This window comes from Stieleria mannarensis, from assembly GCF_014154935.1.
Taxonomy (GTDB): Bacteria; Planctomycetota; Planctomycetia; order Pirellulales; family Pirellulaceae; genus Stieleria; species Stieleria mannarensis.
In genome coordinates, this window is sequence record NZ_JACEHH010000003.1 from 57,672 (window position 1) to 115,342 (window position 57,671).

Sequence of the window (57,671 nt, forward strand, 5' to 3'; positions counted from 1 at the left end):
CTCGGCAAAGTTCCGACAGGCGATTTCGGGATCAAACGAAACCAACATGTTTCCAAGATCAAAATAGACAAATTCAATCTGCATGGTCCTCTTCCGTGATCGCTCCGCTGCGAATGATGAAATCGACGATCGGTGCCGGGTCTTTTAAACTGTGCGGGTGGTGTCCGACGCCGGGTTTATGGATCACCTCGATCGGCCCACCGAGTTGACGGTACCGCTGTTCCAAGACCGCCGTGTTCTCGTCGACCGGCACCACATCGTCGGCATCGCCGACGACGCACAGAATTGGGACATCGGCCGCAGCCAATGATTCCAGAGCATCGATGGGGTTGCAGCGCGACTTGGGGGACTGTGTGTCAAACGCTTCGGCTTCTCTTAATTTATAGGCGTCTAAACATCGTTTCCAATCGGCTGGGCTGCCTTTCCCGGAACCTTTTCCGCCCGGCCAACTCTTGATGTCGCACACCGGTGCGTCCGCGTAGATGCATCGCACCTGATCCGGATTCGCCTTGGCCCAATTGAAAACGATCAACCCGCCGCGGCTCATCCCTTCCAACACGGGCTTGGGGTTGAACTGAAAGGTCGATGTCACATGGCCGTAAAAGTCGTTCCAGATCTCGACGGCTTGGGGAGCACCATACAAACCCGCCACGTCGATGTAGGCGACGTGGAAACCACGCCTCAGCAATTCGACATCCAGCTGAGGCTCGTGACCGAAAAAACGTGCTCGCCAGATCCAGGGATTGCCCGCCGCTGCCGTTCGTGGTGTTACGATTCGGCAGGCATGACCTTGCCACTGGAAATCATAACGTTCGAACGAGTGAAAATCGGACTTCTTTCCCGGAAAGTCCACCGCCGATGCGACACCCGGTGCTGCGATGCACGGGCCCAAGACGAGCGCAACGGTCACGATCGCGGTGCGAATGGTCATCATGTCGTGTCTCCTTTCTCAATTCCCTACATGTCACCGACGATGAAGACCTGCAGTTTGCGGCAACCGTGGGCCCCGAGCACCAACGATTGTTCGATGTCGGCCGTTTTGCTGGGGCCGGACACAAAGACGCCGAAACGTCCGCCGAAACCTTCGATCCGCTCGTACGCCTGGTGCATGTTGGAAACGATCTGCGATCGAGGCACGACGATCGCCAGGTATTGGGCGATGAACAGCAGCACGCGATGCGGCAGCGTGTCCCCGTCGACCCAGATCGATCCGTTCTCGGCGATCATGAACTCGCCACGGGCGATCGTCCAATCCAAGGTTGCCAGTTCGTGCGGGTCATCCACTTGGGTCGCGTCGATGGTTCCGGCGACGGCGTCGGGAGCGAGTGAGACGACGCGGGTCGCCGTTTTGAACACGTCGATCTCATCCAACACGCCGCGGACGTCGGCTTGTGAGTCGACCTGATGTGCCTGGCCGCCGACCATCGCCAGCATTTCGACAAACTTGTCGATCGGTTGATCGAACTGGATCACGCGTTCGGGATCGACGTCCGGCAATGGTGGGATGTCGACACGTTTGGTTTGGATGCGGTCCAGAATCGCTTGTCGGGCGGAGGTGTCGCTCTGAGTTGATTTCGTTGTTTCCATGGTCATTTCGTTCGGTGGCGGCGGTGCCAGTCGCGAAAAGTTTCTTTCGGAGGATCGGGAAGTTCGCGGGCGATGGTCCAGGCGTTGAAGCGATGGTGGGTCGCCCAGCGGGGCAGGATCCGCAACGCGAAGCGTCCGACTTTTCCGACCAGCCGAAACAGCCGGGGGAAGCGAAACAGATACGACGCCATCGTCATCGCCCAGCGTTTGGACGCCGGCAACAGTTTCTTGCCGACCAATTCACCGCGCCAGGCGAGCAATTGATGATGCAGCGGAATCTTGACCGGACAAACGTCGCTGCACGATCCACACAGGCTGCACGCGTACGGCAAACTCTTGTAGGAATTCTGATCGCGTGTCGGCGACAACACGCTTCCGATCGGTCCGGGGACCGTCGCGCGATAGCTGTGCCCGCCGCTGCGTCGATACACCGGGCAGGTATTCATGCAAGCTCCGCAACGGATGCAGTGCATCGCGGCGCGAAAGGTTTCGCTTTCACGCAACCGGGTTCGACCGTTGTCGACCAAGACGATGTGCAGTTCGCTGTTTTCGTCGCGGGGACCGATGAAGTGCGAGGTGTAGGTGGTGATCGGCTGTCCGGTCGCCGATCGGGCCAACAGCCGGGTGAACACGCCCAGGTCACGTTGCCGCGGCAGCAGTTTTTCGATCCCCATGCAGGCGATGTGGACGCGTGGTAGCGAGGTGCCCAAGTCCGCGTTGCCTTCGTTGGTGCAAACGACCAGCCCGCCGGTTTCGGCGATGGCAAAGTTGACTCCGGTGATTCCGATTTCTCCGGCCAGAAACTTGTCGCGCAAATGGCCCCGTGCCGCTTCGGTTAGGTACTTGGGGTCCGACGCGCCTTCGTCGGTTCCTAGGTGGGTGTGAAAGGTCTGGCCGACTTCTTCCTTTTTGATGTGAATCGCCGGCAGCACGATATGGCTCGGTGGTTCGTTTCGCAACTGAACGATCCGTTCGCCCAAGTCGGTGTCGACGACGTCGATCCCGTTGTCCTCCAGGTAGTGATTCAGACCGCACTCCTCGGTCAACATCGACTTGCTTTTGACGATCCGCTTGGTCTTGTGATCGCGGAGGATTCGCAGCACGATTTCGTTGTGATGCTCGGCGTCGCGGGCCCAGTGAACGACCGCCCCGCGCGCGGTCGCGTTACGTTCGAACTCTTGCAGGTAATGCGCCATGTTGGCGATCGTGTGCGTTTTAATTCCCGACGCGGTCTCACGCAGGTATTCCCATTCGGGCAGCGAGCCGGCTTGTTTGTCGCGTTTGCTGCGGACGAACCACAACGCTTGGTCGTGCCAACGCGACCGATTCGGGTCGTTGACGAATTCCTTGGCCGCGGCCGGGTGTTGGACGATCGGAAGCATGAGGAGGCGAAGATTGCTGGGGTGGATGGGTCGGAAGCGTGGCGTGGTGTGGGCGTTCAGGCCGCACCGAGCGGACGCCCGGACAGAATCTGAGCGACGTGCATGACTTGAATCGGATTTTTTTCACGCCGAATCAGACCTTGCAAGTGCATCAGACAGCTCATGTCGGCCGAGGCCAACACCTCGCTGCCTTTGCCGCAGTGATCGGCGATCCGGGCGCGGCCCATTTCGGCCGACACGTCTGCCTCATTGACCGAAAACGTCCCCCCAAAACCACAGCAATCGTCCGCACGATCCGGTTCCACCCACTCGATGCCCTCGACCAGATTCAGCAGTTTGCGGACCTTGTTTTCACGCGGGGTCATCGACTCGCTGGACTGACCGAGCCGCAGTTCGCGCAACCCGTGACAGCTTTGGTGCAGCGAAACGCGGTGCGGGAATTTGACATCCAGGTGGGTGACGCCCACGACGTCGTGCAAGTATTCACACAGTTCATAGGTCTTCGACGTGACGTGCTGATATTTCGCGTCATCGCCGCTGAAATAGGCCCCGTAGTGGTTGCGGACCATCGAAACACACGACCCCGACGGGCAAACCACGGCCTCGAAATCCGCGAACAGGTCGACAAATCGCCGCGCCACCGGCGCCGTGTCGGCGTCGCATCCCGTGTTGGCCATCGGCTGGCCGCAACAGGTCTGGTCATCGGGGTATTCCACGTCAACCCCCAGCCGTTCCAACAGCTCCAACGTCGCGATCGCCACGTCCGGGTAAAGCTGGTCGATGTAGCAGGGGACAAACAGCGCGACGGGCATAGGTCGGGTCGATCAGGATAGGGGAGACTGGAAATTTGACTCGAATTCGCGACAAGGGCTGGACCACAAGAGGGATGGGGGCAGCCGGCGGGGTCAGTATAGTAACGAAAAGCCGAGAGTTTGTTCAGCATAGCCCACCGCATTGATCTGAATCCTTCGGCGCGGTCCAGTTCCTCCTTCCGATTATTCCCTTCGCCGGGCCAGGACACATAGGCAGGTGGAGAGGTAGGAAGATTTTTGGGGTAGGAAATTTGGCGAAATCGAATGGACGGTGCATTTTCTCATTGTCTCGCCTTGATCGACTTCGTTCCCGATTCTCGCGTTCTCCCGGAACAAACCAGGTGAACCCCTGGGACGAAACGCGTTTCTGATCGACAATGGGCGTAGTCGTTAGTTTCTCCCCCGGCGCGAAATGGTTTGGCCAAAATGAGTGACACAGCCAGTCTTGATGATTCGAAGCTTCCCGGAAACCCTGCAGAACAATCTGCGGCAGAAGCGAAGGCGGTCGCCAACGAGGCTGAATTTGCCGCGTCACAGGACGATTCGCCCAACATCGATGCGCCAGCGATCGACGCGCCGACCACCGATCCGGTCCCGGAACCGTTTGAGGTCAAATTCGCCTCGCGGGTCGACCGCTTGCCCCCCTACATGTTCGGGCGGATCAACAACTCGCTGTATCAGAAGCGCCGCGCCGGCGACGACGTGATCGACCTGGGGATGGGAAACCCGTCGGACCCGCCGGACCCGGTGGTGATCCAAAAACTGCACGACGCGTCCTCCGATCCGGGCAATCACGGTTACAGCAAGTCCAACGGCATCGCCAACTTGCGACGCGAAGTGGCTGGGAAATACTATCGCAAGTACGGCGTCCGGTTGGACCCGGAAACCGAAATCATCTCCTGCCTGGGCAGCAAAGAAGGCTTTTCGCACATGTGTCTGGCGCTGATGGGGCCCGGCGACACCGCGATGATTCCCTCGCCCTATTTCCCCGTTCATATGTACGGCGTGATCCTGGCATCGGGTAACGTCGTGGCGTTGGATGTCGCGGACCCGGACACATTCTTGCGGAATGTGGCGTACACGTGTGAAAACATGATGCCGTCGCCGAAGATCTTGATCGTTAATTACCCGCACAACCCCAGCTCGGCGGTGATCGAACCTGACTTTTTTGTCGAAGTCGTTCGGCTGGCCAAAAAGTACGGCTTCATGGTGATCCACGATTTCGCCTACGCCGATGTCGCGTTTGACGGCTACGTGCCGCCCAGCTACTTGGCCGCCCCGGGTTCCAAGGACGTCGGGGTCGAATTCACCACGATGAGCAAGGGCTACAACATGGCCGGTTGGCGGGTCGGATTCTGTGCCGGCAACGCGGACATGGTCCGCGGCCTGGGGACAATCAAGGGCTACTACGATTACGGGATGTTCCAGGCGATCCAGATCGCCGCGATCGTGGCGCTGCGAGAAACCGAAGCGAACGTGGAAAAGCAGTCCGAGATCTACCAGCGGCGTCGCGACGTGCTGGTCAACGGCTTACGTCGGTTGGGCTGGAACGTCCAGCCGCCCAAGGCCGGCATGTTCGTCTGGGCGGAAGTCCCCGAGCCGTGGCGAAGTTCGATGAGCACGATGGATTTCGCGATGAAATTGCTGGAAGAAGGCAATGTCGCGGTCAGCCCCGGCAGCGGGTTCGGCGCCGCCGGAGAAGGTTACCTGCGGATGTCGCTGGTGGAAAACGAACACCGCCTGCGTCAAGCCGTCCGTCAGATCAGCAAGTGCTTGGGGTAGGGCCGGCGGCCGATGTACGATGGCCCTTCCGCGCTGTCGCCCGTGGGGCTCAGCGTGACGCCCCAGAAGGGGACGTCGTACATCAATCGGCGTGCGAACGTAGCTACCTTCGCCAGAAGGTGGATTTCCAGAGTCATCCACACTCGCATCGAGCCGTCGAAGCGGCGCCGACCCGCGAGGCCCCAACGACTCAGGTATCGATCAGATCTTCCGGCGACAGGATCGGCACGGCGTTTTCTTCGGTCTCCTGCTTCTCGCGCCAGGGTTTCCCCGCACGGTACTGCTCCAGCTCTTGCTCCAGCTGCTCCAGCTGTTCGTGCCCCTGTTCCTTGCCGACTTCGACGGCCTTGCTGCTCCATTGGATCGCCTTTTCGAAGTCGCCCTGTTCGGCGTATCCGGCGGCGAGCGTGCTGAGGATGTGGGGTTCCTTACCGTCGGTCAGTTCGACGGCTCGTTCTCCCAGCTCGACTGAACGGGCACCATCGCGGACGTTGTCTTGGGGGCTGGTGGCCAGGACCCAAGCCAGATTGTTCAGGATGCCCGACAGGTCATAGTTGGTCGAATCATCGCCGGCGACCTTGATGGCGCGTTCGTAGTCGTCGATCGCCTTGTCGTGATCACCGACGGACAAGTAGGCGTCGGCCCGCGAGCGAAGAACGGAAACGTTGGTCGGATCGCGGTCCAAAATCGACGACAGGACTTCGATCGCCTGACGCGGACGATCGTCTTGCAGGTACAAATTGGCGAGTTGCAGTTTGCGGCCGTCGTTGGTCGGGTCGCGATCGATCAACGTTTTCATTTCGTTGATCGCGTCAGCCATCCGGCCTTCTTCGATCGCGATCAAGCAGCGGACAAAGATTGCCTGTTCGGCCGCGGCGACGCCCGGGGCGATACGTTCGGCGGCCCGCAGGTCATCTTTGGCAGCTTGCAAATTCTTTCGCCCCACCGAAATCTCCGCCCGTTGCAACAACGAAATCGGATCCTGGGGCTGCATCGCCAGCGCTTTGTTCAGATCCGCCAGCGCGTCCTCCTCTTTCAGCTGCATGCGGTACAGGATCGCCCGCATGCGATACAGGCCTTCGCTGGGTTTAGCTTCGAGTGCTTTGCTGAGCAGTTTCAGGGCATCGTCGATTCGGTCCAGGTCGGCGAGTTTTTGCACGACGGTTTGAGCGACTTGCAAATTGGTCGGGTCTTCGGCCAATACACGCTCCATGTCCTCGATCGCGCCGGCGACGTCTTGGTTCTGCAGCCGAATCGCCGCACGGGCCTGCAACGCCTCGCGGTTTTTGGGATCGTCCTTCAGGGCGGCATTCAGGTCTTCCAGCCGTTTGTCTTCGTTCCCCGGCCCATAGGTCAACGCCCGCAACACGTACGCCGCACTCCGTTCAACCGGATTATCGGCCAGCAGGTCGATGGCGTTGGAAGTCGCTTCGGTGATCGCGTCCTTGTCTCCACCGGGCAGCATGTTCAATCGGGCGACCAACAGATAGGCTTCGACCAACTCAGCATCATTCTCAATCGCCTCGTCTAATGTCCGCAACGCCTCGTCGCGCAGCTGCATCGCGCGGTTTCGGTTGCCTGCGGTTTGCCCCATCGCGGCGATCAGCTGCTGGCTCTTTTGGAGCAACACCGACCCCAGCATCTTTTTAGCGAACGAGGCGTTTTCGCCGGACAGCCCCTTCTTGATGGCGGTCTGCAACAGTCGCTCGACGGCTTCCAATTCGCGGGGGCTCTTGGCGTCAAATCGCAGGATGGCCGCTTCGTCCAGTTCGTCCTGTCCGGCATCGACCCCGGCGGCATCCTCGGCTGTCGATTCGGCCGTTGTGTTCTCTTCGGCGGCCGGCGACGATTCGGCGGCCGGGGGTGAATCCGCGGGCGTCTGCTGGGAGAACGCGACGGTGGGGGTGAACAAGAGCGAGCCGCTCAGGCACAGCAGGGCGAGCAGCGAAAAGTGCATGGAAGACGATCGAATCATCGGCGTAGGCTCGTGCGGGGTTTAGGTAAGACCCCTTCATTATGCCGTGCCGGCCAATCGATGCGTAGATGAGCTTGGCAAGAATCGGCCGATCAGGTCGACAATTCGGCCGACTCGAGCGTTTCACCGGCGTTCGTCAATGCCTTGAGCTCGTTTTCCAATTCCTCGCAGCGGTTTTTCAATCGGACGTGTTCTTCGTAAAACCGATTGAAGTCGGTCGCCGTTTCCTGCCAAAAGTCGTTGGGCCGGAACTTCAATTTCATCGCGCGACCACCATCGGCCAGTTCGTTCAAAATGCCGCGCAGACGCAGCATCGGACCGGCAAAGCGATGAGTCAGTTTCACGATGTCCCAAACGTACACCGGATACAGCATCACCATGATGCACAACAACGGCGCCTGGGCGCCGAAAGACCGCGCGATCGCCTGATTGAAGCTCTGGTTTCCCGGAGCGTAAATCAATTGAACGCCGATCCCGATCGCCAGCAGGGCCAAAATCGTCAATGACCAATGCATCGACATACGGCGGATGATAGACCATTGAACCTTGGGATCGATCAGAAATCGGTTGCGTTGTGACATGGTTGGATTTCCGGCCCGCCGAAGCGGCTGCTGTCGTTGGAATACTGGGGCTCTGGGAACAAACTTTTTAACGCTAGCTCGAATTGGCGGCCGGTGCGTCGAAACATGGGTGATTGAAGGCGAGGGAAAAACGACAGCGACATCCCGTCGAGACGAAAACTCTACGCAGCCGACACAACCCGATCAGACCGATCGGCCCCCGCTCAATTTCCCCACTCGGGCACGCTCGGCGACCAGGAATCGGATCGAATCTGCCGATCCATCCTGGTGACAATGCAATCCTGCAATTAAATGGCCCTGTCACGGACGACGAGTCGGCTTATGCCAGGCAAATCACAACACAAGCAACGAAAGCCGCGGGCGAACTCCCCAGTTCGCAGGACCACGCCCAAACGTCTGGCAACCTCCGCGGCGCTCGCTCTGGCGACGTGGACTCTGTCCGCCGGAATCCACTCGATCCCCGATGCACGGGCCGATCATCCGGCGACGCTCCAGCGTGTCGGCCGCCTGCTGGGGGTCGGCTGGGGAGACGGATACCACGTTTGTCGCGACGGTGGATGTCGACCCGGTGCGGATTTGCCGCCACACGGATTTCCCGACCAATTCGGCCACAAAAAATGCGCCGACCGATGCGGCCAGATCTATCCCGCCGCCACCGCATTACCCCGAGTCCGGCATGGACTCCCGCACCTGCTGACCGGACTGCCAACGTTGCCCCCCGTGTCCGGACCGGCCGTCTATTCCGCGGGCGTCGCGCCCTGCCACGTCCCACACCGCAACCCCGCAAACTGTGACGATGCCGCCTGTGATGCGGCGGGATGCGTCGGCGCGGGGCCGATGATTGATGCGACAAACACATTCCCGGCCCCCGAGTCGATCTTGCCCGCGGACACGCCTGCGGGGCAATCACCAACAACCGGCGGTGCCCCATTGGTGAACGTCGACCAGCATCAACCCGCCCCACCGATGCCTCCGGTCAACGAGCCCGATCAATCGATGGCTCTACCTCAAGATTGGATGGCGGGGCCCGATGCGTTGACCGATCCGCCCGAAGCCGCCGATCGACACCTTCCAGTCGACAGCGGCGGGCCGACCGCCGCGCCAGAAACCGTTGCCGCGCCCCCTACGGTCCAGAGCGACGACGTGGCCTCGCCGAGCGATCAGGTGATGCCACTGAATTTGTCCCCGCCGACGCCGAACACCGACGCGGTGGTCAACCAACAACCTGGCGTGCCCGATTTGTTGAACGACCCCGCGTACGAGCAACGATTGCCGCCCGCCGCACATTTCCGCGGCAACGACGACATCGGCACCGTTGATGCAACGCCAGCCGATTCCACTGGCACCTCGGGTGAGATTCCCATCCAGATGCGACCGATCCCGCAAGACCCGCCGCAGCCCTTTGCGACGCCCCGGGTGCGTTCCAATCCCTACATCGGATCGGGTCATCGCCAACAACGTTCTCAAACGCGTTCGGCTGCCCCGCGCGTCGCAACCTTGCCGGGCTCGGGTGCAATCCGCGACTGGAATCCGATTCGCCAGCCGGAATGATGCGGCGGTGCGTCGCCTCTGATCCCTACGAACTAAATGCACAAGCAAGCGAAACCAAGTGAGCCGATGGCGCTAGCCACGGGCCTTGGAGTGCCCTTCGAGATTGGTAAGACCCTGGCAAGCGGGGTTCTCCCCCAGTGGCTAACGGCCACCATCGCGCAACAAAAGCAACGTCCCGTCCACAGATCCTGGTACTGACAGGGAGGGATGCCGTCGAAGTCCGTTCAGATTGCCAGGCTGGGCAATTTAAGTGGCCTGGGGGCTTTTCTTTTCACCTCTTTTCGCGGTGACGTGATCGGCAAGGTTTGACATACTCGACGCTCGAGAGAGGCCCCGAAAACCCCGGTCTGATACGAGTGCCGTGATCCACGCCGAAGCTCCTGCTTTAGAGATCGTCAATCTGCGCAAGAACTACCGGCGTTTAGAGGCGTTGCGCGGTGTGGATTTTGTGCTGGAGCGAGGCGAGCGTCTTGCGTTTCTGGGACCAAACGGGGCGGGCAAGACGACGCTCATTCGTGCCTTGGCCGGGCGAACGCGACCTACTGCGGGCACGATCAAGGTGTTGGGGCACCCGATCCATTCGATCGGCGCCCGGCAGGCGCTGGGGCTGGTCCCCCAAGATCTCGCTCTCTACGGCGACCTGACGACGCGTGAAAACCTGTTCGCGTTCGGCAAGTTCCACGGCGTGCCACGGCGTGAGCTGAAGAAGCGTGTGGCGTGGGCGCTTGACTGGACGGGATTAAAAGACCGGGCGGGCGACCTGGTGGCGGGATTCTCCGGCGGAATGAAACGCCGCGTCAATTTGGCCTGTGGCGTGTTGCACCGCCCGAAGATCATTTTGCTGGACGAACCGACCGTCGGCGTGGACCCGCAAAGCCGCCAACGGATCTTTACCATGCTCGATCAGCTGAATGAAGAAGGGGCTTCGATTCTGTTGACGACGCATCATTTGGACGAAGCCGAACAGCGCAGCGACCGGATCGTGATCTTGGATCAGGGCCGCGTGATCGCCGACGGGACCATCGACGAACTGGTCTTGAGCACGGTGGGACACTCGCGATTGGTCAAGGTACGAATCGATCGACCGCTGGTAGCGCCGGTGACGGTCCCCGGCGGTGGCTCGGTTCGATCTTATCAGGTGGGAATCGCCGGCCGAGAAATGATTGAGACACGGATCGAAGATGTGGCGGTAGAGTTGGCGCCCTTTCTACAGGCGGTCCGCAAGGATGGATACATGGTGTCGGATATGGAAGTGCATGCGCCTTCGCTGCACCATGTCTTTCTGCACCTGACCGGCAACGAATTGAGGGATTAAAACGCACGTGATTTGGACGATCATGCACATCAGCCTTCGACGGCTGCTGCACAATCGCGTCGAACTGTTGTTGACGTTCGTCGTTCCGATTGCCTTCTTCAGCGTGTTTGCGTTGATCTTTGGAAAAGGGATCGGCAGCGGCACGACGCCGAAGGTCAAGGTCGTGGTGGTCGATGAAATCCAGTCACCGGTGAGCACGGCGATCGTTGACTCGTTGCGCGACAGCGCGGGATTGCGATTGATGCACGATGAAGCGGACGACCAGGCTTTGACGTCTGACAAGGCGTCGGAAATGGTGCGTCACGGAAGCGTGACGATCGCGATCGTTCTGAAGGGCGACCAAGCAGATGCGATCCGGGCCGAGCTGTTGGCCGACGCGTCCGATCAAGTTGCCGGCCAAGTGGTCTCGGCGTTGGTGGGCCGTGAATTGGTGCTCGCCAAAACGCGACAGGCAAGCCGGACTCGACAGGCCGCTGCGATGCGGCAAACGACCGTCCGGCGTCCTCCCGTCGACGCATCGCCCGTTCGGCCCAGTGGTGAGATCGCAGAGAGCCTTTCGGATCCGTCCGAATTGGTCCAGATCGTGGACGTGATCGGGGAGGACAAGGCCAACCCGGTGGTCAGCATGTATGCCGCCGGCATCGCGGTGATGTTTCTGTTGTTCGGTGCCACCGGGGGCGGCGGCGTGTTGTTGGACGAACGCGAGAACACGACGCTGGATCGGTTGTTGTCGACCGAGTTGACGATGGACCAACTGTTGCTCGGTAAGTGGTTCTATCTGACGGCACTCGGGTTCGTGCAGGTCTGTGTAATGTTCCTGTGGGGGCAATTCGCTTTCGGCGTCGATTTACAGGGACACTTGGACGGTTTCGTCATGATGACGTTGGTGACCAGTTCTGCGGCCGCGGCGTTCGGACTGTTTCTCGCCACGCTGTGCAAGACGCGGGGGCAGCTGAACGGTTTGTCCGTGATTCTGATTTTGACGATGAGCGCGCTCGGTGGGTCGATGGTTCCCCGGTATGTGATGAGCGAGCGGATGAGAGAATTGGGGTTGTGGACGTTCAACGCGTGGGCGCTGGACGGATACGACAAGGTTTTTTGGCGGGATCTTCCTGTCGAGGCGTTGTCGCCGCAGTTAGCCGTGTTGATGATTGCCGCGGTAGCGTTTCTACTTGTCGCTCGGGCGTTGGCGATTCGATGGGAATTTGATTGATCAAGCGGCCCGGAGAGTGGGCTAGGCTTCCAGCCTGTCGAGATCCGGTCAATGACAGGCTGGAAGCCTACCCCACCTTTTTCTCGTGTAATTTCCTATTATTGATCAGCAAGAATGACAGCTATTGAACCCGGCAAAACAAGGATCGGTTGGATCGGCACCGGAGTGATGGGGCACAGCATGTGTGGCCATCTGATCGACGCGGGATACCAAGCGACGGTCTACAATCGATCAGCGGAAAAAGCACAAGGTCTGGTCGAAAAAGGCGCCACGTTGGTCGACAGCCCGCAAGCAGTGGCCGAAAACAGCGACGTCGTGTTTACCATCGTGGGATTTCCCCGTGACGTTCGCGAGGTGATGCTGGGGGATCGTGGCGTGTTGGCCGGATCGCGCGAGGGGATGATTCTGGTCGACATGACGACCAGCGATCCGAGTTTGGCGATGGAGATTGCCGAGGCGGCCAAGGCGATCGGCGCCCAGTCGATCGATGCCCCCGTCAGCGGCGGGGACCTGGGGGCGCGCAACGCGGCGCTGTCGATCATGATCGGCGGTGATGCCGAGACGGTTCGTCGGGTCGACCCGCTGTTTCAATTGATGGGGAAAACCATCGTCTATCAAGGCGGTCCCGGATCCGGCCAGCACACCAAAATGGTCAACCAAACGTTGATCGCCAGCGGCATGATCGCGATTTGCGAAGGCTTGCTGTACGCTCACAAAGTCGGCTTGGACATCCCCACGGTGCTGAAAAGCGTCTCTTCGGGTGCCGCGGGCAGCTGGTCGCTTTCGAATCTGGCTCCGCGGATGATCAACGGCGACTTCGACCCGGGATTCTTTGTCGAACATTTCTTGAAAGACATGAAGATCGCACTCGACGAAGCCTCCAAACGCAACCTCGCACTGCCAGGACTCGCGCTCGGTTACCAACTTTATCATGCCGTCGCCGCCCAAGGACATCGGCGTGATGGCACGCAAGCGTTGATCTTGGCGCTGGCAAAGCTGAACGGTTTTGATTGGAAGAACGAAAACCGCTAACGAATGTCATCACGGTGACCCCATGAAAGCTGCTTATATCACTGAAACTGGCCCCGCGGAATCGATCCAGTTCGGCGATCTGGATGCCCCCACCGTTGGCGACGGCCAGCTCCTGATTCGTAATCACGCCGTTTCCGTCAATCCGATCGACACGTATGTGCGAAGCGGCTTGGTGGCGTTCGATTTGCCCAGCCCGTTCATCCCGGGAAGCGACGCGGCCGGCATCGTCGAGGCGGTGGGCGACGGCGTCGATTCCTTTGCGGTCGGTGACCGGGTCTGGTGTACCAACCAGGGGTTGCTGGGCCGCCAGGGGACGTTTGCCCAACAGATCGCCATCGATGCCCAGTGGTGTTTCCCACTGCCCGAGGGCATCGATTTTTCCACCGCGGCTGCCAATGCGTTGGTGGGTGTGACGGCGCACCTCGGATTGTTCCGCTGCGGCGCGCTCCAACCGGGCGAAACGGTGTGCGTCATCGGTGGGACTGGCGGCGTCGGCGCGATGGTGGTGCAAATGGCCAAGGCGGCCGGCGCGTCGGTGATCACGACCGCGGGGACGGATGAAAAGTGCCAGCGGGCGACCGAATTGGGCGCCGATCATGTCGTCAACTATTCGACCGATTCGATTGCCGAAAGCGTCAAACGAATCGCGCCCGAAGGAGTGAATCTGTATTGGGAAACGCGTCGGATGCCGAATTTCGACGAAGCGATTGATCTGCTGGCACCGCGAGGTCGCATGGTGGTGATGGCCGGTCGCGATTCGAGGCCGGAGTTTCCTGTGGGACCGTTCTACGTCAAAGAATGTTCGCTGCACGGGTTCGTGATGTTCAAAGCGTCGCCCCAGGAAATGCGGCACTGTGCCGACGACATGAACCGCTGGATGTCCGAGGGAAAACTGCGAGCAAACATCGCCCACCAGTTGCCTCTGTCCGATGCCGCCGAAGCGCATCGCATTCAAGAAGCTGAAAACGTCGGCGGAAAGATTGTGCTGACGGCGTGAACGAAAACGCGTCGCTGCACTTGACGAGACGCATCCAATGCCAGCACGTGGCGTGAGCCAGTGGCCCGCGATGAACATCATCCGGGCCGCTCGCTAACGCGTCCCGCTGGCATGCCGCGCAATGCCAGCACGTGGCGTGAGCCAGTGGCCCACGATGAACAGCACATGGGCCGCTCGCTGACGCGTCCCGTTGGCATGCCGCGCAATGCCAGCACGTGGCGTGAGCCAGTGGCCCGCGATGACAGCACATGGGCCGCTCGCTAACGCGTCCCGCTGGCATCCCAATCCCGCACGTCTAAACCAACAAGTCGTCTTCCAGCAGATGGCAATAGGAATCGTAGCGGCGGGCGTCGATACGGCCATCGGCGACGGCATCCTTGACGGCGCAGTCGTCTTCGCTCAGGTGCAAGCAGTTGGCATAGCGGCAGGCGCCGACGTGGGGACGCAGATCGGGCATCAATCCGGCGACCTCTTCGGCCGTGATGTCCCACAGTTGAAATTGTCGGATTCCTGGCGTGTCGAACACCCAGCCGGCGTCTTCGCCTTGTAACGGAATCAGGGTCGATGTCGTCGTCGTATGACGTCCTTTCTGGTTGTCTTTACTGACCTCCGACACCGCCAGCCCCAATCCCGGCTGGACGGCATTGAGCAGGCTGCTTTTTCCCACGCCGCTCTGACCGGACAGCGCTGTCTGTTTGCCTTTGAGCAGCTCTTTCAAGTAATCGATGTTCGTGCCTCGATCGGCACTGGTCAGCAGGACTCGATAGCCCAGCGAGGCATAGACGCCCAGGATCGGTTGCAGCGAGGCGGGATCAACCAGGTCGCATTTATTGATGATCACCACGGGGTTCAATCCGCACTGTTCGGCCGACAACAAGAAGCGGTCGATCAGCGCCGGTTTGAGGGTCGGTTCGGCGGCGCTGGTGACGATCAACAGGTGATCGACGTTGGCGGCAATGATGTGTTGTTGCCCGCGACTTTGCCGGCTGATGATGCCGTGCCGTGGTGCGACAAACTCGATCATCCCGGTCGATTCGGATTCGGTTTCTGCTTCACAGCGAAATTGAACTCGGTCCCCGGCAACGACGGTGCCGCGGCCGTCGATGCTGAGCGATTTGAGAACTTGGCGGATCGAACATTCAAACGTCCGTCCGTCGTCGGCCAACACGGTGTTGTGCAGCCCGTGGGCGCGGAGGACGCGACCGCTGATCAGGGCCGCATCGTTGGATTCGGTCGCATCGGAGGACGCCGGCGCATCCGCGTTGACCCCGACGACGGTGCGTTTTCGCGTCAGGTCGCCTTTTCCGCTGACCCGTTCGTGCTTGACCGCGTCGGCAAGCGATTCCTGGTCACCGGCGTTGAATTGCCGGGTCAAGTCGCTGTCCCGCACGCGGCCCTGATGTCGCTTGCGAAAACTGACGCGAGAATGGTTTGATTTCGGTTTCTTTCTTGCCATCGAAAAAGTTTAGCCAATGAGACCGCGTTGCCACAAACGCGCTCATTTCACGGAAATGGCCCACGGCGGCCTTTCGGCGTCAAATGAGTGGAATTCTCCCTTGCCGATGCGGTGTGGTGGCTTGGATTTCCGTTGGTTAAACTATCGCCTCTCCGAATTTCCTACCTTTTTGCGGATACGCATTGGATGTCTGATTCTTCCTCTGGCCAGATCGACCACGTTCTTGACGAAAGCCGTCTCTTCCCCCCGCCCGCCGAATTCACTCAAAAGGCGGTCATTGGCTCGATCGAGCAATATGACGAACTCTATGCCCGAGCACGCGATGATCGCGACGGATTTTGGCGTCAAGAAGCGTTGGAGCACCTGCACTGGTTCAAACCCTTTGACCAGGTTTGCAAGTGGGAATCGCCGCACGCGGAGTGGTTCGTCGGCGGCACAACCAACGCCAGCTACAACTGCCTGGACCGCAACATTGAACTGGGGCTGGGCGATCGCCCGGCGATCATCTGGGAAGGCGAACCGGGCGATACCCGCACGCTGACGTACAGCGAATTGAAGACGGAGGTTTGCAAGTGTGCCGCGGCGCTTCGCGAGCTGGGGATTCAGGCGGGGGACATCGTCAGCATCTACATGCCGATGACGCCGGAGTTGGCAATTGCGATGTTGGCCTGTGCCCGAATCGGCGCCATTCATTCGGTCATCTTTGCCGGGTTCAGCGCCGAATCGATCGCCGACCGCAATCAAGATGCCCAAGCGAAAATGGTGATCACGTCCGATGGGCTGTATCGGCGGGGCAAAGTGTTGCCGCTGAAGGAGACCGTTGACGAGGCGCTTGAAAAGTCGCCGTCGGTGCAAACCTGTCTGGTGCTCAAACGCGTCGGCAACGACGTCACGATGAAGGAAGGCCGCGACGTCTGGTGGCATGACGTCGTGGACAAACAATCCGGCGACATGCCCGCAGAACCGATGGATAGCGAAGCGACGTTGTTCATCCTGTACACCTCCGGCAGCACCGGGAAACCCAAGGGGATTCGTCACACCACTGCCGGCTACAACCTGTGGGCTAAACGCACCTTCCAGTGGGTCTTTGATCATCGTGATGACGACATCTATTGGTGCACGGCGGATTGTGGTTGGATCACCGGACACAGCTACATCGTCTACGGACCGCTGGCGGCCGGGGCGACGTGCTTGATGTACGAGGGCGCGCCGAACTACCCGGCCGAAGATCGGTTCTGGGAACTGGTCGAAAAATACAAGGTCACGATCCTGTACACCGCTCCGACCGCCATCCGCGCGTTCATCAAGTGGGGCGACCAGCACGTCGACAAACACGATCTGTCCAGTTTGCGATTGCTGGGGACGGTCGGGGAAGGCATCAACCCCGAGGCCTGGATGTGGTACCACAAAAAGATCGGTGGGGAAAAATGCCCGATCGTCGACACGTGGTGGCAAACGGAAACCGGTGGCATCATGATGAGCCCGCTGCCGGGGATCACGGCGACCAAGCCCGGTTCGTGCACCAAGCCCCTGCCCGGAGTCGTGCCGGTGATTCTGGCCGAAGACGGGTCGTCGGTCGATCAGGAACACGGCGGCAAACTGTGCATCGAACAGCCTTGGCCGGGAATGTTACGCGGCGTCTGGGGCGACGACGAACGTTTTGTCAGCACCTACTGGGCGACGTTCAAGGGCGAGTACCTGACCGGGGACAACGCCCGCTGCGACAAGGATGGCTACTACTGGATCATGGGCCGCATTGACGACGTGATCAACGTTTCGGGGCACCGGTTGAGTACCATCGAAGTGGAAAGTGCACTTGTCAGCCACCCGGCCGTGGCCGAGGCGGCCGTGGTCGGTCGTCCCGATGATCTGAAAGGCGAAGCGATCGCGGCCTTCGTCACCGTGACCGACCCGAATCCCGGCGAGGAACTTCGTCAGGAATTGCGGAACCACGTGCGAAAACAGATCGGCGCGTTGGCTCAACCCGATGACATTCGATTCGCCGCGTCGGTCCCCAAGACGCGGAGCGGCAAGATCATGCGTCGTCTGTTGCGTGACATCGCCGCCGGACGCGAAGCCGTCGGGGACACCAGCACGCTGGAGGATTTCACCGTCCTGGCACAGCTTCGCGAAGACGAGTCGTAAAGGGCCGTGCCGCGTTGGCGTAGCCACGCTCGATGCGAGCGTGGTTGCGTTGGATGTCTACCGCGAAGACCGCTCTTTGGCCAGAATTCGATCCATCATCGGCAGCTCGGTGTAATACATCGCTGCCGGGTCGATCCGCTGCTGCTCCAGCCACTGCGTTCGACTGCGCACCGTTTCGGTCGTCGCCAGACGCGGCAACAGCACGCCCCAGATGGCGGTGACGGCGAGGATCACGGTCAGGAATGCGGCTTTGCGACGTTTCATTGTCCCGCCCCGGCGAACAGCACGCCGAACATCAGGTACGCCATGATGAGCGTCAGCAGCAGGTTCAGCGACTGGCCACAGACGTACAGGATCATTGGTTTGCCGCCTCGAAAGTAAGGCAACAATTGTTTGAAATTGGTTTCCAAGCCGATGCAAACGAATGCCAGACAGAAGAACCATCCGCGAAGTGTTTTGGTGGATCCGCCGATCATCGCTTCGATCATCAAATCGCCGCCGGTCATCGACGCATGCAGGGTCGAAAACAGCACCGACGCTGCGATGAACCCGAGCACAAACTTGGGGAACCGGTACCAGATCTCGCCCACGCCTGGGGTCGCCGCATCGCTGCGTTTTTCGACGTACGTGACCCAATAGGTCGCGACGCAGAATGCGGTGACACCGATCAAGATGTTTTGAATCATCTTGACCGTGGCGGCGACTTCCAAGGCTTCTTCGCCCAGGGTCGCACCGGCAACGGCGACCGCGCCGGTGGCGTCGATCGTGCCGCCCAACCAGGCGCCACCGACGTCATCGGGCAACCCCATCGCTTTGATCGCCAGGGGCAACACGATCATCATCACCACGGTGAATGAGAGCGACAGTCCGATCGCCAGCGAAAGTTCTTCTTTTTTCGCCCGGCAGGAGGCTGCCGTCGCGATTGCCGCAGAGACGCCGCAGACCGACATGTCGGCGCTGATCACCATGTTCAAGGACTTCGACGGAATCTTCAGCACCTTTTGTCCGAAGATGAACGTGCTGATCAACACGATCGGCGTGACCACCCAGGCGACGCCGATTCCGGGAATCCCCAGCGCCATCAATCGACTCATCAAGACTTCCGCGCCCAACAACACCAAGCCCGTCTTGATGAAAAACTCGGTCATGATCGCCGGACGCAATCCGCGCGGCGTGCCGATCGTGTTGCTGATCACCAGTCCGACCAGCAATGCCCAGAGCGCGTATTCCAAGTTGTACGCCTTGATGACCGTCTGGCCGGCCAGGACGTAGGCGATGGTGGCCAACAGAAAGACAACAGGAAACGCTTTCAGGAATCCGATCGCGCTCTTACCTCTCAACTTCATCGCAATCGTGAACAAGACACCGATGACGACAAACGCCCCGAAAACACCGCGGTAGGTCGTCGTCGCACTCGCCTGATCGCTGGGGGCGACGTAAAAGGCGTCGAGCGGGTTTTGTGTCCATTTCCCCGGCTTGGCCAGCCAACGTTTCAGCGGACTGGACAGCGAAACCGATTCGCCCTGCTGGATCGACTCGCTGAACGTCGCCGGCACAGAAACCCAAACGGCGGCAAACGCGACCAACAGAATCAGACCCGCACACCAGATCGCCCACCAGTCTTCGGTGGTCTTCATCTGTTCCCAGGTGCTCAAGCGGGGTTGCTCGATGATGTCAGAACTAGGGGCATCAGCGCGGTCGTCGGAAGGGGTGCTCATCGGGGGCGAGATCGGATAGAAGGCGGGACTTGCTGCGGAGGGAGGGGCCGTCAACGGCTTTCAAACGCGCCCACAGAATATCACGCCGAGAGCGATTGATGTAGCTACGCTCACGCTTCCCGCTGGCAGGGGCTGCCCCGCGATGCCAGCACGACGCGTGAGCGAGTGGCCCACGCCGGACGCGGAGTGAACTCCGCACGCCGCTCGCTCACGCTTCCCGCTGGCAGGGGCTGCCAGCACGTGGCGTCAGCTGCGCTACATTCCGCTGCGCAGTGCGTCCAGGTGACGCCCGAAGTGATCGTCCAGGACTTCGCGGTAGGTTTCCGGGTGGGCGACCAGGCAATCGCGGACGACTTTGCCCCATTTGTCATCGGTCAGCACGGAGCCGAAGGTGCAGTGCAGGATTTGGCGTCCGGGTTTGGTGAACCCTTTGCCTTGGGGGACGTCGGCCCACATTTCCAAGTACTCGCTTTCCAGCGTCGCGTCGTCGGCTTGGTCAGTGGTCGGTGCGTCGGCGAGCGTTGCCGAAACGTGATAGGTCGCCTTGTCGGTTTCATAGCGATCGCGTGAGAAATCGATGATACCTCGGAAGGCGGCCGCGTCGTGACGGGCGACCACGCGGAGAGCTTCCAGGTAGCTCGTGCCGGCGGTTTTGACATGGAACTTGCCGGCCGTCGTGCGGGCCAACGCGGCATACATCGAAACCTTGTCGCTGCCCGAGTGCAGGCTCAACTTGTACGGCCCGAGCAGATTGGCCACGGCCGCGTGGTCCGCCAGCGAAGCCTCCAACGCTGCCAAGTCGCCTTTGAAATCGACGCCCTTTTCGAAATCACCGATGAAGCGAGGCGCCAGACTGACCAGTTTCATGCCGCCCTTCAAACATTGGTCGGCGATGATGTAGTGTTCCGACAGAGTGGTCGGCTGGTCGGTTTCGTCGACGGACAACTCGATTTCATAGTCCTGGCCGGCTTTCTCGTTGACCTGGCGGATGTAATCCCCCAGCTTGAGTGCCCGTGCGATCGCCGCGCCGTACTTGACTGCCGCCCGCATACAGGCCTGTTCGTCCAACTGGATCGTCGAACCGGTCGACAGTTCGATCGACTTGCCCAAGTAGGAATCGAACCACGGCGCGGTGTCTCGGGCTGAGGAAAACTTCTCCCGCAGTGTGGATTCGTCGTAATCATCCGCTTTTTGGTCGACATCGTCCGACGGGTCGATTGTGAAAAACGTGAACCCGGCTGCCGCGGTGATGTCGACGTCATTGTTGACCTTCAAGTGATCCGCGTCGGCACCGATCGGCCCGTCCCATCCGGCCGCCTCGGCAGCCTGCATTGCGTCGGCCATCACGCCCTCGGGCGTCCGCTGGGTCCGCGTCATCTCGCGAATCGATTGTTGGGGGAAAATCGCGGTGATGCCCTCGCCGCAACGTTTCATCGCAGCGACATGTCCGGGGGTGGCAAGGCCGGTTCGATCACCAAATCCGAAGCTGGGCTCGAGCCCGAGAGTCGTGCACTTTTTGGTCATTGCAGTCAAAGATCAGAAGGGAGGGGAGAGTGGAAGCAGCTTTTTATTTGGGGGGTAGCTTACGACGGGAGGCGACATCATTGAAGGACCTGAATCGACGGGGCGGCATCGGTCGAACGGGCGAAATCCGCGATCCGATCGAACCGGCAGCGGTTTTCTGGCGGAACATTAACAATGCACCGGTGATCGACACCAAAACGAAGCCGCCAGCAGAAGGCTGGGGAACGGAAAAAACGTGGAATTTTCGACGCTTCTCGCTAAACGCCACCACATTTGATTCACTCGTACCCGTGTGCGGTGTCTGTTTTCTTATTTTTTAACCAATCGATTTTTTGACCAACCCTCCTACCTATCGCATCGCAAACAACCCCGCAATCGGTTGCGTGAATCTCTCTGAATCTGTCGGGAGGCACTGAGTTTTCGCAATCGGAGTGAGTGGCGATGAACGAGAAGTGTCGTTTTTTTCCAGGTCAATGCATCGGCGGTCCCGCGGCGGCGGACACGCCACGCTGCGGAAAGAAGCCCCAAATCCGGCGAACTTTTTGAATTCGTCCGATGTCTCTCAAGAGGGCGTAAGAAGCGTCCGATACCTCACTTCACGACAAGAACGATTCTCCCAGTCAGTCGCGAAAGGCAGGCTGGACGGGTTCGGGAGTTCTTGACGGTTCCGGAAAGTTTTCCTAATCTTTCCGTTAGTTGAAGGCGACTTGGCCGAGTGGTTAGGCAGCGGATTGCAAATCCGTCTACAGCAGTTCGAATCTGCTAGTCGCCTCTCTTGAGAGAGGCTAGATCGATGGAGACGTCACCGAGAATCGTCGGACGCTGTCTCCATCTGAGCACTCCGATGGGCACGATTTCTTTCGGCCCACACCATCTCGACCCACCCGAATTGGTACATTGACAGGCATCCTTCCTGCCGATCGGGTGTTTGCATGTGGAACGCGTTACGTCTTTTGCCAGCCGCCTTGCTGCTGTTGGGGTTTGCGACAGCGTTTGGCCAACCGCAAGGGGATGCGGTCGAGGGGCTGATCTTTCGGGATCCGTTCTCGGGGCTTTCGGCCAGCGAGATTGAATCCAAGCTGGTGGTCTTTCTGATCACCGACGAGGACCCGTTTGAGTGGACGAAGGCCAAGTTGGACCAGGCGGACAAGAATCGCCTCGGTGGCGGCCCCGATGTCTGGTGCGGTCCCGATTTTCGTCGTTCGTTTCAAAAGCTATTCGTTTCCCGACCCGACTTGAAGGACCGCTGCATCGTCCAGCGTGTCGTCGCGGGGCTGCCAAAGAATCTGACCGGAAACGTTGCGCGTACCTTGCCCCCGCGGGCGATCACCGCGATCTGTGATGGCCAATACCGGTTGCTCAATTTCAACGTCGGGGTTCCGGAACCGAACGACTTGGTGCGGTTGATCGAAGACGCCGAGGAGGCCAAGGCACTGCTTCAATTGCACCAAGACGATCCCGCGGCACTGTCCAATGCGGTGCTGGATCGGTCCAATAAACGAGTTGATCGCGTGTACCGCGATGCGCTCGCTCGATTGACCGAACAAGTCAGCGTTGACGAAGCAGCGCTGGACGTCGACGAAGCGTGGATTTCGCAGTACTCACGATTGGTGTCGGATCTGAACCCGGTCTATCTGTACGACGTGGGGCTCCGTTTCGGACTCAGTGACCGCAGCGATCTGGTGCGTTTGTTGGTTTTGGAACAGCACTGCGAGACACGGCGCAATTGGTGCGACACACTGGCCCCGTTTACGATCGGACGCGCGATGCGAGCGATCATGAATCCATTGGTCGATACCGCTTGGGGCGTCCCCGCGGTGCTGGAGATCGCTCCTCAGGACCACGAAGAGCCGCTGCGATGGTTTTCGACGCGGCGGGAGAATGCGTTCGTCGTCTTGGCCGTCCTACCGACGTATCTTGATCAGGACATCACCTGGCCACCGCCGAACGTGAGCCGAAATCCGCTGGCCAAACGAAATTGGAGCGAGCTGGAATCGGTGATGGCGAATCACCCGTTCCGCAGCGTCACCGCGGAGCAGTTGGCGGTGATCCTACGTGAGAATGACGAAATGGCGATCAACCTGTTGGTCCCGGCCCGGGCCAGGTACGTCGTGTTTGAACCGGGGAAAACCAAGCCGATCGTGATCCGCGAATCTGACCTGCCGGGCAAGTTCATCAATCGTCTCGAGACGAAATAACCGTTGGTGTCGAGCCTTGAGGCGATCACCTGCCGGTGTACGATGGCCCTTCCGGGCTGTCGCCCGTGGGGCTCCGCCACACGGGGTGGCGCCGCGAGGCGAAGCCTGGGAACAAGATCGAGAGCCGAGCGAAATCAACGTTTCGCTTTCGTATCCAACGCCAACTGATCGCGACGGACGAGGTCCAGGATTTCTTGGACTTGCTCGGGATGCTTCGCCGCCAGATCGTTGGTTTCACCGAGATCGTTGCGTAGGTCGTACAATCGCCAATCCGGCTGACCGTCGCGATCCTTGCGGTAGCGGACCAACTTCCAAGGCCCTTTGCGGATGCCGATCATCGTTTCGCCCTCTTGGCTGGCCCAGTACAAATACTCGTGTTGGCGTTGGTCGGCGGACTTGTTCAGCAAGGTCGGCAGATACGAAATCCCGTCGATGTCATTCGGTGGTTCGACGCCAGCGATTTCACACGCGGTCGGCAAAAAATCCCAAAACGCGGACGGCAAATCCGATCGTGATCCGGCGGCGACCTTCCCCGGCCAGCGGGCGATCATTGGGACACGGATCCCGCCCTCGTGCATCGATCGCTTGTATCCCTTCAGCACCCCGTTGGAGTCGAAGTACTCGTGGTCATGGTTGCCTTCGCGGTGGGGGCCGTTGTCGGACGTGAAGATCACCAGGGTGTTTTCATCGATCCCAAGGTCTTTGAGCAACTGGAACAGCCGCCCGACATCGGCATCCATGCGGGTGATCATCGCCGCGAACCCTTTTTCGGGGTTGGGCCAGGGACGATCCGCATAGATTCCATAATCCGGCACTTCCATCCCGTCCTTCAGCACGCGGCCGCCTTCATTGTTGGCGTGGGGAATCGTCCAGTGGATGTGCATCAAGAAGGGGCTGCGGTGATTGCGCTGAATGAAATCCAATGCCGCGTCGGTCATCTTGTCGTGCGAGTACGTGACCTTCTTTTCCGACACCCGACCGCGCGCCATCGGATGATCCATCAACACGTTCCCCGGCAGGAAGACCTGGCGGTCATTCTCCCACAGGTACGGTGGATAATAATTGTGGGCGTTGCTTTGGTTCAGGTAACCGTACCAGTAATCGAATCCGTTTCGATTGGGGTGCCCGTCGTTGTTGACCTCCTCGGGCGAGTCGACGTGTCCCAACGCCCATTTGCCGACGCCCCCGGTCGCGTAACCGGCTTGCTGCAACAATTTCGCGACCGTCGGTTCGTTGCCGGTCAAGGAGCGGGAACGGTTTCCCGTCAGGCCCGTATGCCCGACGTGTTGACCGGTCCAAAGCACCAAACGCGAAGGCCGACAAACGGTGTGCCCGGCGTAGTGGTCGGTAAACCGCATCCCTTCGGCCGCCATCTGGTCCAGATGGGGCGTTTGAATCTGCTTTTGTCCATAGCATCCCAAGTCGCCGTACCCGAGGTCGTCGACCATGATGTAGATGATGTTCGGGCGGTTTTCGGCGGCGCAGGTTGTTAACGCAGCGAATGATGCGAGCAGGAAAAGAAAGAGGCGGTGGATGGAGCGATGGGGCATCGTTGGCATTTCTGATTCGTGAGGAAGGAGTTGCAGCCCTAGAGTGTAAGGTCCTCCGGTCGCATCGTGGGCTCCGCGTCGGGGCCGTCACCCATCCAGCCCGCTCCATCGCGTAGGACATCCCTTCCGGGTTGTCCTCGTTCAGCCCCCGGCTGGACCCGCGGTCCACAGCGACGGCCCGGAAGGGACCGTCGTACATTCAGCTTCTGGTACGGCGTAGAGGATTCCTCACGTCGCGTCACGGTACTCCTGGCGATCCTTCGCGTACCGTTCCGCTTCGGGCAGCGTTTCCGATTCCGGGGTCTCGGATTCCCAGAGCTGTTTCAAATACGGTCGACACCAGCCGCATCCGGTGCCCGCCCCGAAACATTCCGATAGTTGCGAGGGCGTTTTCGGGCGTTCGGTGCGTAGGAACTGAATGACTTTTCGCTTGGGGACGTCAAAACACAGGCAGATCGGTTGGTCGTCGTTCATCAGTCGTCCGGCTGGCAGATCAGCATGGTTGCAACGCGGCAGGCGGCCAGATAATCGGGGATATTCAATCGCTCGTCGGCCGTGTGAATGTTCACTTGGCCGCAACCGACGGTGACCGCGTTGATGCCGTGCTCTTTCAACCAGTTTGCGTCCAGCCCTCCGCCGGCGACTTGGCGATAGGGTTGTCGCCCGATCGATCGGAGTGCCTGTTCGAGGAGTTCGACCGACGGATCGTCGTCGGCTAAACAAAACGCTTCGTAGTCGACGCGCGAGTTGAATTCGCACGCGCCACACTGCCCGTCGATGTTCGCCGTCGATGCGGCTGCCGATTCGAATGCGGCGCGCATTTGAGAGATGATTTCGGATCGGAACGCGGCATCGTGGCTGCGTGCTTCGGCGCGCAGGGTCACTCGGGGCGTGACGACGTTGGTGGCATCCCCGCCCTGGATGACGCCGACGTTCGCCGTTCCCGAACGGCCTTGTTGTTCGATTTTGCCCAGCCAGCCACGGGCGTCCAGGTCCGCGATCGCCTTGGCGGCCATCACGATCGCGCTGGCGCCCTTTTCCGGTGCCGCGCCGGCGTGGGCGGGGATTCCCGTCAGGGTGATTTCAGCGCGCTCGCCGCCGATGGCGCCCGTCGTCACCTTTTCGATCGCCCCGCCGTCGAAATTGAAGGCCCGATCGACGTGGCCGATCAGTTTTGGATCCAGGTGCCGCGCCCCTTCCAACCCGATCTCCTCTTGAATCAGGAACACGATCACCGCCGGCGGCAGATCGGTGCGTCCGAGTCGCAATCGCTCGATGGCGGCGGTCAGAATCGCCGCGCAGCCGCTGCGGTTGTCTGCCCCCAGGCCGGTTTCGCCCCGGCTGAAGACTTGGTCTCCGTCGACGACCGGGTCGCTTCCCAAACAGATCGGCACCGTATCCATGTGCGCCGACAGCATCGTCCGGGGGCCCTTGTCACTGCCCGGCAGGTCAATGACCACGTTGGAGCAATTCCCCGGAATTCGCGTTCGGGTCTCCGCACCGTCGTGTCGGATCGCCGATTCATCCAGGCCGGCTTGGAGCAGAATGTCGACAATCCGCGCCGCGACGTCGCGTTCGTTGCCGCTACCGCCGTGGATGGCGGTCAATTCGAGGTACCGTTGGAGAGCTTCGTTTTCGTTGACTACGATTTCTTTCATCTTGCGGTTAAATTGAAGGCGTCCCAGAAAGCTGACCGTCCCATTAGCGTAGGGTTCGGTTGGTCGGCATGTCGAGTGCCTGGTCCCCTTTTACCGCATTGTTGGTCTGCGTGAATCTTCCCGTCATCCAATCCGAATCTGTCTCCAACCCAGCCCAGACGCGCGACGACCGCGTGCACTTGCTGGATTTATCGCTGGCCGAGTTTCAGTCATGGCTGATCGAACACGGACAGCCCAAATTTCGCGGCAAGCAGGTGTTCGGATGGATTTACGACAAACGGGTCCGCGATTTTGATGCGATGAGTGACTTGCCCAAAACGCTCCGCGAGCAGCTGGCGAAAGAGTTTGTGATCTATCGATCCAGAGAGGCGGCGGTGCAGACCAGTCGCGACGGAACCGACAAACTGTTGGTCGCCTTGGCCGACGGCGGTGAAGTGGAATGCGTGCTGCTGCGCGACGGAAACCGGCGCAGCATTTGTGTCAGCAGCCAAGTCGGCTGTGCGATGGGATGCGTGTTTTGTGCCAGCGGACTCGACGGCGTCGACCGCAACCTGACCCGCGGCGAGATCGTCGAACAGATGCTGCGTTTGCAGGCGCGGTTGGAGTCGGGCGAACGGCTCAGTCACATCGTGATGATGGGGATGGGCGAACCGCTGGCCAATTTGGATCGTGTGCTCGGTGCGTTGGAGACGGCGAGATCGGCCGAGGGTCTGGGGATCAGCCCACGACGGATCACGATCAGCACGGTCGGGTTGCCACCGGCGATCGATCGATTGGCCAAGAACGGCGTGCCCTACAATTTGGCGGTCAGCTTGCACGCGCCGAACGAGGAATTGAGAAGCCAACTGGTTCCGGTCAACGAAAAGATCGGGATCGATGCCGTGCTGGCGGCCGCCGACCGCTACTTCGATGCGAGCGGGAGGCGATTGACGTTCGAATACGTGTTACTCGGCGGAGTCAACGACGCCCCCGAGCACGCGCAAGAGTTGGCACAGCTATTGCGCCACCGCACCGTGTTGCTCAATGTGATCCCCTACAATCCGGTCGAAGGGTTGCCGTACACGACACCCAGCAAGCGGTCGATTGCAGAGTTCCGTCAGATCTTGGAATCCGGCGGCGTCAACGTGATGTTCCGTCAGCGGAAAGGCGACGAGATCGACGCCGCCTGCGGCCAACTCCGCCGCAACCGCAACGCAAATTAACCAGGAACTTCCGGCGGAGCGTCGGGGCGTTACCCCATTGTAGAACCATTGTCACCATTGTTCCGCTCAGCCGTCCTGGCTGAGCGGCGTCCCCTTTGTTCCGTCCCCATTGTTTGCGACGCAACGATGCCGAAACCAAGTCGAATCGAACCCGTTCATCTCCGCGGCGAAGAGTGGCTCAAACGCTCAAGTCCTCCATTGGGTTCACAGGAGGGACATCATTTTGGCGTCGATTGCGTCGTGATACGCTACAGCACCGATATCGTCGGTGAGGGGCCGAACCTGCACGTGCATCCCTACGACGAGATTTTTCATATCCTCGAAGGACGCGCTCTTTTCACGGTCGGTGATCGGCAATTCGAAGCGGAAGCCGGTTCGCTGGTGATTGGACCCGCCAACGTTCCTCACGCCTACAAAAACCTCGGTCCCGGTCGATTGGACTCAATTGATTTTCACTTGAGTCCGGAATGGATCCAGTACGACCTGCCGCGTGACGGCGAACCGCTGAGTTCACCGACACTCTGATCATGCCGCCCGGGTCAAGGCTAGACTCCGGGGATCTTCCAGACGCAGCGTCGGTCAATTTCCTTCCTGACTGGGCACGGATCGGCCGCAGGCCGCGGAAAGATGACCCGCTCAGCCTATCGCGTCGCGGTGCCCGATTTGCAGTCGTTGCAGCGACCGCGGAGAAGGATTTCGGTGACTTCGCCGACCGCTTGGCTGGCGCGTTGGCTGCTGGCGGTCAATTTGACGCTGCCCAGGCAAGACACCGTGCCGCAGACAGTGCACAGAAAGTGTGGGTGCGTGTCGGAGTCGTCTTCGCCGGGACGGATCTCTTCAAAACGATAGACATGATCACCGAGTTCGGTGCGGCGAAGCAATCCGGCATCGGTCATATCGTTCAGGTTGCGAAACGCCGTCGCTTTATCCACCCCGTTTTCGGCCAGTCGCTCGGCAACTTCCGCGTGCGTCATCGGCGAAATCGCCTCGCGCAACATTTGCAACGTCGCCAGCCGCGCGGGAGTGGCACGCAAGCCGACCGCACGAATGGCGTCTTTGGTGGATTCTGTTGAGCTTGGTCGTCGCTTCATGAAACGTTTGTCTCGGGCGCGCGTCGCGGGCGGCATCCTCGTCCGGTCTCGGACACGCGCGGTGGAAAAGTCAATTGCGCTTGTCGGTCAGTGACTCAATGGTCCACTGACCGCTTGCGGCCGGATCAGCTGACCACCGACACCGGACCGTGATCATCGCAATGGTCACCGTGGGGATGATGCAAGTGTCCATCCACAAGATAGTCGATGTGATCACCGTGCGGAACAGGTTCGTGACCGCAGCCGGGACCGTGAACGTGCCCCGTCTCGTGGCATCCGCAATTGTGTGCGGGCGTGCACACATCGGGGTTGGTCTCGGTTACCTCCAACTTGTGCTCGACGACGGTTCCATCATCATCGACGTGGTGCAGGTGACCGTCGTGAAGGTAGTCGACATGATCGCCATGCTGGATCCCGGTGTGTTCACAGTCGGGCCCGTGTTGGTGTTCATGGTTGTCGTGCACGTGAGCCATTTTTCTCTCCGTTTGCTAAGATCGGAACCAAGTCAAGAATCTTCCATCGCGTGCATGACCCCGTTGGTCACCAATCGCGAGATGTGCGCGTCGGCCAAATTGTAGAAGACGTGTTTCCCCTCCCGACGCGATCGGACGATCCGTTCGGTTTTGAGAACACGCAACCGTTGCGATACCGCCGGCAAGGGCTCCTGCAACACTTCGGCCAGCTCCGAAACACAGCACGAACGAGCTTCCAACATGATCAGCAGTCGCAATCGCTGTGGATCACCGAGGGCTCGAAAAATCGCGGCCGCCCGCTCACAGGCGGAATCATCGAACCGCAGCGGTTGATGCTCGTGGTCGCCGCTGCGGCAGCTCGGCGAGTCATCGTCGCTGGGCGTGGAACTCGGTTGTGTTCGTGTTTCGGCCATAGTTGTACAGTTGCAGGACTGTGCAAGTGTAAGATTGTTCGCGATCCTCGTCAAGCAAATTTTTCTCGGTGAAGAGGCAGTCCGGGCGGGGGCGGTCCGGGCGGGGATTCAATGATCACATGGCCAGGCAGGCCGACCGCCCACATATGCAACGAGATTGCAATGGGATATTCTGAGGCCATGAATGCCTTGTTGCTCCTGATTGTGTATTGCGGATTGATCGTGGTCGTCTCGCTGGCCGGCGGGCGGTTGTCGTCGTTGCTGCGGATGACGCACCTGCGGACCCAGTTGCTGATGAGCGGGGTGGGGGGATTGATGCTGGGGATCGCGCTGTTGCACCTGTTGCCCCACGCAACCGAAACACTCCGGTCGCCGGGACAGGCCGGGGTCGGCGCCTTGGCCGGGCTGACGGCGATGTTTCTGCTGGTGCGTCTGTTTCACACCCACGATCACAGCGTGCCGGTGGTCGAAAACGGCGACGCTTTGGCGGCGGAGCACGACGAAACCGAGTGCTCGGGGGACAGCCGAAATCACTCCCCTTCGTGCGTCCATGGGCACTCGCATGGGGATCCGATCAAGGGGATCAGCTGGTTCGGGCTGTTCTTCGGATTGCTACTGCACACGCTCGTCGATGGGATCGCGCTTTCGGCCAGCGTGATGGCGGAAGTGGAACACGGTGCTTGGTTGGGATTGGGCGGATTGGGCACATTCTTGGCCGTCGCGCTCCACAAACCGCTCGATGCATTTGCGATCACGTCGGTGATGAATCGTCAGAACTGGTCCACTGCGGCCCAGTGGACCGCCAACATCGTCTTTTCCACGGCCTGTCCGCTCGGTGCGTTGGCCTTCTACTTCGGAGCCAGCGGGGTGATCGACAACACCGGCTTATTGGGATGGGGGTTGGCCATCTCCGCCGGGTTCTTCATCGGAATCGCCCTGGCGGACCTGTTGCCGGAAGTCGCGTTTCACGACCACGATCGGGGCAAGCTGACCGCGACCTTCTTGTTGGGCATTGCAGTGGCCGTCGCGGTAGAGAATCTGCCCGGTCACTCGCACGATCACGGATCGATCGGTGGCGGCCACGGCCACCCCGAGCATGTAGAGCACGAGCACGTCGATCACGATCATCATCATGACCACGGTGAACACGATCACCACGGCGACCATAGCGGTCATTAGCACGGTCGTTCGGGCGACCCCACCCCGCGTCCAACGCTGCCGCCCTCCTCTGCACCGCTGCGTGGGGTCCGACACCCGGTAGGCGGCGTTTGTTCAAGGAATCACCGTCGCCTTCCGATATTGAGGCATACACGCCGTCGACACACTGCACGCACTTGCAAGAAATATGCAAGTGCGATATTTTCTCGGAAGGCGTGGGAGTGCCTCACCTCGTGCCGCCGGGCTGAACAGGCGGTTCGGATTTTCGAGGGGGCGATCTGGGGTTTTGACGCGTAATGCCGTCGATCCGATCCTGATGGAAATTGAAGACGTTGACGTGATGGAGGAGGTTTACGGTGAGTTCTGATTTATTGGTGATCGATCCTGCAGCGGCGGAATCGGCGGGACAAACGGCCCGGTCGGGATGGTTTGAGTGGAGCGATTGGGCCGGGATGGTCGCATCGATCGGGTGTGCGATTCACTGCGCCGCGATGCCGTTCGTCATCGCCTATTTGCCGGCGTTGGGGCTAAGCTTTCTGGCCGACGAGGCGTTTCACCAATGGATGGCCGTCGGATGTTTTATCATCGCCTTGACCGCGTTCGTTCCCGGATTCCGGAAACACGGACGGTTCAAACCGGTCATCATCGGCAGCGTCGGGCTGGCCCTGATTTCGGTTGCCGCCTTCGGGTTCGCCGGAGAGTGCTGTGCGAGCTGTGAAAGCGAAGTGGTCTCTCCCCCCGGGGAGGCCACAATCGTTTCAGGCGACTTGGCATTGGCTGCCTCCACGGAGGTCTGCACCGACGCCTGTTGTGCACATTGTGCCAACGAAGACTCCGCGGACCGACCTGATGTCGTGTTGGCCGGCTTGAACCCTGCCGTGAACTCGACGCAGGCCGCTTGGGTCTCGCGAATCTTGCCCTGGATCACTCCTTTGGGCGGATTTGTGCTCGTCTTGGCTCATTTGCTCAACCAGCACTACGGCTGTCTTTGCGGGTGTTGCGAAAAATCAGACGCCTCCGCTTAAGAAACGGCTCGCCACGAATTCCGAGTTCCCGTGGTGGTTGGTAAAGGCCCCTGTTGGGGACGGCCCTTATGATGCGTTGCGTTGCTCAGCCCAGCAACATCGAATCAGTGATGCAAGCCCGACGCGTCAGCGAGAGGCCCGCAACGCCCCTTGCTGACGCGTCGAGCTGGCAATGGCACGTGAGCCGTCAGCCAAAAGAATCAGATCGCCAGTCGGACGGAATAAAACATTCCGATGGACAGGATGAGGCCGGCGCGGATGTAGGGCCAAGGGAGTTTTGAAACGGCCGAGTCGCCGGAAAACAGCCGCGTCCCGAAGACCTGGACCAGGATCCCGAACAGTGTGATCGAACAGGCGATTCCGGCAGCGAACAGGCCGATCACCGCATAGGCCGCCACCGGTGATCCGGTCGACATGCTGGTGAAGTAGGCCGCCATCGCCGAGGGGCAGGGCAGCAGCCCGAATGCGATCCCCAGCAGGGCGCTCATCGAGTAGCTGGTCCGCGAGCCGAATTTCTTGGGCTGGTCGCAGTCGTCATCATGGCGTGCACCGCAGCCGCACTTGGCCGGCTTGGACCGCACGGCAGCCAGCAGCATCCACAGCCCGACGCAAAGTACCAGCCCCGCACTGATCCACCGCATCGCTGCGGTGACCGATGCGTCGTCGTGGTGGTGATCACCCGTGACCAGATGGTGCGTCAGATGCACCGCCGCAGCGATGCCGATCAGGGACACGCTATGGGCCAGGGCGCTGGAAAGCCCCATCACCACCGGGTGCAATAAACTCCGCCGCTGGCCGGCCAAATACACCAGCATCGCCGTTTTTCCATGTCCCGGCTCAAGCGCATGCAACGCCCCAAGGCCAAATGCCAATCCCAGCGTCAATTGATGGGCATGATCGTGCATGGAAAAGCCGAACTCGATCTCGGGTCACGAAGTCGTTCTCACTACGACCGATCATAATAGGCGGTTCGGAACTATCCAGTGGATTCATGCGAGAACGATTGGCGCCCCATCACACGAAATGAGTTTCGTCCGCGAGGTCGGAAGGGGTTGGGCCTTGTTCCCGATCGTTACCAATTAAGCTTCGCTTGAAGAGAAGGCCAATGCCTGGGTGCTTGCTTTTTTGTGGGCCCTTGGCGCGGGACCACACATCCGACGATTTCAGTTTCCGCTCTTCGTTGCTACAAGTATTCAGCCTATCTCTCAAACCGCAAATGCAAAACCGTTGCAATGCGAGCGGCCAGGGGGTACCGTATTGGCCTGTCCATTCTGTGAAATTTGACGTTCGGTAAGTCCTGAAACATGAGTTCCAAGCGCATCCCGCTGTCCTGCCACCAGAGTCGGCTTGAAACGTTGGAGGATCGTCGACTGATGGTGGCAGACTGCGACGCGAATCCGATCATGGAGTCGGCAGAGGTCGCCTATCTTTCACGTGCCGTCCCCGTCGTCACGCATCATTCAAACCAAGTGGTTGATCCGGTCGGTGGATCGCGACCGACGCAGTTGGGTGGAGGGCGTTTGAACATCGAGATCATTTCGGGACAGAAGTTGAGATCCAGTCCCGCCGCGTTGGCAGCGGTCGAGCGAGCCGCCCAGCAATGGGAGTCTCATTTATTTGATCCGATCACGGTCAGCATCGAGATCGATTTTGATGTCACGCCGACTGGTGTCCTGGGATTCGCCATTCCGAACGAAGTCATCCTGCCCTATTCCGAGGTCCGGGGGGCGATGCAGGCCGATGGGCTCGCGGAAGCGGATGACTCAATCGTCGGGCGACTCCCCACAGCCGACGCAATCGAGTTTGCCTTGCCGCCCGGAACCGAATTCTTGGGCGATATCTCGATCGCCAAAGCCAACGCCAAGGCGATCGGCCTGCGCCCGGGCGAACTGGACGATTTGTTCGGAATTGCCGATGGCGGCATCGTCATGAGCGAACAAATGGACTTTGACTTCAACCGCTCGGATGGCATCGAACCGGGACGCGTTGATTTCGAATCGGTGGTCGTCCATGAGATCGGCCACGTGCTCGGCTTCCTCTCCGCGACCGACCGCTTTACGGAGGATTCCGCACCCGCGACGATTGCTCCCACACCGATGGATCTGTTTCGTTTTCGCAGTTTGGCCGGTCCCGATAACCCGCGCACGCCCGCCGGATTTGAATCCATCCGCCGCGAACTACGTCCGTCCACGCCCGCGGTGATCGACTTCGTCCTCGAAGACGGATGGGGGCTGCCCGTCCAGCAATATCCTGTGGAACTCGGCGAACCGGCAATCATTGTTCCGCCAGATATTGTTTTTGAACCGTTCGTTCCGTTCGGTTACCAAGCGAGTCACTGGCTAGACTTGGATCAATTCGGCCAAACCATCGGCGTGATGGCGCCGACAATCTCGCCGCAGACCGTTGTTCCCATTTCAAACGTTAATCTGCGGGCGATGGATCTGATCGGTTACAACGTCCTGCCACCAGATCAAACACCGCTTGTGCCCGTGCTCAATGACGACCACGCGGCAATCAGCAACCAGACCCGTGTTGTTGTCGATGTTTTGGCCAATGACCGGAATGACGACCTGGCCTTTCACTTGTCCACGTTTCGAATCGTCGAGCCGCCCTTGTTGGGGGAGGTCACATTTGATCCCGTCACCGGTTTGGTCGTTTACGAAGTTCAGCCGGGACGTGGCAACGATGTGGACACATTTGCCTACACGGTCGCAAACACACAGGGGATCTATGGTGAGCCCGCCGTGGTGGAAATAGCGATTGCCGGGGCAGGTAATACGCCAATTGCGATCGATGATTTTGTGCTGACCCGCCAAAACCAACCGGTTGTGTTCAATCCGCTCGCCAACGATACGGACGATGGCATATTGAGTCTTTCGAATTTGCGAATCGTGAGTGGTCCGAACAGCGGCGACGTCACGGTGATTGATGGCGGTTTGCGTTACGATCCGGAGACCGACTTCACTGGAACAGACTCGTTTGTATATTCGATTGTGGACGACGACGGATTGCAGGCCCAGGGACTCGTTGAGATCACGGTCGGAGAGTCATTGATTCCGCCTGTCGTTCCGGGGCAACCGTTGAGTCTGCTTCAACGTGCGGACGTCAACGGCGACCGTTCAATCTCAGCACTTGACGCGTTGGTCACAATCAACTTCCTCAGTCGGCAGGGTCAGTCTGGCCATGTCGTGGTCACCGCGGACGATGATCAGCGACTGGACGTTTCCGGTGATGGAAACGTCACTGTCAAAGATGCGCTCATGATCATCAACCTGCTCAGTCGATCAGCGGCGGAAGGTGAGGCGACGCGTTTGTCAGGCAGAACTTTATCGCCCGTGGATCCTCTTGCCGACTCGCGTGAAAATGATCGGATAACTGATCTCGTCGTCGGTCAATTTTTTTAGCCGCAAGACCGCGCTCTGAGTCTTAGACTCTTCCGTTCGATTTAACCGGCCACTTCAGCGCCTGTTCAATACGTCCACTGACCGCCGAGAACGAGTCCGTGCAGCCAAAGGCTTTCACCATCGGATGGGCCGCCGTTCTGTGACGCGGACTGAACGACGTTGTCTAAATACAAACCCTGGTAACCGAGGTGGATTGCAAGGCATCGCGTGATCGTCCGCCGAATCAGGACATCGATTTCGGCCGCAAATGTGAATTCATCCGCGTCGACGTCGAACATGGATTCCGGGGTGCCATCGATCACCAGAGCGTTGGAATAGGCTGGGCCGGACTGGTTGGTTTGATTGTTGAAGAAACCGAGTTTCCCACCGATTTGCAACAGCGTTCGATCAACTTCAATATCCAGGTTCATTCCAACCTGCGGACCGAACAGCTGATTCTCGGCACGGCCCATCGCGGTTTCCTGGACCGGCCCTAGCCCGGCATCCAGAACGTAGGCCTCGCGGAGCGAATCGTCGTACTGAAGGTATCGGAGACCTGCGATCCACCGTGTCCCCAGGACACTGGGATCACTCAGCCAGTTGAGTTCAAAGTTCTGAAAGCTCGCTTGTGCCTCGATCGCGGCGTCCAGATTGGGCGTTGGCGGCACGTCGTCAAACCTTGCCGACGAGCGCCAGTCATCCAGGCCGAAGTAAACGAACTCTGCAGTGAACCCATCGATCAAAAACGACCGCAGCGTGACTTGAGGCCCAACCCGCAATCCGAAATCGAGGTCCTGAAACACGACGGTGTCGCCACTGCTGGGATCCAGGATCTCGCTGCGGAACGATGAACCGGTAGGCCGCATCCAAACGCTGTCGACTCGTGCCGAAAACGTTGATCGGTAACGGTCTTGATTCCAAGCGTCGTCGCAGTCGGCCGTGGCAGGAGTCAGAATGCATCCCCAGAGGAGGATTGCGTAGACAACAAACGACGAGGGTAAGAGTGTTCGTGAACCGAATTGCGGGATCATTGTTGCGAGCCCTCCACCCGAGATGCTAGGTAAGGCCTGGCGACGGAAGCGGAAACATTCTCGAGCACCGACCTTGATTGCCCCAGACTGGGGTCTTTTTCCAGAGCAGCCGCGATCATGCGTTCGCCTTCAGCCGACTCGCCCTGGCGCAGCTTGAACATTCCGATGTTGTGCAATGCGGCGGCGGGGCCAATGGCTTTCTCAAACAGTGGCTTCGCCTCGGAGTATTGTCGCCGAGTCGCAAGGACCACGGCCAGATTGACGAGCGTTTTCTGGTGATTGGCGTCGACGGCGATGCCGCGGCGCAGCGTTTGTTCGGCTTCTTCCAACTTACCGGTCGAATAGAGGAAATAGCCGTAATCGCATAGCACATCGGGATCTTCAGGGGATTCTTCGAGAGCTGCGGAATACTCGCGCTGTGCCGAGTCGGTCATCGCGGCTCGGTCGTAGAGCACCGCCAGCGCGTGGGCGATGCCCGGATGCTTGGGCGCTATACGTCTCGCTTTCTCGTAAGCCGCAATTGCTTCAGCGTCCATCGACCGCTCTTCCGCCAGCCGCGCCGTTTCCAAAGCGATCTGCAGCGATTGGTTTTCAGGATCGCCTAGGGGTTGCGGGTTTCGTGAGAGTGTCGCGGATTGTTGGGAGGAAGCGTGCGGCTTTGGAACCGCGGCGAGTTTTGGCGCGATCGCTGTGCACCCACTCGTTGCCACAAACAGCGCGACCGCGAGCGATCCCAACGCCGTGGCATTGGTTTGCCGCGGTGGCCCTAACGATGCCCTACCATGATATGGGAATCGAGCGGCTTGCGAGACCGGCGTGGTCGTGGTGCGGGCTCTCGCATCGGTATCGTCGTGCATTATCCAGGCGACGTTTGTGTTTTTAGAAGAATCCGCCACCACCAAATCCTCCGCCGAAACCGCCACCAATTCCACCGCCGTTGCCGCCGCCAAAGGCTCCGCCGACTCCCCCACCAAAACCGCCTCCGATACCGCCACCAAAACCTCCGCGTCCACCACCACCTCGATTTCCGCCGCCAATCCCCTGAAATTGACGATTGAAGATCTGCGGCGATTCAACACCACGGACCCCGACACTACGATCGTCGGCAAAAATCACCCAACGGTCGGCGTCAGCGACACCACCCCGAGCGAGACCATCGACGACGGCGTTGCGCCGTCGCACTTGTAATTGTTCGACCCGCTTGAGTGCTTCATCATAGGTCTCATCACTTTCCAATCGCACCGGCTGGCTTTCGATCACCACCCAGTTTGGAGATTCCAGCATTGTGATTGCGATCGCATTCAAGTGCTTCATCCCTTCGGGCGATAGCTTATCGCCGCCGGAAAACCATTCGTTGCGTGTGATAACGCGGTGCCGCTGAAGCGCCCCGGCCCACTGAGCCTCCCGCCATGCCGACACGTAGGTGCCCGGCGGCGCCGGCACAGCGCCACAGTCAATCGTTTCGGTGCATCGTTGCCAATCGGCCAGCATGACCGCGGGCGGAGCTTGCCCTTCGGTTTCGGGCAAACAATCTCCCGCGCAGATCTCAGGGCAGGCATCTGAAGGTGTCTGTTTGCAGTGCTGATTCGTCGCACACCCGGCGATCACCGTCGTCAGGACGAAAGCGATCGACGCGAGTTGTTGATTGCAGATTGTCGAAATTCTCATCGCAACGCCTCTCCCGTCAGGATTTCAGGTGTCGTGTGAGGCGGCATTTGCAAATTCGGAAGTGGTCGACCGCTGCTGTGTCCGGGCATGCCGATGATGTATTTCTGCTCGCAACGTCGAAACGCATTCATACGATGCACACCACCGCGAACGGGAGTTCGGTAGTCTTCCGCAATCGTCCCCTCGATAGAACCGCGGAGAAAGAAATCCAGATCGTCCGGGTCGAATGTGTCACTGCCGGGCAGCGGTAACGCCGCACCCGCGGGCAGAGGCGACACCAAGTGCGGTGTCACCACGACAAGTAGCTCCTGTTCTTGATAGCTGGCCCGGTTGTTGGCAAACAGGTTGCCGACGACCGGTATGTCGCCCAGAAACGGGACTTTCAGCGAGCTGTTGACCAGTGAGTTGCGAATCAGTCCGGCCAAAGCGAGGGATTCGCCGTCGCGAAGTTCCACCGTAGAAGTGAATAGACGCGTCGAAAGGCTAGGTGGTTGGCTGGGGTCATTTTCATCGTCGTTGTCGTTATTGCTGCCGCCCGTCCCGAGACCGTCATCGGAGGTTTCCGAAACGACGGTTTGCAATTGCAATCGGATGCGATCGCCATCGGTGACCGTCGGTAGAACGTTCAGTTGGACGCCGAAGGGGATGAAGCGAATGTTCTGGTTGACGGCCGCGACGGTCGAAGTTGACTCCAGGATTGGAAACTGCCCGCCGACTAAAAAGCTTGCCGGTTGGCCACTGAGCGTGGTCAGGTTGGGTTCGGAAAGCGAGCGAGCCAATCCAAGCCGCTTGAGCGCATCGAATTGCAAGAAGAACTGATCGGTTTGAAACGTCAGTTCTCCCACACCCAAAGTCTGAGTGAAAGAAACGTTGCTGGCCGTGTCTGAATCGACACCAAAACGTGTCGTCGAGATCAGGCTTCGTCCGGAATCGCGAACAACTTCCGCTAGCGTCACCTTCAACATCACTTGATGAATCCCCGCGATCTCCAGCATGTTCACCACGCGGTTGTTAATATTGACGGCGTTTGCCCCCGTGATATTCTTGCCTTGAAAGACATTGTCCAGGCCACCTGCGTTGATCATCTCGTCAATCGTGAAACCAGAGAACGCCTCCGCAGACGTGTTCGGTTGAAACCCGACCGGAGCGTTGTTCGGATCGGCGTTATTCCAAAGTGCAGCTTCTTCGGCCTGTTCCTCTTCGGGTAAACTCTGCGAGACAATTCGCAAGATGTTGGTTGCATCCTCGATGTCGCGGGCCTTGCCTCGGACGACGACTTGCGAACCGACGTAGCTGAGTTCCACCACACTATTGGGAAAACCGCGATTGATGTCACGCTGCAGCGCTTCAAGCAGCCGTTCAAATTGTCTCGATTGTTCTGGGTCATCAGTGACGCGAACCAGATAGCTGAGCACTTCTTGCTGCCCAGTCTCAGGGGATTTGAACCAGAAATTCACCGTGGTGGAGCCTGTCTGCTTGCCGGTGACGCTGATCTCGCTCTCCGTGATGCTGACCAGTTCCGCGACTTCGGGATCGCCGACTTGGTCGCGGAATGGCGGCACACGAAACCGCAGCACCGTGGGACGCCCCTGCACCAAATCAAGCGTTTTTTCAGGATCGATCCGTTCGAGCAGGTAGCGGTTCTCTGTCTCGGAGACCTGCTCCGCTTCCGCAGCGGATCCGACGGCGTGGTTGGGGGGCAGGCGTCTGGGGGGTGCCGGACGGAACGACCGTGGCGTCGGTTCCGGGCGTGCCGGTGGCCGATCACCGATAGGGGCTTGCCCATCGGCCGCGATCGCCAAGCACCACAGCATGCAAGCCGTCACAAACGACAGGAGTCGGCGGGCTTGAAGGCGGGGTGTCGGCATGGTGGACGCTAGTCATGAATGTAATCGCAGGTTTTCCGGCACGTCGGTGACCAAGCCGTATGACGGGTGTTTCGTTCCGTACAATCGGCAAAGTTTGTGTCCTTACTAAAGTGCAAAACGGTATTTTCATTGCTCAATCCGCCGCTGACGAGCAAGTAAGCGAATCCGATCAATCCTGATGAGTTGCCTGGTTGCTGGATCGATCGGCGTGAAACTTCTCGGTGTGGGTCTATCGATTGCCGCACTCATCCGCGTTTCCATTTGATTATCCTCCGTGACGAACCAGGCTTGGCGGACCGGGGCGTGCTCTTGGCTTGCGGATTCAGCGCCGATTGCTGACCGTCGGCCAACGGCGAAACCACTGAAAACTCGTTTCCGTCAACACGCTCGTGGGGTAAAATGGTCGCAGTTGCCAATGGTATCGGCTTGAGTCGTCAGGGATTGCACAGCCGTTGGTGTTTAGCCTTGAGGCGATTTCCCGGTCGCCACGTCGTAGTCATTCGAAAGTCGATCAATGTTCATTTTGAGGGGAGTCCCCCGATGACTCACGCCGCTGTCACTGGCAGCCTAGCCGAGCGTCTGCAGGAGTTGGGTGGAATCATTGCCCAGCGGGTGCGAAACTCGCCGGCACCCGGAACGGCGACGTTGGCCGACCTGATCCGTGCCAACGACCACGAAGAACCGCTGTGCGAACTTGTTGACAACACGCTGGTGGAGAAAGCTGTGGGATTCGAAGCTTCCGTCGTCGCCGCCACGATCATTCGAATCCTTGGCGAGTTCGTCGTCTCACGCAAACTTGGGGTCGTCTCGGGGGCTGACGGTATGTTTCGTCTGCTCGCCAGTTCTGTGCGGGGCCCGGATGTGGCATTTCTCTCTCGTGATCGACTTCCCGGTGGGCAGTTCCCTCAAGAAGCCTACCCGTCGCTGGCTCCCGATTTGGCGATCGAGGTTCTGAGCCCGGGAAACACGAAAGCGGAATTGATGCGCAAACGGATCGAGTACTTTCATTCCGGAGTGCGTTTGTGCTGGATCGTAGATTGTCGGAGCCGCTCAGTGGCTGTGTACACGTCGCCGGTCGACGTTACCGTCCTGGACGAAGAAGCGACTCTCACCGGTGGCGAGGTGCTTCCAGAATTCGAATGTGTCGTCGGCGAATTCTTTAGCGATCTGGACCCCCAGTCGCTCTAGGGCATTGTCAACGCTCGATTTCGGGTGAAGCGAAAATCGCAAGAGTTTCGGTTTCTCCGCCGTATCGCCGAGGGGCTCGGCGACCTTCGCCACCGCTGAAACCAAGTTCATCCAACGAACACAGTGGTCATCATTGGTTTCGCCGCGGCGGGTGAAGAGTCGTTGGCATCGCAACTACTGGCGGACTTCCTGAATCAAACCCGCCTCGTGCTAAGTTTGGCAGGGTGATCCACACCGATTCAATGCAAATTGCAGCAGATTTGGTCTGGGAGTCGACTGTTAACTCGCCGTCTTTCCTGGCTCGGTTGAGCGACGCATATCGGCAACGATGATCGCGAACGCAAACGGGCTGATCGCAAAGACGACGAATGTGCTGACGACTCGATCTGCCAGTGCGGCCATCAGACCGATCGATGCATCACCTCCTGAGGCGGCTTCTGCTGCAGACAGAACCGCCTCGCGGACCCCCAGTCCAGACGGTGTGATGGAAACAAGCGTGCTGACAGATGCCAGCACGGCCAAAAGGACTGCGTCGGGTGCGGAGCAGTCTTGACCAATTGCGTGGTAAGCAAAAAACAATCGGCCAGCGGTGAACAGGATTTGAAGGAAATTACCAAAGGCGATTCTGAGCAATAGGAGTTTTGACCGCCGAATCTCATCCCATCCACGACAGACCATCTGGACTGCTGATCCCCACCTCAAGGTGAACACGGCAAACGGCCGATCGGCCGGAATGACCATGACTGCTAGAGAAGCCAAGAGGAGCAATGTCAGGAGCCAGCGAACCGAATCTGCCGCGGTTCCGATCGCCATACCGGTCCACGGAATGGCCGCTAAACCGATTGTCGATGTCACGGCGATCGAAATAAGAGTGATTCCACCCAGCACGCTCGCAAAATGGGAAACGCTCAAGTTTGCAAACTTCTTCAGATAGGCAGCACGCAATGGCAGTCCTGCACGGAATGGCATCACGAGATTGACGAATGTTCCTGCGACCGTAACAGCGAGCCATCGTGCCATCGCCAAATGTGTGCCCAGGTGCGATGTTGCCAGTTGGTTCATACGGCTCATCACTCCTAGGTGCAACAACGACATCACGATCATTCCCGCGATAAATATCGGGTGGAAATCGAGCACGTTGACCATTGTGGTCCACTGGTTTCTGACCCAGACCGCTCCGATGATTCCGAAAACGGCTGTGGTCGAAATCGAGATCCAGAATCGAGTGTTGGTTTGGACCGTAGCGCGGGCGCCGGGAGTATCGAGCACGTCCATTCAATTGCCCGCACGCTGGATTTGGGAACTGGCATATGCGAGCAATTTGTCGGCGATTTCAGCGGTCGGGCTAGGCTGATCGGAGGAAACCGTGGCGGGGCGATGTCCTTTTCGCAACTGCGCGGTGAATTGTTCGACCACATTGGAACTCCTGTCCCAGAGGAGCGCAGTTGTGCCCAAGCCATCTGATCGCTCTGTGGTTTCTCGAAGGACCAGGCAGGGCATTTGTAAGTAACCGCACTCCTCCTGGATGCTGCCCCCGTCGGTAATAACGCCACATGCGTGCCTAAGCAATCCGATAAATTGCGGATAATCCAGCATGTCTCGGCAGGTGACATTGGCGTTTAGCTGATCTGCCAAGCCGAATCGACGCAAGTAGTTTTTTGTCGGGCGATGGATAACGAACTCGACGTCGATTTTTGACGAGACCTCGTTGATCGCCCGAATCGCATCGGCAAATCTTTTTCGATGGGTAATGGTTTCGAGCCGATGACAGGTCGCCAAAACATAGGGCATCTTCGGCAAGTCATCGCGTGGCTCTTCTTCGTTCAATACCATGCGTAGCGAATCAACGACCGTGTTGCCGCAAACGGGGACAACCTTTCCACGGACGTTCATCGTCGTCAAATTTTGAGCCGCCTCTTGGGAAGGGGCGAAAAGCAGATCGGCGCGATGCATGCACCAGATCCGAATCAGTTCTTCAGGGAAAGGATTGAACCATTTAAAGCTTCTCAAACCCGCTTCGACATGAACGGTGGATAGCCCGGCCGCTCGCGAAAGTTGCAACCCAAGAAGCGTGCTGAGCGTGTCACCGTGAATCAAACAGACACCGCCGCCGGGAAAAATTTGTTCTCGAAGGCGACGACGGGCAAACCATGTGGATGCCAGATGTTTGAGGTACCATCTCGCCGCACCAGCCATCGACGTGATGTCAGCCTCGGAATCACGTAGGGAAATACACGGTTCAGGAAGCCCTAATGCGTAACGGAGCTTGCGCGTGATTTCTGCATGCTGTCCGGAATCGACATAGCGAAACGGAACTCGCCGTCTGGACAGTTCACGCATCAGCGGCGCCATCTTGATCAACTGGGCTTTGGTTCCGATGAAGAAGTGAATCATGAAACTAGTGAGGAGCCCGCTGGCTTAGATCTGTGCTTCGCGAAGGTTTAGGAAGGCCATCGGGACTTGGAAATCCTCGCTTGACTTCAAAGTGGCAAAGGTTGTTATCCAAACTTGAATCGGTAAATTACTAATCGCCAAGTAACCTCGAATCCACTGCAAGGTGTAGACACACCAAATGAGGAATTTAAAAGGTCGGTCGCCCCACCAATGCTGGAGTTGGCTCTGCACAGCCTCTTCGCGAGGGCGAAACACGTAGATCAACTTCGCGTCTGGAACAAGACGGATCCAGCGGCGGATTCGGTAGCTGGCTTTAGGGTATTTAAGGACGACTCGTCCCTCTGGTAGGGAGTCGATGAATCGTTCCGCCTGTTCCCAGTTCCACTTCCGGGAAATCGCTTTGAATCTGGCACTCTCGTAAGTCGGGTATTCTGTGGAATCCGAAGTGACATCCTGCGGGATTTGAAAGCCCAGATCTAGGAGTTTTTCGGTCAGGAGCGAAGTTCCGGTTCGGTTGCTACCCACTACGAAAACAATCGTGCGACTCATTGAACTGACTCCGCTACGGGGTTCGACGCCGGCTTGGACCGTCGTTGCAGGTAAAGCAATTCTTCTTGAATTCGCCGACTCCGGCCGATTTGATCGGCGACCAACGAGAGGACTGCGAAGGAAACCCCCATCACCAAACTGACGCCGCCGATGGTGATTAACGAGGTCCACGGTGAGGTCCGGCCGGTCAGCAACCATACGAAGCCGACAAAGCCGACCAAAACGAGTCCCGCGAAAACAAACAGCAAGGCGATCGAGCCGAAGAACAGCAACGGTCGCCAATCCCGTAGTGCTCTCAGGATGATCGTGAGGCTGCGGAATCCGTAACGCCAAAGGTTGGACGCGACCCGGCTTTTTCCGTGCTCCCGTTCGCCTCGAACCACCAACGGCACTTCGGTCATCGCGATTCCCTTTGCGGCCAGGTCGATAAACGATTCCTGGGTGTAGGTGAATCTTCCGAACAGGTTCAGTTTCAACGCGGTGTTGCGAGAATAGGCCCGGAACCCGCACGACACATCACTAAACTTGGGGCCGCCGGTGATCGCGTTGATCAACCGGCACATCATCCGATTGCCCCACAACTTGATCGCCGGCATCTCTGGAAGTTTCGCCCGATCGGCGAATCGCGTGCATGTGACGAAACCGAATCCTTCCCGCACAATCGGGGCGACCAGCTCGGGAATGTCTTCCGGACGAAATTGGCCGTCGGCATCCATGTTGACAATCACATCCGCCCCGCGAGACAGTGCCGCTTCGACACCCGATGCGAAGGCGGCACCCACACCCAAGTTCGTCGGATGACGAACCACGTCGGCTCCCCCTTGCCGTGCCAGATGAGCCGTTTCGTCGGTTGAGCCGTCATCGACCACGATGATGTCAACCGACGCGATCCCGGGAATGGATCGCGGAATCCGCTCGATGACGTTGGCGATCGTGGCCGATTCGTTCAATGCCGGCAAGATCACGACGAGCCGTGTTGCGGACGCCAACGGTCTCACTGGGTCGGCCCCATCGACGGATTCGATCCGTTCAACCGGCTTGAGTTCGGTGGTCATTGGGCGCTGCCCTCCGCCGAGGATTCATTTCGCAGTTCGGCCAATTCCGCTTTGAAGATCGCCGGGATGTGGACACGCGGGGCGTTTTGGGCGAATTCATAGTGCGCTATCGCGGCAGAAAGGTCTTTGCGGGCGGCATCGATCTGGCCGAGTTCGCGATGGGGTTGCCACAAATAGGGACCAAGTTGTGCGGCGCGTTCGAGGTGGGCCTCCGCTTCGTCGAATCGCTGCTGATTTTTCAACAGTTGCCCCAACCGCAGGTGAGCGATGACATCCTTGGGCTCAAGCTCCAGACCCCGTCGAAACTTCGCCTCGGCGTCGTCCACGCGATCAAGTTGCTCCAAAACATGAGCGCAGCCGAAATGGAAAACAGCCTTCCCGGGTTCCGCTTCAACCGCCCGCTCGTAGAAGGGTAATGCTTGCTGCGGTTGTTGACGATGTGTGACCAGAAAGTACGCGTAGTTGTAGAGCAATTGTGAGAAGTCAGGGTCGAGTCGGAGTCCGATTCGATAATGTTGTTCGGCGACATCGAGATCACCGTCAGCGGCGGCGTAGTTGGCCAAATTCATGTGACCACGCGAATTGTGGGGGCTGACACGCACCACGTCTTTCCACATGCCGACTTGGCTGTGATAGATTTGATTCCGCTCGCGGGTCGCCCAGGTCAACGCAACGGCAGCCAGAACCGAAAGCGAAAGTGTCCCGGCCGCCGCCATTTTTTCGCAACGTTCGATTCTGCTTCCCGCCAGCGTGAAGAGACCAAAGCAAGCCAGGACAACGCCGCAAATCAGGGTGGCGAGGGAGAGGTAGACGCGATGCTCAAACGCCAGGTGCAGCGGGACGATTGTTGAGCTGGGGGCGAGGATGATGAAGTAGCTGAGGATCAAGAACGCGATCGAGGGGAGTCGCCAAAGCAGCACAAATCCGGTCGCCAGGATTCCGAGAATCAGGGCGCCTTTTCCGTAGATCTCCAGCCGGTGATGGGCGATCTGCCAGACGTAGTCGAGGCAAAGGTCCTTGGGCCAGAACGAAAGCCGGAAGTAGTGCAATAAGACACCGGGTTGAGAGCGCAGGTATTCCCAACTGGTTGCCCGTCTGCCGGCCGAATCAGGCGGATCGACGTAGTACGGGACTTTGCCGATGCCGACAACGAAGTACAGCAGCGCGGCGCACAAAACCGGACCGTGGACCCAAGCCCGGCGGCGGAGTACGTCGGACCAGGTGGTTGCCAGGAAAAGGCGATCGTACAGCAGCGCAACGGGCACGATCATCAAGCCAACTTCTTTGGTCCCGATCGATAGCCCGGCCGCAGCGATCGCAAACCCATACCAACCTCGAGATCCGTCGGTCGCACCGCGATTCAAGCCGTACAAGCACGCCAGGAAAAACATCCCCATCAAAGCTTCCAGTCGCTGGACGATGTACGTCACGCTTTCGGTCTGCAACGGATGCACGAGCCACAGCAGTGCCACACAGAAGGCAAGCACGGCCGATTGATGGCGGAGGATCGGCGGCGCGGGGGGCAACCGCAGCGTCCGCCGCACCAAGCCCATCAGGAACAAGCCGGCGGCGAGGTGAATCAGCAAATTGACCGCATGGTAACCCCACAGATCCAGACCATGCAACGAGCGATTCAAGGCGAACGTCCAACGCCCCACCGCTCGCCGTCGAAGCCCACCGGGAATCTCCTCCGCCGTCGCATTCCAGGTCCCGGCGAGCGACGTGAGCGAATGGTTGGTGACGATGCAGGGATAATCATCGAAGTGAAACACACCGGCAAAGCTGTTTTCGTAGGCGATCAACCCCGCCAGTGTCAGAAGCATCGCGAACATCCACACCGTGCGGCAATCTTTGCCTTGAGAACACGAGTTTTTCCCGACCGGCACAATCGATTTGACCGTGCCATCATGAGTCTGCTGCGTCATGGAGGTCATCGTACGGATCTCGATAAGGCGGGGACACGCAGCAGTTCATTCGACTCGTCAAATTGATGTACCGTGTCTAGTAGTTCAGTGGCATCGATATCTACCCAAGCATCAGGAGCATGCCGAAGAGTTGCCGTCGCATTGGTAACAGCGACTGGTTGCAGCGTCTCTTTGGTGAACACAAGATCCGTCCCAACGATGTTTACGTCATCGACATGTCCAAATCCAATCACCCGAACGGTCGATGAACCACCGTTGTCCATCAGTTCCGCGGTAAGGATAATGAAACCCTCATTCGCGATGAGCTCATTCGCTTGATCGTGCGTTCCCATCGCTTCCTCACCGACCGACGTGACTGTCAACAATGCTTGATCGAAGATCGTTGCGTCGTCAGCCCCACTTCCGAGCGTGACCGGTGAATCAAACTGCCATTGGTCGATATCCATGCGGACATTGAGTACACCGACCAAACCAATCCCACTATTTCCCAGCCCAACTTGAAGTGCTGGACTTGCATGCGCGATCGCAGTGGAACGTACTGTCGTTCCATAACGACGAAAGTCATGCTCACCGTCGCGTGGGGCCGCTGGCAGCCAGCTCAGCAGTCCTAACATAAGCGGTAATCCGCCGCCGTTCGAGCTAACATCGGCGACGCGATCAAGCCCATGGGGGTCATGTGTCCGCCGCATGCGAATAAGAAATGCGTCAACATAATCAGTGGTTGAATCAGCAGCCGATGGCTCGTTCACGACGAAGTCATCACGTTCGTACGAGTCGTTTACAAGGGTCGTGGACTCTCGATGCGAAGTCTGGTTGCGATCGTAGAAGCCAACGACCATGTCGCCGTGCGGTTCGTTATCGAGGTTGAGTTCAAAGTCATCCGGGCGGTAGACATAGTGCGATCGATTTGCGGGCAGGTTGGCTGTCCCATGTCCGTCACCGAAGGTCACTTGCCGATACCCGTGACCGCTCGTCAGGCTGCTTGCGATTCCGGCACCGATAGTCTTTACGTTTGACGACGTGTCGAGATCGTCATCAAATGCAAGCCGCAAGAGCTTCCTCGCTTTATCACGGCGTTCAAATTCAGTGACACTTGAATCGTTATGCCCGCGCAGTCCTTCCAGCGCCGACGCGTTCACGCCCGTTTGCATTTGACGCCTCGCCAGCAGGACGAACCCGTAGTCGACGGTGAGTGCAAGCACACCCACCAGCGCGATCAAGACGAAGAAGACCAGGATCAGCGATTGTCCCCGGCGACTGCGATAACGAATGGAGGTTTTCAATTGAACACCTCACGCCGATAAATCGCCTGAACTGATATGACTTTTCGGTACGGACGAACTCCCGCGGAACGAAACAGGGCGGCTTGTCGACCGAGACCGAACCGACCGCTGTGAATCGTCGTGGCGGCCGCGCCGGATTCGGCCGGTACGACGAGAGCGTAGTTGCTGCCGGTCGAACCGTCACTGAGCGCGGAGTCATTGGCATCGACGATGACCTCCCCTTCGCTGCCGACTCGATTCACCAACGTCGTGGATTGAGCCGGATAGTTGATCCGCAGGGCGACCATGCCTGGCACGAACGAAGCTGCCGAATTCGTCGCCGCGAGACTGTATGGACCCTCAGCACCACCTGGTCGAATCTCTTCGACGGGTGCCACCCACTCCAAAATCGATTCAGTGCCATCACTCGCGTAACCGACCAGAGGAATCAAAACTGTTTCGACGCCATTGCGGTTCGTAACGATTGCTCCAGGGTAGCGGTAGACCCGTTCTCCTCTTGAGTCATCAGCAATCATGACTTGGGTCAACAGACGGTTCAATAATGGTAGCGAGTCGATGTAGGAACGATTCCAGTTTGATGCCGAGATGATCAGTTCGGCCTCGTCGTAAATCTGTTCTTGAAACAGTGGGTCATCCATCACGAGGACGTCACTGTGGTCTGCATCCAAGTCACCAAGCCCTAACTTTGCCGTTGCTGAAAACGGAATTCGTGAAATCTCCATCGCGGCCACGTCGACGGCTTGTTGCAGCGTGTTGGCTTGATAGAAGAACAGCCCGAAGCTGATCGTGGCGCCGATGATGATCACCAATAATGGGATCAAGAACGCCATCTCAACTAACGCTTGACCTCTTCGATTCGCAGTTTTACGCCGATGGCAAGATCGGATTGACCTGCCGGTGTTTCGAGCACACTGGTTGTTCCCCGCGGTGCGATCGCGATCCGCCAGGGACGCAGTCCCCGACGAGCGCCGATCACCGTGTCGTCGTTGGACAAGAAGACGACGTCGATCGCCATCCGCATCCACATCGTGTGGATCGAGCCGCACGGGCGGATCAAAATCGCCGAACTCGGCCGCGTCTTGCCCTTGAACATCCAACCCCGAAAGCGACTCCAAACGGAATCGGCGATCTCGAGGTGTTCGATCAGCACGCGGCCACTTTCGGCGTCGATGAGCCGGTGCCGGGGTGGCAATTGGGGTTTTTGCATTGGGATGTTTCAAACTCATTGTCCGGAGACTCCTCGCATCATTTGCCCCATCATGCCAAAGGCCTCGTTGATCATCGGTCCGAGCAACACGATGAAAATTCCCGGCAGGAATCCGATCACCATCGGGGCGACCAACTTGGTGGGAACCGCCATGGCTGCCGCGGTCGCCCGCTCGCGTCTTCGGCTGCGAATCTCGATCGCTTGAATGCGCAATGTCGCCGCCATGCCCGCTCCGCTCTGTTCCGCCTGGATCAACGCGGAGATAAAGGCGGAGAACATCGGCACCGATACCCTTGTCATCAATCGCCGAAGGGCATCGACGCGGGGTCTGCCCGCCATGGTGTCGCGTTGAAAAAGACGGAAGTCTTGTACAAGGGGGCGGTTGGGTGGTTGGACCGCCAGGATCCGCTCGAGCGCCGCGTCAAATCCGATCCCGGCTTGCGCCAAGGTATTCAGTAGATCCAACATTAACGGCAAGTCTTGCTGAATCGCCCCGACGCGCTGCCGCCGCGTCGCACGCACGACCAGCGTCGGTAGCAGCGCGATCACGACGACCAGGAACCAGGGGAGTGCCAGGGCGAACGGAACCATCACGTTGCCCACCCCGCCCGGAATGCCGTACAGCAGATTTACGGCCAAGTCGATTAATCCACGTTGACGAACGGCCATGACAAAGCCGACCGCGACCAAAATCCCGATCAGGGTTGCCGCAACGAACAGCAGGGGAGCGATCGGACGCCGGTATCCCGCGCGGAACAACCAATTTGCAAGGACGCCGCGACTGACTTCCGCTTGACCGGCGAGCGCAGACGCCGGATCCGGCTCCAGTTCTGCTTCGCTGACCAAGCGTCGCCACACAAGTTCGCGTCGATGCATCGCGAGCAGGAGCCATACGACCCCGATCAGAACTAAAAACATGATGACGTAAAGCATCGTTACACCTTCGGTCTGCTGATTTTCGACACCATGGCGATTCCGACGCCTTGAAGCACGAGAGCCAACGTGATCAACCAAGTCCCGGTCGGAGTGGTCAGGAAGCGTACAAAACGAGGGGGATCGCTTTGCCACATCATCGCCGCCATGAACCAAGTGACCACCAAAACGACCACGGTGGTCAAGCGTCCCTGGGTGCTGAGTGCTCGGATTTGACGCGCGATGATCAAGCGGTCTCGGATGGTCCGCCCGATCCCCGCGAGGATTTCCCCGAGGCTACCGCCGGCTTCCCAGTTCACCGACAAGGTGGTCGAAAACAAACGGAACGTTTCCATCGGAACGCGTTCACTTAGTTCGCCAAAGACTTCAGGCGGTGAATCGCCCAGTCGCAAACGGGCGACCATTTCGTCGAGTTCCCGTTTGATCGGCATCGGCGCATATTCGGCGGCTTGGGTGAGCGCGGTCTGCAATGACGATCCCGCCCTTACCGATGCCACCAGGACATCAATCGTGTCGGCGAGTTGCGTTTCGATCCTGCTTTGACGCCATTCCAAAATCCACGCGTCCAGTTCAACACCTAGCAGCGTGACCACCACGCCCAACGCACATGCGATCGGGACGGGACAGACGAACGCCAAGACCAGGCTGGCCGTAACGGCGATCGCGACCACCACGGCGATCCACCAATGGCGCCGCGCGAATGGCCGCTGACGCGACTCAATTTCGTCATCGGTATCCTGTTCGGTCAGTCGGTTGCGGACCTGTTCACGCCGCCAACTCTCGTACCAGTAGTATCCGATACCCGCAGTGGCGGCCAACAATCCGGCGGGAAACAACACCGCGTTCACAGCCTCTCATCCTCCAATGCGGAAGAAGCGGAGAAGGCAGTTCCGAACAACTCCTGTTTCGGGATCTGGACGCCACGGTCGCTCAATTCTTCGGCGATTCGCGGAACGACACCTGTCGCTTGATGTTCGCCGGAAATCCCGCTCGCGTCTCGCCCCGTTTGACGGAATGTGTAGATGTCTTGCAATTGCGGCGTCGTTTGCTCCATGCCCACCACCTCCGCGACTCGTTCAACACGTCGGACACCATCCTCGTAGCGGCGAACCTGGATGATGTAGTCGAGTGCCGACACGGCTTGTTCGCGAATCGCACGGGACGGTAATTCGGTCCCGGCCATCATCACCATGGTTTCCAAACGCGAAAAGGCATCTCGCGGGCTATTGGCGTGAATCGTCGTCAAACTTCCATCGTGGCCGGTATTCATCGCCTGCAACATGTCCAGCGCTTCTCCGGCACGGACTTCACCCATCAGGATTCGGTCGGGCCGCATGCGGAGCGCGTTGACAACCAAGTCGCGTTGCGTGATTCGGCCTTGGCCTTCTAGGTTGGAGGCTCGCGTTTCCATTCGCACGACGTGACGTTGTTGCAGTAGCAACTCCGCGGCATCTTCGATCGTGATGATCCGTTCCCGGTCGGGAATGGCTTCAGCGATCGCGCCTAAAAGCGTTGATTTGCCTGACCCTGTTCCTCCGGAAACGATGATGTTCTTTCGGTAGACAACGATCAGCTCAAAGAAACGTTGCATTTGAGAGGAAAACATCCCCAATCGAATCAGATCCGCCCGCGTCAGCCGTCTGCGTCCGAAACGCCGAATCGACAGGGTGGGCCCATCGATCGTGACCGGTGGTAGGGTCGCATTGATCCGGCTGCCGTCGGGCAGGCGTGCATCGACCATGGGCGAGGAGGTATCGATCCGTCGTCCGACGCGCGATGCGATGCGCTGAATGATACGGACCAAGTGTTCTTCGTCGCGGAAACGAATGTCGGTCGCTTCCAGCTGACCGAACCGTTCGACAAACACTTCGTCATAGCGGTTGACCATGATATCGGTGACCGCCGGATCGCCCATCAAAACCGATAGCGGGCCGGTGCCGAGTGTTTCCTCGATCAGGTCCTCGGAAAGCCTACGTCGCTCGGTTTCATTGAGTGGCCATTCTTCGTTTTCCAGGATCTCGGTGACGAACTCGTTGACAAAACTCTCGAGTTCGTCATCCGGCCTGGCAAGCACGTTCTGCTCGTTCATCTCGTCGATCAAACGCTCGTGCAACGTTCCCTTGATCGCCTGATACTCGACGTTGCGGCTGCGAGGTCGTCTCTGCGTCGGAGTCGCATCGGTGGGGACGCGGTTGCGTGCAGCGTCTTTCTTCTCGCGAGTCGAACGCAGGCGGTCCCGTGGGACATCCAAGGATTTGCGGGCCAAGCGTGCTCGGACGTCGTCCGGGTGGATTCGCTGTCTTTCGTCACTCATGTCGGTGCCCCCCGGTCGTCTTCGGTTGCCGAAACATCCGCTCCGTTGGACGAAACGCGACCGATCGCGTTCATGACGGTTGATCCCGTGCGAAGTTGCTCGATCGCACCCGCCATTTCTCGGATCGCGCGTGCCGACTTGGAGAATCGATTGGGGGACATTACGAACGGATGGCCGATATTGGCCGATTGAACGATCCGCTTGTCATACGGGACTACGTGATCGACGGTGCGCCCCAAATAGCGTTCCACGTCGTGTCGGCTCGGGCTACCACCTGTTTTGGAGAACCGGTTCAGGACAACCCGCTGGCGATCGACCGGAAAGTCCACTTCGTCGAGCAAGTCGAAAAATCCTCGGACAATCTGCATCGTCGGGACGACGTTTTCAAGGACGACGTAGGCTTCGTCAGACATGTCCAGAATTGCCATGTTGATGCGATCGAATAATGGAAAGGTATCGACCAGAACAAAGTCGTATCGACGTCGGGCCAACAACAAGATCCGAGAAATCATCGCGTCATCGATCTCGGCGGCTTCCATCGCATTGGCGGGCGCGGCGAGCAACTGCAACCCCGAGTCGTGTGAGGTTGTCAATTCGTGAAGCAGTCGCTCATCGAGCCGGTCACGCTGCTCCCAGGCGTCAACCAGGGTGGCCTTCGGTTGAACGTTCAGTTGCGTCGCGCATACACCCATCTGAAGCGAGCCATCAACCAGCAGCACGCGGCCGGGATGACGTCGTGCGAGTTCAGCCGCAACGTTGACCGCTGCGGTGCTTTTTCCGACGCCTCCCTTGTTGCTCAGGAAGCTGACGGTCAATCCGATCTTGGCGGGATCGGAGCGGCGGGGTGACAGCCGACGTGTGAGAAGCTGCTGTAGGTCTCGACTGGAAATCGGTCGGCGTATGAAGTCTTCCACCCCCAGCCGCAATGCCTGAATCATCAACCCACTTTCAGAGCCGACAGCGTTGACCCGATCCGTCTGCAGCAATCCGACGATGGCACTGTGCGGCGAGCACGCGCCAAGCTCATCGATCAGCACCTGCAAAGAACTCATCTCGGGGCCGATCTCCAGCATCACGATCGCCGGTTGGTAGGCCCGAGCCGTTTCAATGACCTGGTGAACCTCGTTTCGATAATTCACAATCGGCTTGATCGACGAAACCGACTCAAACGCCTTCTCCAACTCGTCGTCGACCAGGACGTCTTTTCGATAGATCAGGATATGCGGTTTCATGATTTGACACCCCCTTTCGGAGTGGACGGAGGTGCGGTCATTTGCTAACCGATCGCCGAAAAGCCGTTACCGTTTTGTCACTGCCGCTGATCGACTCTCGAAGCACGATCCCTTTCATCGGATCCTCATCGGATGTCAGCATCGGCAGGTTCGGCGGTAAGGCCGGGGTTGATAATTCATCGACGGTTGGATCGTTCGGTCGCCCGGAGCGCGCGATGGTAAATACGGGTGTTTTTAAGGCGAGCGCTTTTGTCAACGCGGCGACTTCGTCCGGTCGAATCGCCAACGTCACGCTGCTATCGACGTGTTGAACCACAACAGCCTCGGTCGCGATCACCGAATTGACGGCTTTTCCGGCCATTACAGATGCCACTCCACCGGCCAGTTGGATGTTGCCACCGAGTTCTTGGCTTAAATCAAAGGGAGCCGAGCCGATGATGTCGAAACGATCTCCGCGCGAAAGAGATGCGATGCCGTTGATCTGGTCCGCCGTCACCGTGACCGCCATCTTGTCGGTCGGAATCCCACCGGCGATCCCGGGCGCCGCTGTGGCAGGAAGCAAGTCGGTTTCGCGAATTCGTTGACCGGGCAACAAGTCGTTGGCCACGACGCGTCCGACATAATCATTGAAGCTGGGGTCGGCCAAATCATCCGCTTCGATTCGTTCGTAGGCGGCGACTTCGCGAATCACGGAATCGGGAGGCAAAAAGTCAGATTCTGAGAAAATGTACCCTGGATCGATGTCACGTCGCACCACCCGACCCCACAGCTGGTCGACCGACGAAATCCAATTCTCCGAAACGGTTTCGGGGCGGAAGTAATACCGCCGGGGTTCCCCCGTCCGCGGTTCGGCCAAATCCTTGGCGGTGATCCGTTGATAGGCTTTGATTTCAACCGCCGCTGCGGGAAACGCGATCATGCCCTCGAGTTCGTTTTCGTGTTCCGGCACTTCGGTTTGTTGCCCCGATCGTGCGACGGCGTGGATGGTCAGTTTCGCACCGAGTGCTTGAGTCAAGGGAACGACTTCTTCGGGATCGATCGCGATCGCGACCTGTTCATTGTTGTTGCTCGCGCGACCGCGAGAGTCCGTTTGCTGAAACTCCATTCCACCCTGCGTCGTCATGGCACGACCGTTGGTCAGCGCGACCACGGTACCGCCCTGAACCAGCAAGCGGACGCCGTTGAGCGGGATCGGTTTGTTGCCCCTGGCTTTGATGCCGCCCATCAAAAGACCGTACTCCGCCCCCGCGTTGGCCGATTCCTCAGGAAGACTCGCCAGCAGGTCAAATTGGTCCCCCATCTTCAGCAGCCGCAGTCCGGGAACCTGGCTGGCGTCCAAAAAGAATCCTTGCTTGCCTTCCGGCACGCCGGCGGATAAACCCGTGCGACTGCCCTCCGGCAGAAAGTCCTTCTCCGAGAACACAAAGTCGGCGCGCTTGTTTCTTGCCATCACTCGCCCGATCACATCGCCCGCCCTCAATATCCAATCGGGGTTGGCTTCCACCTGAGCCTTGGGCAACCAAAAATAACTCTCGTCTCCCTTGTCGCGATCATAAATATCTTCGCGTTGAACCTTTTCATAGGCGTTTAGTGCAACGAGAGACCGAGGCACTGCGACCATGCCCTTGCGAGACGGTTTGGCTGCAGCGACGGGCGGGCGATCGAGCCATCCGAAATATGACACCGTGGCATATCCCATCAGTGCGACGCCGCCCAAGATGGCAACCGCAATCGCCAGATTGAGCAGCGGACTGGGGCGACTGGAACGTCTTCGTGCAGGCATGGTCGGTCGGAGAGGAGTGATGGACGAAAAACAACGAGTGTCGGTGGCGGCCAAGGGTAATTGGCTCGACCGAAAGCGGACAAAAATGAAACAAGGTTGGGCGGATCGCTCCGCCCAACCTACATGATCCATCATGCTTCTATCGCCGTGATCGAACCCACGGCGTGGCACTGACACGTCTCGTGATCCCGAGGGAATCTCAAGGCGTGGTTAGGGTCTCAGTCAGCGACGAAAGCTTCGCCATCGTTGCTGCTGTTTGCGATCACGTTGTTCTCCAGTTCGCCATCGCCATCGGCGTTACCCGTGACGCTGGCCCAGCTGACTTGACCGTTGCCGGAAACGGAGGATCCGTCGCTGGTGGTTCCCACGAAAGATCCGGTCGTAACCGGCAAGTTGTCTTCTGCGTGGGCTCCCGGCAGCAAACCGGCACTAATGGCGTATTGGTCAGCAACCTTGTGGCCGAAAACCGAAACGGCAACCAGCGAGATCATCGCGACTGCGGCCACGATGATGATGTACTCGACCAAACCTTGGCCGCGACGATTTTTAAACTTACGCATGTTTGTTTTCCTTTTGGAAAAACGAGTTGAGAAATTGAGTTAGCCGCCTGACCAGTTCTTCACGCGGCAGCGGCTGGCGAAACCGCGTGAAGCCGAAAGCGGTCAGGAACGCGTCGAAGGCAAGTTGACCAGACTGTGGCCCGCTTACGCTCCGGAGCTGGTGCTTTCGGAGTGGCTTGTTGAACGTCGGTGGGTGATGGATGACGCAATGCGGGAACGCATCAGCGACAAAGATCAATCACCTTAAAAACATCGCATAGAAGGTGCCCCGCCACGCCGGCACAGCCGATCGGGGTTTGGTCGGACCGTTGACCAACTGCACCGCGCGTGGCGGGACGTGTTGGCTGGTAAGTCCGGGCACTGAATGCTGACACCACCGAGGGTGCGCGGCAAACAGTTCGAGGCGAAGTGACCCTACGCGTGACGCGCCGGCGGGCCTCGGGGCTGCGGAATCGACAGAAACGTCGATTGGGGAGAAGACACACGAGCGACACTGGCAAATTCGACGCGATCTTGAACGATTGACGGCGAATCAAGCTGCGACGCGATCCCATTGGGCATTCCCAATGACTGGCAGATCACGCAGGCATCGGAATCATGTCCGTCGTGCGAATGGCTTGGAACCGAATCGTGTCTGGAATCCGGATTGGGGGCCACGTGCCCCTCGGCAGTGCCGTGATGGTGGCACTTGTGGTGGCAGCGACCGCTATCGGGCGTGTCAGGTTCCGTGGTAAGTCGAGCGTGACTCTCGTGATCGCAGCAACCCGCAACGTGCAGCCACGCGGGGGCATGGCCGATGGCGGCCATGACACAGAGCAGGCTGATCGCAATGGGTCGTACGAACGATGTCATCGACGACGGTCGGAGCGAGTGGGGAGGGGCGTAGAAAATGGTCCGACAACGGTCAAACCGTACCCACTACGATCCTTACACGCCATCAGTTCGTCAAGAGGTAGATTTGTTTTCACGTTGATTTGATCCGGATGGATCATCGACGGCCCACAGGAGACCGGTCCATTTGGCAGACGACCACTACGACGGTCGGCATTTCAGCGGCGTGATTTCGGTAGAGAAATCGGAATATGAATTGCACTTTGGTTCGCAACCGCGAAAAATCCGATGCACTTCGTCCATGGAAACCGAATCGTCGATGGCCGTTTCAACACAGCACCCCACCGAAAGTATCTTGGACGAGTTGAAGGATGCGGCGGACTACCATGATCCGCTGACGTTCGGCGAAGTGATGGATATCCTTGGCCAGCATTCTTTCGCGCCGTTGTTGCTGGTCATTGGTCTGGTCATGGTGGTACCAGGTCCGGCGGATATCCCTGGAGTCCCCGTTATTCTCGGCTTGCTTGTCATTGTGGTGGCGGTGCAAATTGTGATGCACCGTGATCATCTTTGGATTCCGGACTGGGTAGAACGTCGAAAGGTAAGCGCGGATCGCGCTAAAAAGATGA

General features: G+C 58.9%; 52 protein-coding genes and 1 tRNA gene (2 of these 53 cut by a window edge). 17 read left to right on the forward strand and 36 right to left on the reverse strand.

Annotated elements, in window-relative coordinates; all coding sequences use genetic code 11:
* The 5 genes in view from H1B37_RS02665 to H1B37_RS02685 are tightly spaced (at most 56 nt apart) and all read right to left on the reverse strand, a layout consistent with a single transcriptional unit that may run on beyond the window.
* Positions 1–84: the start of an HAD family hydrolase gene (locus H1B37_RS02665; protein WP_182865077.1), read on the reverse strand. 540 nt of this gene lie to the left of the window's left edge; the window shows 84 of its 624 coding nt (coding positions 1–84); the start codon lies at positions 82–84; its stop codon lies off the left edge, out of view.
* Positions 74–934 carry an alpha/beta hydrolase family protein gene (locus H1B37_RS02670; protein ID WP_182865078.1) on the reverse strand — a complete coding sequence of 287 codons (861 nt, stop codon included), beginning with the start codon at positions 932–934 and terminating at the stop codon, positions 74–76. Before H1B37_RS02670 ends, H1B37_RS02665 begins: the two co-directional genes overlap by 11 nt.
* A 23-nt stretch (positions 935–957) precedes the next feature.
* Positions 958–1,587, reverse strand: a complete 630-nt coding sequence (locus H1B37_RS02675) for a LutC/YkgG family protein (RefSeq protein ID WP_182865079.1) — start codon at positions 1,585–1,587, stop codon at positions 958–960.
* A gap of 2 nt (positions 1,588–1,589) precedes the next feature.
* Positions 1,590–2,969, reverse strand: a complete 1,380-nt coding sequence (locus tag H1B37_RS02680) for a lactate utilization protein B (RefSeq protein ID WP_182865080.1) — start codon at positions 2,967–2,969, stop codon at positions 1,590–1,592.
* 56 nt (positions 2,970–3,025) lie between these two features.
* The gene (locus H1B37_RS02685) at positions 3,026–3,781 is read right to left on the reverse strand and encodes a (Fe-S)-binding protein (RefSeq protein WP_182865081.1); all 756 of its coding nucleotides are present in this window, start codon (positions 3,779–3,781) and stop codon (positions 3,026–3,028) included.
* A 426-nt stretch (positions 3,782–4,207) separates the two neighbouring features.
* Between H1B37_RS02685 and H1B37_RS02690 the strand changes: the two genes are divergently transcribed.
* Positions 4,208–5,563: an aminotransferase class I/II-fold pyridoxal phosphate-dependent enzyme gene (locus H1B37_RS02690; RefSeq protein ID WP_286177346.1), complete on the forward strand. Its 1,356-nt coding sequence runs from the start codon at positions 4,208–4,210 to the stop codon at positions 5,561–5,563.
* Positions 5,564–5,753: 190 nt separating this feature from the next.
* Here the strand turns inward: H1B37_RS02690 and H1B37_RS02695 are convergent, their stop codons facing one another.
* Together H1B37_RS02695 and H1B37_RS02700 are read right to left on the reverse strand one after the other, a co-directional pair.
* Positions 5,754–7,538 (reverse strand): tetratricopeptide repeat protein, encoded by a 1,785-nt coding sequence (locus H1B37_RS02695; RefSeq protein WP_286177347.1) that lies wholly within the window; start codon positions 7,536–7,538, stop codon positions 5,754–5,756.
* 92 nt (positions 7,539–7,630) lie between these two features.
* Complete coding sequence (locus H1B37_RS02700) at positions 7,631–8,119, reverse strand: hypothetical protein (RefSeq protein ID WP_182865082.1); 489 nt, start codon at positions 8,117–8,119, stop codon at positions 7,631–7,633.
* Between the two features lie 321 nt (positions 8,120–8,440).
* On the opposite strand from H1B37_RS02700, the gene H1B37_RS02705 reads away from it, so the two are divergent.
* From H1B37_RS02705 to H1B37_RS02725, 5 genes are all read left to right on the forward strand, one after another.
* Positions 8,441–9,670, forward strand: coding sequence for a hypothetical protein (locus H1B37_RS02705; protein WP_182865083.1), 1,230 nt, complete (start codon positions 8,441–8,443; stop codon positions 9,668–9,670).
* Between the two features lie 361 nt (positions 9,671–10,031).
* Positions 10,032–10,985: an ABC transporter ATP-binding protein gene (locus H1B37_RS02710; protein WP_182865084.1), complete on the forward strand. Its 954-nt coding sequence runs from the start codon at positions 10,032–10,034 to the stop codon at positions 10,983–10,985.
* Between the two features lie 22 nt (positions 10,986–11,007).
* The gene (locus H1B37_RS02715; RefSeq protein ID WP_220498001.1) at positions 11,008–12,198 is read left to right on the forward strand and encodes an ABC transporter permease; all 1,191 of its coding nucleotides are present in this window, start codon (positions 11,008–11,010) and stop codon (positions 12,196–12,198) included.
* 114 nt (positions 12,199–12,312) lie between these two features.
* Positions 12,313–13,230 (forward strand): NAD(P)-dependent oxidoreductase, encoded by a 918-nt coding sequence (locus tag H1B37_RS02720; RefSeq protein ID WP_182865086.1) that lies wholly within the window; start codon positions 12,313–12,315, stop codon positions 13,228–13,230.
* 22 nt (positions 13,231–13,252) lie between these two features.
* Positions 13,253–14,227 carry an NADPH:quinone reductase gene (locus tag H1B37_RS02725; RefSeq protein WP_182865087.1) on the forward strand — a complete coding sequence of 325 codons (975 nt, stop codon included), beginning with the start codon at positions 13,253–13,255 and terminating at the stop codon, positions 14,225–14,227.
* Between the two features lie 295 nt (positions 14,228–14,522).
* On the opposite strand, the gene rsgA is transcribed toward H1B37_RS02725, so the two are convergent.
* Positions 14,523–15,683: a ribosome small subunit-dependent GTPase A gene (rsgA, locus tag H1B37_RS02730; RefSeq protein WP_182865088.1), complete on the reverse strand. Its 1,161-nt coding sequence runs from the start codon at positions 15,681–15,683 to the stop codon at positions 14,523–14,525.
* A gap of 186 nt (positions 15,684–15,869) precedes the next feature.
* Here rsgA and acs point away from each other — a divergent pair, with 186 nt between their 5' ends.
* Positions 15,870–17,828 (forward strand): acetate--CoA ligase, encoded by a 1,959-nt coding sequence (gene acs / locus H1B37_RS02735; RefSeq protein WP_182865089.1) that lies wholly within the window; start codon positions 15,870–15,872, stop codon positions 17,826–17,828.
* Positions 17,829–17,885: 57 nt separating this feature from the next.
* On the opposite strand, the gene H1B37_RS02740 is transcribed toward acs, so the two are convergent.
* The 3 genes from H1B37_RS02740 to H1B37_RS02750 all read right to left on the reverse strand — a co-directional run bounded on the left by H1B37_RS02740 (position 17,886) and on the right by H1B37_RS02750 (position 21,070).
* Positions 17,886–18,092 carry a hypothetical protein gene (locus H1B37_RS02740; RefSeq protein WP_182865090.1) on the reverse strand — a complete coding sequence of 69 codons (207 nt, stop codon included), beginning with the start codon at positions 18,090–18,092 and terminating at the stop codon, positions 17,886–17,888.
* Positions 18,089–19,546 (reverse strand): YeiH family protein, encoded by a 1,458-nt coding sequence (locus tag H1B37_RS02745; RefSeq protein ID WP_286177348.1) that lies wholly within the window; start codon positions 19,544–19,546, stop codon positions 18,089–18,091. The genes H1B37_RS02740 and H1B37_RS02745 overlap by 4 nt, the downstream gene beginning before the upstream one ends.
* Positions 19,547–19,801: 255 nt before the next feature.
* The gene (locus H1B37_RS02750) at positions 19,802–21,070 is read right to left on the reverse strand and encodes a tagaturonate epimerase family protein (protein ID WP_182865091.1); all 1,269 of its coding nucleotides are present in this window, start codon (positions 21,068–21,070) and stop codon (positions 19,802–19,804) included.
* 29 nt (positions 21,071–21,099) lie between these two features.
* Here H1B37_RS02750 and H1B37_RS02755 point away from each other — a divergent pair, with 29 nt between their 5' ends.
* The 3 genes from H1B37_RS02755 to H1B37_RS02765 all read left to right on the forward strand — a co-directional run bounded on the left by H1B37_RS02755 (position 21,100) and on the right by H1B37_RS02765 (position 23,268).
* Positions 21,100–21,390 (forward strand): hypothetical protein, encoded by a 291-nt coding sequence (locus H1B37_RS02755; RefSeq protein ID WP_182865092.1) that lies wholly within the window; start codon positions 21,100–21,102, stop codon positions 21,388–21,390.
* 381 nt (positions 21,391–21,771) lie between these two features.
* A tRNA-Cys gene (locus H1B37_RS02760) sits at positions 21,772–21,842 on the forward strand.
* Between the two features lie 160 nt (positions 21,843–22,002).
* Positions 22,003–23,268 carry a hypothetical protein gene (locus tag H1B37_RS02765; RefSeq protein ID WP_182865093.1) on the forward strand — a complete coding sequence of 422 codons (1,266 nt, stop codon included), beginning with the start codon at positions 22,003–22,005 and terminating at the stop codon, positions 23,266–23,268.
* A gap of 134 nt (positions 23,269–23,402) precedes the next feature.
* Here H1B37_RS02765 and H1B37_RS02770 read toward each other — a convergent pair whose 3' ends face one another.
* The 3 genes from H1B37_RS02770 to H1B37_RS02780 form a co-directional block, all read right to left on the reverse strand.
* Complete coding sequence (locus H1B37_RS02770; protein ID WP_182865094.1) at positions 23,403–24,827, reverse strand: arylsulfatase; 1,425 nt, start codon at positions 24,825–24,827, stop codon at positions 23,403–23,405.
* A 219-nt stretch (positions 24,828–25,046) separates the two neighbouring features.
* Positions 25,047–25,292 carry a (2Fe-2S)-binding protein gene (locus tag H1B37_RS02775; protein WP_182865095.1) on the reverse strand — a complete coding sequence of 82 codons (246 nt, stop codon included), beginning with the start codon at positions 25,290–25,292 and terminating at the stop codon, positions 25,047–25,049.
* Positions 25,292–26,476, reverse strand: a complete 1,185-nt coding sequence (locus H1B37_RS02780; protein WP_182865096.1) for a M20/M25/M40 family metallo-hydrolase — start codon at positions 26,474–26,476, stop codon at positions 25,292–25,294. Before H1B37_RS02780 ends, H1B37_RS02775 begins: the two co-directional genes overlap by 1 nt.
* Before the next feature lie 110 nt (positions 26,477–26,586).
* On the opposite strand from H1B37_RS02780, the gene rlmN reads away from it, so the two are divergent.
* Together rlmN and H1B37_RS02790 are read left to right on the forward strand one after the other, a co-directional pair.
* Positions 26,587–27,678 (forward strand): dual-specificity RNA methyltransferase RlmN, encoded by a 1,092-nt coding sequence (gene rlmN / locus H1B37_RS02785; RefSeq protein WP_494546288.1) that lies wholly within the window; start codon positions 26,587–26,589, stop codon positions 27,676–27,678.
* Positions 27,679–27,918: 240 nt separating this feature from the next.
* A complete protein-coding gene (locus tag H1B37_RS02790; protein ID WP_220498002.1) occupies positions 27,919–28,203 on the forward strand; it encodes a cupin domain-containing protein in 285 nt (94 codons plus the stop codon).
* A gap of 116 nt (positions 28,204–28,319) precedes the next feature.
* On the opposite strand, the gene H1B37_RS02795 is transcribed toward H1B37_RS02790, so the two are convergent.
* The 3 genes from H1B37_RS02795 to H1B37_RS33300 all read right to left on the reverse strand — a co-directional run bounded on the left by H1B37_RS02795 (position 28,320) and on the right by H1B37_RS33300 (position 29,655).
* Positions 28,320–28,769, reverse strand: coding sequence for a Fur family transcriptional regulator (locus tag H1B37_RS02795; RefSeq protein WP_182865099.1), 450 nt, complete (start codon positions 28,767–28,769; stop codon positions 28,320–28,322).
* Positions 28,770–28,894: 125 nt separating this feature from the next.
* Positions 28,895–29,242 (reverse strand): hypothetical protein, encoded by a 348-nt coding sequence (locus H1B37_RS33295; protein ID WP_220498003.1) that lies wholly within the window; start codon positions 29,240–29,242, stop codon positions 28,895–28,897.
* Positions 29,243–29,274: 32 nt separating this feature from the next.
* The gene (locus tag H1B37_RS33300; RefSeq protein ID WP_220498004.1) at positions 29,275–29,655 is read right to left on the reverse strand and encodes an ArsR/SmtB family transcription factor; all 381 of its coding nucleotides are present in this window, start codon (positions 29,653–29,655) and stop codon (positions 29,275–29,277) included.
* Positions 29,656–29,817: 162 nt separating this feature from the next.
* On the opposite strand from H1B37_RS33300, the gene H1B37_RS02805 reads away from it, so the two are divergent.
* Both H1B37_RS02805 and H1B37_RS02810 read left to right on the forward strand, forming a co-directional pair.
* Positions 29,818–30,834, forward strand: a complete 1,017-nt coding sequence (locus H1B37_RS02805) for a ZIP family metal transporter (protein WP_182865100.1) — start codon at positions 29,818–29,820, stop codon at positions 30,832–30,834.
* 353 nt (positions 30,835–31,187) lie between these two features.
* Positions 31,188–31,838, forward strand: coding sequence for a MerC domain-containing protein (locus H1B37_RS02810; protein ID WP_436298130.1), 651 nt, complete (start codon positions 31,188–31,190; stop codon positions 31,836–31,838).
* Positions 31,839–32,038: 200 nt separating this feature from the next.
* Here the strand turns inward: H1B37_RS02810 and H1B37_RS02815 are convergent, their stop codons facing one another.
* Positions 32,039–32,743 carry a HoxN/HupN/NixA family nickel/cobalt transporter gene (locus tag H1B37_RS02815; protein ID WP_182865101.1) on the reverse strand — a complete coding sequence of 235 codons (705 nt, stop codon included), beginning with the start codon at positions 32,741–32,743 and terminating at the stop codon, positions 32,039–32,041.
* Between the two features lie 399 nt (positions 32,744–33,142).
* Between H1B37_RS02815 and H1B37_RS02820 the strand changes: the two genes are divergently transcribed.
* On the forward strand, positions 33,143–35,242 hold the full coding sequence (locus tag H1B37_RS02820) for an NF038122 family metalloprotease (protein WP_182865102.1): 2,100 nt from the start codon (positions 33,143–33,145) through the stop codon (positions 35,240–35,242).
* 65 nt (positions 35,243–35,307) lie between these two features.
* On the opposite strand, the gene H1B37_RS02825 is transcribed toward H1B37_RS02820, so the two are convergent.
* The 4 genes from H1B37_RS02825 to H1B37_RS02835 form a co-directional block, all read right to left on the reverse strand.
* Complete coding sequence (locus tag H1B37_RS02825) at positions 35,308–36,087, reverse strand: BBP7 family outer membrane beta-barrel protein (RefSeq protein WP_182865103.1); 780 nt, start codon at positions 36,085–36,087, stop codon at positions 35,308–35,310.
* Positions 36,088–36,248: 161 nt separating this feature from the next.
* The gene (locus H1B37_RS02830; protein WP_220498005.1) at positions 36,249–37,184 is read right to left on the reverse strand and encodes a tetratricopeptide repeat protein; all 936 of its coding nucleotides are present in this window, start codon (positions 37,182–37,184) and stop codon (positions 36,249–36,251) included.
* Positions 37,132–37,920 (reverse strand): hypothetical protein, encoded by a 789-nt coding sequence (locus tag H1B37_RS33305; protein ID WP_220498006.1) that lies wholly within the window; start codon positions 37,918–37,920, stop codon positions 37,132–37,134. Before H1B37_RS33305 ends, H1B37_RS02830 begins: the two co-directional genes overlap by 53 nt.
* Complete coding sequence (locus H1B37_RS02835; RefSeq protein ID WP_182865105.1) at positions 37,917–39,788, reverse strand: type II and III secretion system protein family protein; 1,872 nt, start codon at positions 39,786–39,788, stop codon at positions 37,917–37,919. Before H1B37_RS02835 ends, H1B37_RS33305 begins: the two co-directional genes overlap by 4 nt.
* A 540-nt stretch (positions 39,789–40,328) precedes the next feature.
* On the opposite strand from H1B37_RS02835, the gene H1B37_RS02840 reads away from it, so the two are divergent.
* A complete protein-coding gene (locus H1B37_RS02840; protein WP_182865106.1) occupies positions 40,329–40,976 on the forward strand; it encodes a Uma2 family endonuclease in 648 nt (215 codons plus the stop codon).
* A gap of 279 nt (positions 40,977–41,255) precedes the next feature.
* Here the strand turns inward: H1B37_RS02840 and H1B37_RS02845 are convergent, their stop codons facing one another.
* The 14 genes from H1B37_RS02845 to H1B37_RS02910 form a co-directional block, all read right to left on the reverse strand.
* Positions 41,256–42,251 (reverse strand): lysylphosphatidylglycerol synthase transmembrane domain-containing protein, encoded by a 996-nt coding sequence (locus H1B37_RS02845; protein WP_182865107.1) that lies wholly within the window; start codon positions 42,249–42,251, stop codon positions 41,256–41,258.
* A complete protein-coding gene (locus H1B37_RS02850; protein WP_182865108.1) occupies positions 42,252–43,370 on the reverse strand; it encodes a UDP-N-acetylglucosamine 2-epimerase in 1,119 nt (372 codons plus the stop codon).
* Positions 43,371–43,394: 24 nt separating this feature from the next.
* Positions 43,395–43,919, reverse strand: coding sequence for a sulfotransferase (locus H1B37_RS02855; protein WP_182865109.1), 525 nt, complete (start codon positions 43,917–43,919; stop codon positions 43,395–43,397).
* Entirely contained in the window at positions 43,916–44,974 is a 1,059-nt protein-coding gene (locus H1B37_RS02860) for a glycosyltransferase family 2 protein (RefSeq protein ID WP_182865110.1), read from the reverse strand. The genes H1B37_RS02855 and H1B37_RS02860 overlap by 4 nt, the downstream gene beginning before the upstream one ends.
* Positions 44,971–46,899 carry a tetratricopeptide repeat protein gene (locus H1B37_RS02865; protein WP_182865111.1) on the reverse strand — a complete coding sequence of 643 codons (1,929 nt, stop codon included), beginning with the start codon at positions 46,897–46,899 and terminating at the stop codon, positions 44,971–44,973. Before H1B37_RS02865 ends, H1B37_RS02860 begins: the two co-directional genes overlap by 4 nt.
* 5 nt (positions 46,900–46,904) lie before the next feature.
* Entirely contained in the window at positions 46,905–48,182 is a 1,278-nt protein-coding gene (locus H1B37_RS02870; protein WP_182865112.1) for a TadE/TadG family type IV pilus assembly protein, read from the reverse strand.
* On the reverse strand, positions 48,179–49,003 hold the full coding sequence (locus H1B37_RS02875) for a TadE/TadG family type IV pilus assembly protein (protein WP_220498007.1): 825 nt from the start codon (positions 49,001–49,003) through the stop codon (positions 48,179–48,181). Before H1B37_RS02875 ends, H1B37_RS02870 begins: the two co-directional genes overlap by 4 nt.
* Positions 49,004–49,017: 14 nt before the next feature.
* Positions 49,018–49,389: a DUF192 domain-containing protein gene (locus H1B37_RS02880; RefSeq protein ID WP_182865114.1), complete on the reverse strand. Its 372-nt coding sequence runs from the start codon at positions 49,387–49,389 to the stop codon at positions 49,018–49,020.
* A gap of 15 nt (positions 49,390–49,404) precedes the next feature.
* Complete coding sequence (locus H1B37_RS02885; RefSeq protein WP_182865115.1) at positions 49,405–50,322, reverse strand: type II secretion system F family protein; 918 nt, start codon at positions 50,320–50,322, stop codon at positions 49,405–49,407.
* Between the two features lie 2 nt (positions 50,323–50,324).
* Positions 50,325–51,170, reverse strand: a complete 846-nt coding sequence (locus tag H1B37_RS02890; protein WP_182865116.1) for a type II secretion system F family protein — start codon at positions 51,168–51,170, stop codon at positions 50,325–50,327.
* Entirely contained in the window at positions 51,167–52,636 is a 1,470-nt protein-coding gene (locus H1B37_RS02895) for a TadA family conjugal transfer-associated ATPase (protein ID WP_182865117.1), read from the reverse strand. Before H1B37_RS02895 ends, H1B37_RS02890 begins: the two co-directional genes overlap by 4 nt.
* Positions 52,633–53,868 (reverse strand): CpaE/TadZ family protein, encoded by a 1,236-nt coding sequence (locus tag H1B37_RS02900; protein ID WP_182865118.1) that lies wholly within the window; start codon positions 53,866–53,868, stop codon positions 52,633–52,635. Before H1B37_RS02900 ends, H1B37_RS02895 begins: the two co-directional genes overlap by 4 nt.
* A 37-nt stretch (positions 53,869–53,905) precedes the next feature.
* Positions 53,906–55,651, reverse strand: coding sequence for a CpaB family protein (locus H1B37_RS02905; protein WP_182865119.1), 1,746 nt, complete (start codon positions 55,649–55,651; stop codon positions 53,906–53,908).
* A 218-nt stretch (positions 55,652–55,869) separates the two neighbouring features.
* Positions 55,870–56,211: a class III signal peptide-containing protein gene (locus H1B37_RS02910; protein WP_182865120.1), complete on the reverse strand. Its 342-nt coding sequence runs from the start codon at positions 56,209–56,211 to the stop codon at positions 55,870–55,872.
* Positions 56,212–57,343: 1,132 nt separating this feature from the next.
* Here H1B37_RS02910 and H1B37_RS02915 point away from each other — a divergent pair.
* Positions 57,344–57,671, forward strand: the 5' portion of a protein-coding gene (locus tag H1B37_RS02915; protein ID WP_286177350.1) for an exopolysaccharide biosynthesis protein. The gene runs 287 nt beyond the window's last position; only the first 328 of its 615 coding nucleotides appear in the window; it begins with the start codon at positions 57,344–57,346; its stop codon lies beyond the right edge, outside the window.

Excerpts from the sequence above, each read along its gene's own strand:
- H1B37_RS02670 (WP_182865078.1), bottom strand. The coding sequence starts at position 934 with ATGATGACCATTCGCACCGCGATCGTGACCGTTGCGCTCGTCTTGGGC.
- H1B37_RS02675 (WP_182865079.1), bottom strand. The coding sequence starts at position 1,587 with ATGGAAACAACGAAATCAACTCAGAGCGACACCTCCGCCCGACAAGCG.
- H1B37_RS02680 (WP_182865080.1), bottom strand. The coding sequence starts at position 2,969 with ATGCTTCCGATCGTCCAACACCCGGCCGCGGCCAAGGAATTCGTCAAC.
- H1B37_RS02685 (WP_182865081.1), bottom strand. The coding sequence starts at position 3,781 with ATGCCCGTCGCGCTGTTTGTCCCCTGCTACATCGACCAGCTTTACCCG.
- H1B37_RS02690 (WP_286177346.1), top strand. The coding sequence starts at position 4,208 with ATGAGTGACACAGCCAGTCTTGATGATTCGAAGCTTCCCGGAAACCCT.
- H1B37_RS02695 (WP_286177347.1), bottom strand. The coding sequence starts at position 7,538 with ATGATTCGATCGTCTTCCATGCACTTTTCGCTGCTCGCCCTGCTGTGC.
- H1B37_RS02700 (WP_182865082.1), bottom strand. The coding sequence starts at position 8,119 with ATGTCACAACGCAACCGATTTCTGATCGATCCCAAGGTTCAATGGTCT.
- H1B37_RS02705 (WP_182865083.1), top strand. The coding sequence starts at position 8,441 with ATGCCAGGCAAATCACAACACAAGCAACGAAAGCCGCGGGCGAACTCC.
- H1B37_RS02715 (WP_220498001.1), top strand. The coding sequence starts at position 11,008 with ATGCACATCAGCCTTCGACGGCTGCTGCACAATCGCGTCGAACTGTTG.
- H1B37_RS02720 (WP_182865086.1), top strand. The coding sequence starts at position 12,313 with ATGACAGCTATTGAACCCGGCAAAACAAGGATCGGTTGGATCGGCACC.
- H1B37_RS02725 (WP_182865087.1), top strand. The coding sequence starts at position 13,253 with ATGAAAGCTGCTTATATCACTGAAACTGGCCCCGCGGAATCGATCCAG.
- rsgA (WP_182865088.1), bottom strand. The coding sequence starts at position 15,683 with ATGGCAAGAAAGAAACCGAAATCAAACCATTCTCGCGTCAGTTTTCGC.
- acs (WP_182865089.1), top strand. The coding sequence starts at position 15,870 with ATGTCTGATTCTTCCTCTGGCCAGATCGACCACGTTCTTGACGAAAGC.
- H1B37_RS02740 (WP_182865090.1), bottom strand. The coding sequence starts at position 18,092 with ATGAAACGTCGCAAAGCCGCATTCCTGACCGTGATCCTCGCCGTCACC.
- H1B37_RS02745 (WP_286177348.1), bottom strand. The coding sequence starts at position 19,546 with ATGAGCACCCCTTCCGACGACCGCGCTGATGCCCCTAGTTCTGACATC.
- H1B37_RS02750 (WP_182865091.1), bottom strand. The coding sequence starts at position 21,070 with ATGACCAAAAAGTGCACGACTCTCGGGCTCGAGCCCAGCTTCGGATTT.
- H1B37_RS02765 (WP_182865093.1), top strand. The coding sequence starts at position 22,003 with ATGTGGAACGCGTTACGTCTTTTGCCAGCCGCCTTGCTGCTGTTGGGG.
- H1B37_RS02770 (WP_182865094.1), bottom strand. The coding sequence starts at position 24,827 with ATGCCAACGATGCCCCATCGCTCCATCCACCGCCTCTTTCTTTTCCTG.
- H1B37_RS02775 (WP_182865095.1), bottom strand. The coding sequence starts at position 25,292 with ATGAACGACGACCAACCGATCTGCCTGTGTTTTGACGTCCCCAAGCGA.
- H1B37_RS02780 (WP_182865096.1), bottom strand. The coding sequence starts at position 26,476 with ATGAAAGAAATCGTAGTCAACGAAAACGAAGCTCTCCAACGGTACCTC.
- H1B37_RS02795 (WP_182865099.1), bottom strand. The coding sequence starts at position 28,769 with ATGAAGCGACGACCAAGCTCAACAGAATCCACCAAAGACGCCATTCGT.
- H1B37_RS33295 (WP_220498003.1), bottom strand. The coding sequence starts at position 29,242 with ATGGCTCACGTGCACGACAACCATGAACACCAACACGGGCCCGACTGT.
- H1B37_RS33300 (WP_220498004.1), bottom strand. The coding sequence starts at position 29,655 with ATGGCCGAAACACGAACACAACCGAGTTCCACGCCCAGCGACGATGAC.
- H1B37_RS02805 (WP_182865100.1), top strand. The coding sequence starts at position 29,818 with ATGGGATATTCTGAGGCCATGAATGCCTTGTTGCTCCTGATTGTGTAT.
- H1B37_RS02815 (WP_182865101.1), bottom strand. The coding sequence starts at position 32,743 with ATGCACGATCATGCCCATCAATTGACGCTGGGATTGGCATTTGGCCTT.
- H1B37_RS02820 (WP_182865102.1), top strand. The coding sequence starts at position 33,143 with ATGAGTTCCAAGCGCATCCCGCTGTCCTGCCACCAGAGTCGGCTTGAA.
- H1B37_RS02825 (WP_182865103.1), bottom strand. The coding sequence starts at position 36,087 with ATGCGGCCTACCGGTTCATCGTTCCGCAGCGAGATCCTGGATCCCAGC.
- H1B37_RS33305 (WP_220498006.1), bottom strand. The coding sequence starts at position 37,920 with ATGAGAATTTCGACAATCTGCAATCAACAACTCGCGTCGATCGCTTTC.
- H1B37_RS02835 (WP_182865105.1), bottom strand. The coding sequence starts at position 39,788 with ATGCCGACACCCCGCCTTCAAGCCCGCCGACTCCTGTCGTTTGTGACG.
- H1B37_RS02840 (WP_182865106.1), top strand. The coding sequence starts at position 40,329 with ATGACTCACGCCGCTGTCACTGGCAGCCTAGCCGAGCGTCTGCAGGAG.
- H1B37_RS02845 (WP_182865107.1), bottom strand. The coding sequence starts at position 42,251 with ATGGACGTGCTCGATACTCCCGGCGCCCGCGCTACGGTCCAAACCAAC.
- H1B37_RS02850 (WP_182865108.1), bottom strand. The coding sequence starts at position 43,370 with ATGATTCACTTCTTCATCGGAACCAAAGCCCAGTTGATCAAGATGGCG.
- H1B37_RS02855 (WP_182865109.1), bottom strand. The coding sequence starts at position 43,919 with ATGAGTCGCACGATTGTTTTCGTAGTGGGTAGCAACCGAACCGGAACT.
- H1B37_RS02860 (WP_182865110.1), bottom strand. The coding sequence starts at position 44,974 with ATGACCACCGAACTCAAGCCGGTTGAACGGATCGAATCCGTCGATGGG.
- H1B37_RS02865 (WP_182865111.1), bottom strand. The coding sequence starts at position 46,899 with ATGACGCAGCAGACTCATGATGGCACGGTCAAATCGATTGTGCCGGTC.
- H1B37_RS02880 (WP_182865114.1), bottom strand. The coding sequence starts at position 49,389 with ATGCAAAAACCCCAATTGCCACCCCGGCACCGGCTCATCGACGCCGAA.
- H1B37_RS02885 (WP_182865115.1), bottom strand. The coding sequence starts at position 50,322 with ATGCTTTACGTCATCATGTTTTTAGTTCTGATCGGGGTCGTATGGCTC.
- H1B37_RS02895 (WP_182865117.1), bottom strand. The coding sequence starts at position 52,636 with ATGAGTGACGAAAGACAGCGAATCCACCCGGACGACGTCCGAGCACGC.
- H1B37_RS02900 (WP_182865118.1), bottom strand. The coding sequence starts at position 53,868 with ATGAAACCGCATATCCTGATCTATCGAAAAGACGTCCTGGTCGACGAC.
- H1B37_RS02905 (WP_182865119.1), bottom strand. The coding sequence starts at position 55,651 with ATGCCTGCACGAAGACGTTCCAGTCGCCCCAGTCCGCTGCTCAATCTG.
- H1B37_RS02910 (WP_182865120.1), bottom strand. The coding sequence starts at position 56,211 with ATGCGTAAGTTTAAAAATCGTCGCGGCCAAGGTTTGGTCGAGTACATC.